This is a genomic window from Streptosporangium sp. NPDC006013, from assembly GCF_040614275.1.
Taxonomy (GTDB): Bacteria; Actinomycetota; Actinomycetes; order Streptosporangiales; family Streptosporangiaceae; genus Streptosporangium.
Genome location: NZ_JBEXUE010000023.1, coordinates 1 through 43,074, shown reverse-complemented (window position 1 = coordinate 43,074; position 43,074 = coordinate 1). Strand labels below are relative to the sequence as shown.

Here is a 43,074-nt window from a genome sequence, read left to right as displayed (position 1 = left end):
CTGGTAGTACTTGTTGCGGCCGCCCTTGCGGCCGGTGACGCCGGCGATGGGTTCGATGAACTTGACGTCGATCTGGACGCGGTGGCCGGGCAGCTTGTGGGGTGCGAAAACCCGGATACGGCCTCTGAACTGCGGTTATTCACTCCGTCTATGCGGCCCGCCGGTACTGGTTGATCAGGCCGTCGAGTATCTGTCGGCGTTGCAGGCGGACCTGATCGAGATCGCTTGGTGGAGCCGAGGCAGGTGGTGGTTGAGGCGGCCGACGGTCTCGTGCGCGATGGGGACGGTGCCGGTTGTAATGCCGTTGGTATGCCTTCAGGATTCGGCAAAGATGGCCTTCACCGTAGATCAGCAGCCGATCGGTGCATTCCCTTCGAACGGTACCGACCCAGCGCTCGGCCACCGCGTTCGCCTGCGGCGCGCGAACCGGTGTTTTCACGACGCGGGCGCCCAGTGAGATGAACACCTCGTCGAAGACCGCAGTGAACTTCGCGTCGCGGTCGCGAATGAGGAATCTGATCCCCTCGGCCTGCTCCCCCAGGTCCATGACCAGATTGCGGGCCTGTTGAACGACCCAGGTTCCGGTCGGGTGCGCCGTGACGCCCGCGATGTGAACCATGCGGGTGGCGTGCTCGATGAAGAACAGCACGTAGAGCCGCTTCAAGTACACCGTGTCGACGTGAAACAGATCGCACGCCCAGATGCCCTCGGCCTGCGCTTTGAGGAACTGACTCCAACTCGGGCCGGCGCGACGTGGAGCCGGACCAAGCCTGGCTCTTTTGAGGATGTCGCGAACGGTGCTGGGCGGTACCCGAAGACCGATACCGGCCAGTTCGCCGCTGATCCGCTGATAGCCCCATGAGGGATTCTCCCGGGCCAGGCGCAACACCGCCTCCCGGATCTCCGTGCGGGTAGAGGGACGACCTGGGCGTTTGGACGGGTAGGTCCACCTGCGCGTTACCAGGGCACGGTGCCAGCGCAGCAATGTCGCGGGGGTGACGAAGAAGACCTCCCACGATGAGCGGGAAAGCAGCCGCGACAGGGCCGCGAGCACGACCCGATCCACCGGCTGGAGATCGGGCCGCTTCACCTGACGGCGTAGCACGGCGACCTGATGACGAAGCACCACGATCTCGGCCGCCTTGGCCCGATCACCGCGACCGAGCAGGACCAGAAGCTGAAAGACACGCCCGAGAATGAGGTAGAGGGAGGACCACGACACCGTCAGCAGGATGCCCGAGACCTCATCATGCTCGAGCCACAACCCCCCAGGTCAACCTCACCGGCTGAGTTTCCGCACCCCACAGGCTTGGACATGACGTGGTGGACCAGCGATGGAGAGCTATTCGCGCACGCCCGGGATGCTGGGCGCAGCGCGGTGACGGGGAGTACCGGCTGCAGGAGGACAGTCGCTCAGGCTGTCTGCCGGGCGACCATCGGGGTCCGCGCCGACCGCCCGTTCGAGGAGCTCGTGGAGCACTGCACGGTCCTGCGTGCTCAGGGCCCGGAAGATTTGGTCTTCGACTGCGGCGAGCCGTTCCTGAGCCGCTTCGAGCTCGGTTTCGCCCGCCCGGGACAGCTCGACGATGTGGCGGCGGCGGTCACTGGGGTCGCGCCGGCGGCTGATCAGGCTGCGGTCCTCCAGTTCGTTGAGAAGCCCGACGACGTTGCTCGGGTCGAGACTGAGCGCATCCCCGAAAGCCTGCTGGCTCATCGCTCCGCGCTGGCTGAGCAGGGTGAGGGCAATGACCTGCCGGTGCCGCAGGTCGTCCGCGCCGGTTGATGCGTCAACGAGCTTCTTTCCGGTGCGCGCCAGATGGGCGATCAGCGCCATGTCGAACGCCGGCCTCATACCTTCCATACCTTGATGATAGCCACAAACATGATGATTTGTGTCCACCAACGATTGGTTCTATGCTAGCTATCTGGGTACTCGTAAAGGGGGAAAATGGACATGTCTGCGCTGCAGATCATCTTGGGCACCACCCGGCCGACCCGACAGGCGGACCGCGTCGCTGGGTGGGTGGCGTCAGCGGCGGGCTCTCACGAGAGCTTCGACGTGGAGGTGGTGGACCTGCGGGACTGGGCACTGCCGTTCTTCTCGGAGCATTTCGGCACCATCGGCGACATCGCTGACCCCACGTACTCGGACCCCCTGGTCAGGGCATGGAACCGCAAGATCGGCGAGGCGGACGCCTATCTCGTCGTGACCGGCGAGTACAACCACAGCATTCCGGCCGTTCTGAAGAACGCCATCGACTCGGTCTGGGTCTCCCATGCTTTCCGCAACAAGCCGGTCGCCGCAGTCGGATACAGCGCAGGCATCGGAGGCGGCATACGCGCCATTGAGCACCTCGCGCAGATCATGATCGAGGCGGAGGCGGCGCCCTTGCGCAGCGCTGTCGTGATGCCGTTCGTCAACGACGCCTTCGGCGAGGACGGGCTTCCCAAGGACCCCGCAACGCGCGCCGGCCTCGACGTGACGCTCGATGACCTGGCCTGGTGGTCTGCCGCACTCACGCAGGCTCGTGCTGACGGCGAGCTGCCCCCGGGGCGCGGCCGCATGCGCGAGGCGATGCTGCGCGCTCGGGCCGCCGAATCTGCGATCTGACGCCGTCGCCATGCGGAGCGGACAGTGCCTGGCCGCCCGTGTGTGCCGGCACCGACAAGAAACGGAACAACAAGGAGAAGCGCATGTCTGACACCCCGATGCCAGCCGCCGGTCAGCGAGACCCGGTGCTGCCGCAGGACTACTCGGGCCCGGTGGTCGCCGTCATCCGGCTGAGGGCCCGGCCAGGGCAGGCGGAGACTGCTGAGCGAGCCCTGCTCAAGATCGTCGATCCGATCCGGGCCAACCTCGACTGTGTGGAGTTCCGCATCCTGCGCGACCGCCATGACGCGCACGTGTTCACTCTGCTGGAGCACTGGGTCAGCCTTGAAGCCACCGTCGCCCACGGCAAGCGTGACTATATGGCCGAGTACACGGCAGCGAAGAACGACATTTTCGAGGACGTCACTCCCTCGCTGGTCGAGGAAATCCATCCGGCGGCCGCCGCCGTGCAACAGCAGGCCCGCTGAACAACCTCCGATGCACGCGCCCGCTCCACGGTGCGGGCGCGTGCCACGGCGGATCCCAACGATTCAACGCCAACGGGAGCCCGCCCGCGTGCGCTGAGGTCACACCACCAGACCCGCCGGAAGCCGCGGTGTGCCCTGCGGCCGCACCGGCGCAAGCCGGTACTGCATGCCGCCATCGACGGCCCGGAGCAGCTCCCCGGCAACGGCGCCCTCGTCTTCGCTGACCGGCGAGACCAGCGGAGCCGGCACATCTATCAGTTTCTGAAAGGAATCACCGTCATGCATGACGTCATCATCGCGGGCGCAGGTCCGGTCGGCCTGTTCCTGGCAGGCGAGTTGGCCCTGTCCGGCTGCTCGGTCCTGGTCCTTGAGCGGGAGAAGGACCTCTGCCCACCGCTGAAGGCGCTCCCGCTCGGACTGCGCGGGCTGAATGCCGGATCTGTGGAGACGTTTTACCGGCGCGGGCTGCTGGAGGCGATGGCGAAGGCGTCCGGAGTCCCGGTGGAAAGGATCGGCGCGAGCTCCGACGCAGTCGACGCTCCTGATCCTCGCGAGTTGAGCCACTTCGCCGGTATGACCCTCAACGCGGCCGATATCGACACCACCGCGCTTTCCTACCGTCTGCCCAGTCCGGCCATGGAAGGCTTCATGACCAGCCTGGAAGCGGTCATCGAGGTGCTGGCCGAGCATGCTTGTGGGCTCGGCGTGGAGATCGTCCGGGGCGCCCCGGTCACCGCGGTGCGCCAGGATGACGACGGGGTGGCCGTGACGGCGGGCGAACAGCACTACCGCTCGGGCTGGCTGGTGGGATGCGACGGCGGCCGCAGCGCCGTGCGACGTCTCGCCGACTTCGAGTTCATTGGCACTGAGCCGCTGTTCACCGGATACGTCGCACAGGTGACCTTCGCCGACCCCGACCAGCTGCCGCTCGGGTTCAACCTGACCGATACCGGCATGTACCTGCGCACGCCCCTCGAAGGGCACCTGGGCATGATGGATTTCGACGGCGGAACCTTTGACCGCTCCGAGCCGCTGACCCGCGAGCACCTGCAGACCGTGCTGCGCCGCATCACCGGCACCGGCGTGACCCTGGACGAGGTGCATCTCGCCTCCAGCTTCACTGACCGCGCCATGCAGACCACCACCTACCGCCAGGGCCGCGTCCTGGTCGCCGGCGACGCCGCGCACATCCACTCGCCGCTGGGCGGCCAGGGACTGAACCTGGGCATCGGCGACGCGATGAACCTCGGCTGGAAGCTCGCCGCCACCGTCCACGGCACCGCGCCAGAGGGCCTGCTCGACTCCTACACGAGCGAGCGCCACCCCATTGGCGCCGCCATCCTTGACTGGTCCCGCGCCCAGGTGGCGACCATGAAGCCGGGCCCCAACGCCCCCGCCCTGCGCACCCTGGTACAGGAGCTGATGCGCACCACGGACGGGACGACCCAGGTCTACCGCCGCACCTCGGGCCTGCTCCACCATTACGACCTGGGCAGCAGGCACCCACTCGTCGGCCGCAGCGCCCCGGACTTCCGTTTCAAGGACGGCACCCGCCTCGGCGACCTGCTGCACCAGGGCCAGGGCGTCCTGCTCGACTTCACCGCCGACCAGGGGCTCAAGGATGCGGCCCAGGCATGGCACGGCCGCATCCAATACGCAGCCGGTCCGGTGCAAAGCCGACTCGGGCTGTCGGCCGTGCTCGTACGGCCGGACGGGGTCGTTGCCTGGACTGGGGACGATCGCGACACCTTCGAGCAGGCCGCGGCCCAGTGGTTTGCCGCACCGGTGAACTAGCGCCGCTTGTCTCGACAGAGGGCGGCACCCACCGCACAGCCCGTCGAGACGTTGCGCCAACCGGCCCTTCTCGGCCTCGCCGTAAGGCGCCCAGCCCCGGTCGAGAGACGGAAGGCGTAACACGCCTGCTGAGCCCTCACTACTGCTGGGCTCGCTGACCGCCACTCCTCCGCCGCTACCACCACAACAACCACGAGGAAAGGGGTTTAGACATGGCTGTACCGAACAAACGGCGTACTGAGCGTGCGTCCGCCCGAGCGAAGACGGTCGGTGCGCTCCTGATCGCGGGCGGGGGCGTCTTCTTCGCCGCGGAGTTCATCTCCGCATCAGCGTGGACCGATCCGCCCTACAGCTACACGTATCACTACGTCAGCAATCTGGGAGTCCGCGGCCCCGTCGAGACACTGCACCAGGTCATGAACTCGCCGCTCTCCTGGGTGATGAACACCGGCTTCTTCCTGTTCGGGATTCTCCTGGCCCTCGGCGTCCTCGCGCTGCGCGGGCTGCGCGGCTGGCGAAGAGGAGCCTCGGTGATCCTGGGACTGCTCATGGCGATCGGCGGCGTGCTGCTCGCCCTGAACCCAGGCGACGGCCAGGAAGCCGCCAACCAGATCGACTACCACTCGATCGGCGCCCTTGCGTCGATCGTCAGCGGCAACGTGCTGATCATGCTGATGGGCCGCCAACACGCAAACATCGGTGTCTCCCGCAGCGTCGGCAGGAGCATGGTGGCGCTGGGCGTGATCGGACTCCTCGGCCTCCCGCTCTACCTCAGCGTGGCCGGCTCGGAATTCGGGCTCATCGGCCTGTTCGAACGGGTCGCGATCTACCCCCTGTTCATCGGCCAGATCCTCGCGGGCGTATCCATCTGGAAGGGGCGGGCAGCCGCCCAGGCGCGCCACGCCACGCTGCCGCGCAGCCCCGAGATGCCTGCGGGCACGTGAGGGCCCACGGCAGTCGCAGGCTCGGCGGCGACACTTCCGGGAGACCCGGTGACCTCGCCGCCGAACCTGCCGCGCAGTCCGGCAAGCCAGCGGCGTACCGAGACGTGGCGGCCGAGGGGCACCTCACCACGCCGTCGGAGCAGGTCAGCCCCAACCAGTGGCCAGACACCACCTCAATGCGGACGCCGCGATCGCCCGCGGGGAACTGAGAAGCGCTGCCGATGCCCCCGCTTCCCTGAACGAAAACTCAGCGCCACATCCGAGCGCCCTACTGCCCTTCGCAGCGGAACTTGAACACGCCCCTCGGGCAACAGAAGCTATTCGATAGGACGCACATGAACATTTCGAAATGGGTCGGGGCAGCAGCCGTCTGCGCACTGGTGGCATGGGGCTTGGCAATGAACCCCCTGGCGGCCGCAACCGCGATTGCCGCCGTGAGCCTCCTGGCGTTCCTCTACCTGTATTTCATCAAGTTCGCACGCCCCAGCGAAGTGGCTGGCCTGCATGAGGCCACTGACAACGAGTGGCACACCGTCAAACTGGGCAGCTCAACAAAAAGCAGCGATAGATCAGACTACGCCGTCTACGTCAGACGCGGAGCATCCGAAAACCTCGTCATCCACTTCTCCGGGGGCGGTGCATGCTGGGACGGCATCACGGCCAGCCGCCCGATCACCCTGGCGGGCGCACTGCGCGGCTACACGCGAGAACTGAAGATGTTCTACTTCAAATCGCTGACCAAGCTGTTTCCCGCCGCCCTCGGCGGGATAGCCGACCAGCGCGACACCCAGAATGCATTCCGCGACTGGAACTTCGTCTTCATCCCCTACAGCACAGGGGACTTGCACGTGGGCGACGTCACCAACACATACACCCACAATGGTAAAAATATCGTGGTCCACCACAACGGTCGCCAGAATTCCAAGGCGGCGCTCGACTGGGTGTACAAGAATTTTCCGGCCGCTGGAAAGGTAATGGTATCCGGCGAAAGCTCCGGGGCCTGGGCATCCGCCTTCTATGCACCACAGGTCGCCGACCACTATGCAGAATCGAAAGTCTACTGCCTCTCGGACGGTGTGGGAATCGTGTCTGCCCGATGGCGTGAACTCCTCGACGACATCTGGAAATCCGACAGCGCCAACACTCTGGGATTCGAGATCCGCACGGATGTTTTCGAGGACTCTCTCATCCGGCGCACGGACTCTGTGACGCGTGACATCAAGTATCTGCACAGCAACACGCTCTACGACGACACTCTCACCCGCTTCGACGCCGCACTGAACCAAAAATCAACAGAGACAGACGATTTCATCGATGACTGGGCGGCCAATACGAAAGCTTCGGTCAAGCGGATCCGCGATGCCGACATCCGCTACGACTACTTCCTCACCACCTGGGGCCACAACCCGAAGAGACACACCACCGAACACACCCTGACCACCAACGAGTTCTACAACAAGTGCACAGCCGACGGAGTTTCCTTCTCTGAATGGGTCAAGCGGAACGTCATCGACGACGAAGACGTCTCGCTCGGACGGAGTCTGCTCCAGTGAGCAGTCCCATAAAGGGCTCGACTCCTACATCATTTCCTGGTTCGGATTGATGCGGCTGGGCTCGACGCCAGAGCTACTGAGGCGTCCCCCTACTGACAGAGCTTGATCAGATCCTCGCGGTACGCCATTGCCATGAGGTAGGCGCAGGGCGGCGGGCTGACGGACGAACGGCGGGAGTTCCGCGAGGGCTTGCGGCTTGCGGCAGCCGAGGGGCTCGTCCAGGGCGACGCGAGCCCGGCGTGGCAAGTATGCCTTGAAAGGGACATACGTCTCGATGGGCCTCATGTGGCGCAGGTCGGCTACCTTCTGTAGGCAATCCTTGATTCTCAGAAACTCTCATTTATGAGAAGTCGCACAGATCGCGGTCAGGGCCAGGACGTGCAGGCTGTGACGGTGGTGTTTGCCGGAGTAGTTGGGACGGCTGGCTTTGCCGGTGCGTCTCTGGGTGGACGCAATTGAGCGCTGCGGGAACAGACGACCACGGGTTCAGAAGCTCGTTTCCGCGTGGAATCAAGGGATTCGCGGTGATACCGACGTCGTGGACGAGATGGATGACGCTCTGATCGGGGCGGCGGCGGAACCAAAGAAACGACCTCGAACACGACTCACGGGCAAGGAAGTGGACGCTATGCGAACAGCCCGCGAGCACGGCATCAGCGTGAACGCTCTCGCGAAGCAGTTCGGCGTTCACCGGGGCACGGTGTGGGCCAAGACTCGGTAACGGCGCGGGAGTTGAACTCTTACCCCCGCCCGAACAAGCACCCACGCCAAGGCGGAGAAAACCCCATGAAATCAATGGTTTCCCTGGTGGCGACAGCATGCGCCTACCTCTCGATAACGCAAAACGTACTCGGTGCCCCATCGCTTGCTCCATGAGCGGTGCCTTCGAGCAGCAACCCCCGGAGCGGGAGCGCATCTGATCGCGGCGCGTCCGATTCGAGATCATGCGCCAGGTATCGGCCGCGGGGCGGCGGAACGCTGTATCAGGTGAAGGCCCGGCGCGGCACGATCGCCCCGAGTCACTGACGGCGGGATCACCCGAAGGCCAGTGCCAGCGCCAGTGATCCTGAACGAAGCGTTCATCGCCACGCGCCCCGAGTTGCGTCACGTGCGCGCCCGTCTCCGCACGCCCGGACAGAGCGGATCACGCGAGCGCGGTTTCGGGACGATGAAGTGGCCAGGTCAGAGCCAGTCGTGTTCGCGGGCGTAGCGGGCGGCGTCGTGGCGGGTCGCGGTTTGGGTTTTCTGCATAGCGTTGGAGAGGTAGTTGCGGACGGTGCCGTGCGCGAGGTGTAGTCGGCGTGCGATGTCGGTGACGGCGTAGCCTTCGCTTGTTTCACGGAGCACATCGAGTTCGCGTTCGGTGAGTGGGCAGTCGTCGGTCATGGCGAGGGCGGCGATACCGGGGTCGATCCATCGTTGTCGTCTGGCGACGGTGTGGATGATCTCGGCGATGAACTCGGGGTCGGCTGCTTTGCTGAGGAAGCCGAGGACTCCGGCCTTCAGCGCTCTTCGTAGGACGCCGGGCCGGGCATGACGGGTGAGGAGGACGATGATCTGGTCCGGGTCGTTGTCGCGGATCTCTGCGACGGCATGGAGCCCGTCCATGGTGGGCATGTCGAGGTCCATGACGACGACGTCGGGCCGGTGCTCCCGTGTCAGTCTGACCGCTTCGGCGCCGTCGGCGGCTTCCGCGATGACCGCGATGTTTCCGTTGAGCGGCAGAAGAGCGGCGAGGGCAGACCGGATGAGCTGTTCGTCGTCGGCGAGGAGGACGGTCACGGGCTGGGGGCTCATCGGTCGTGCTCGCTCGTGGATGCGACCGGCGCCGGTGCGGGGACCATTGCCGTGGTGCGGAAGCTTCCGGATTCGCGGGCGAGGTCGAGCGTTCCCCCGCTCTCCTCCAGCCGACGGCGAAGGGTGCCCAGGCCGCCCAGCGGGGGCAGCGGGCCTGTACCGGCGCCGTCGTTGACGATCTCGATGCGGTGGGTGTCGATCGTGATCGTCGTGCGCGTGCTGTTCGAGTGGCGCAGGATGTTCGTCGTGGTCTCGCGCAGCGCCTGCGCGAGCAGGGCACTCACGGAACCTCCCACCGGGTTGATCGTGGCGATCGTCACGGCGATTCCGGCGGCCTCGAGGAGGTTCTTGGCGTTCTCCGCCTCCGAGGCGACGTTGAGGCGGCGCTGCGCGTGGACGAGGTCCTGTGTGCGGGCGATGGTGTCGGCGATGAGACGCTGCACCTCGTCGAGTTCACGCTTCGCTGCGACCGGGTCGGAGTCGGTGATCTGCTTGGCCAGGGCGGTCTTGAGTTTGATCACGTGGAGTGTGTGCCCTTGGATGTCGTGCAGGTCGCTCGCGAAGCGGATGCGCTCCCGCGCGACGGCGAGCTCGGCCTCGGTCTGTTTCGCGCGTTCCAGGGCGAGGAGGATGTCGGAGTAGCGTTCGACCAGGGCCATGACGATGCAGATGAACAGCGTCGTGCCGGCCGGTATGAGGAGGTAGTTCGCCGCGGTGAGAAGAGTGAACGGCCGCGTGATGAAGACCATGGCGCCGAGCGCCGCCGAGGCCGCGCAGAAGCCGAGTATGGCGATGAAGCGATGACGAGGCAACCGGGTCAGGATCATCGCGCCGGCCAGGGAGAGCGCGAACACGCCCAGCGGGCTGCCGCCGAGCGCCGCGCTGAACGCCCAGCTCGCGGCGGAGAGAACCACGACCAGGATGCTGCCGTTCGGGAAACCGTCGGGAGCCCACTGCCGGAGCAGAAGCAGCGGCACGAGAAGACCTATGGCGACGAGGATTCCGTCCCACCACGAGGTGGAGGTCACGGCCACGGCCAGCATCCCGATGGGGACGACCGCGACCGTGATCGTGAGAATCGTCGCGTGCCGGATCCGCTGACGGGTACCGGAACCCGTCAGCGGACGGCCCGCCTTCGCGAATGGTTCGATCCCCCCCATTTTAGGCGGCGTTCTCGCGCTTCTTGATGAGCGATCCGAGCCCGGTGGCGCCGAGCGCAGCCAGCACCTCGATGCCGAGGACGAGGAACCCGATCCAGTCGTTCTGGATGATGAACGACTCCCAGTCGTCCGGCAGGAACCCGATGATGTCGGGGTTGCTCCGGCTGAGGAGCAGAATGAACGCACTGGGGATGCCGACGACGACGATCGCGATGAGAATACCTCTGAGCAGTTTCATGCCTCGAGCCTCTCCGGTGTTCGACACCGCCGACAGTGACACTGTGTCACCTGTTCCGATGACATGACGGCAGTACCGTCCGACTGCACGCCCGTATGGGATGGATGGCATGACACATAGCCAATCCAGTGCACCGCCCTCCACGGACTTTCCGGCGAGGACGTCCCCGTTCGCGCCTCGTCCGATTCCGCCCGGAGTGGAGTATCAGCGCGTCCTCGCGGGCGACAGACGTCGCATCGGCCGGGGCGTCCTGGCGATCATCCTGCTCGTCGGCGGAATGTTCGGTCTCACGTTCGGAGCGGTCCAGGTCGCGTTCCGTATCGACGCCGCGCTGGGGCTGAGCGGGTATACCGCGAGCATCCATGTCGCAGCGATGCTCCCTATCGCCCTCCTGATTCCGTGGAGCATGCTGATCCAAAGATGGTTGTACGGAGTCCGGGCCGCCTCGTTGACCTCGGTACGGAGTGTCTTCCGCACCGCTGTCTTCGGTAAGGCGATGCTGGTCGTCCTCCCGCTGTGGGCGATCAACCTGGTCGTCTCCAACTTGGTGATGGGCAACACGACGACCACCTGGTCGGCTGTCGGACTGGCCTCCGTCTTCCTCGTCACCCTCCTCTTGACGCCTCTGCAGGCTGCCGGAGAGGAGTACGGATTCCGCGGCCTCGTGTTCCGGGTCGCCGCGAGCTGGGCCAAGAGCCCGCGCGTAGCGCTGCTGCTCGGCGTCGCCGTATCCAGCGTCCTCTTTGCCGTGGTGCACTTCTCGACCGACCCCTGGGTGAACCTCTACTACCTCGTCTTCGCATCCACTCTCGCGATCATCACCTGGAGAAGCGGTGGACTCGAGATCGGCATCGTCATCCACGCGGTGAACAACACGATCGGCTTCCTCGTCCTGCTCGTCCTGCACGCGGACTTCACCGCGGCGAACGACCGGTCCGATGGCGTCGGATCAGCCATCATGCTCCTTCCCTGTGCATTGCACATCGCAATCACCGCATCGGTCTGGTGGCAGACCCGGAACTCCGGGCCCGCCCTCACCCCAGGTGAAGGACAGATCGTCGAGGCGGCGCGGGTCGTGTCGCGGAAACGTGCGGGAGACACCCGCGTGGAATAGAGACCGACTGCTGCAGGTTACAGGGTGGCGACGACGGCCGGGGTGAGGAAGGTTCGGGATTGCTGGCATGGACGACGACTCCGGGCACACCCAGCGGGGTGACCCTGAGAGGGGCCCTCGCCCCGATGTGTGGACACCTTGAGTGCCGGATGATGGAAATCCGGAGGCAAGGAGTTCCACGTGGCGATGAAGTCGTATCCGCCGGAGTTCAAGGCGGACGCCGTCGCGTTGTATCTGTCTGACCCGGCGCGGACGTACGCGTCGGTGGCGCGGGACCTGGGCATCAACCGCGAGACCCTGCGTCTGTGGGTGAAAGAGGCCCGCGCGGACGGCACCGCTGGGGCGAAGAAGGCGGGCCCGGCCAAGAAGCCGGCGAGCGGTCCGCTATCGTCCGACGACGTGCTGGAAGAGGAGAACAAGCAGCTCAAGGCCCGGGTCCGGGAGCTGGAGCTGGAGCTGGAGCGCGACATTCTGCGCCGGGCGGCCAAATATTTCGCGGGAGAGACGAACTGGTGAGCCGCTTCGAGTTCGTTGCCGACCATCGGGGCGCCTTCGGCGTGAAGCGGCTGTGCCGGGTGTTGAGGGTCTCCCGCTCCGGCTTCTACCGGTGGATCAAGGCGGCGCCCGCCCGGGCGGCCCGCGCCGCGGCCGATGCCGCGCTCGCGCAGGAGATCAAGCAGATCCACGAGGAGTTCGACGGCACCTATGGCAGCCCACGCGTCACCGCCGAACTGCGTGAGAAGGGCCACCAGGTCAACCACAAGCGCATCGCGCGGGTCATGCGCCGCTTCGGCATCGTCGGGCTGCACCTGCGCAAGAAGGTCCGCACCACCATGCCGGAGCCGTCGCATCAGAAGGTGCCCGACCTGATCAAGCGGGACTTCACCGCTGCCGCCCCCAACCAGCGCTACGTGGGCGACATCACCTACCTGCCCATCGGCGATGGCCAGTTCCTCTACTTGGCGACCGTGCTTGACCTGCACTCACGCCGGCTGGCGGGCTGGTCGATCGCCGATCACATGCGCACCGAACTGGTGATCGACGCGTTGCGGGCCGCCGCGGCGACGCGGGGCAGCCTGGACGGGGCGATCTTCCATTCTGATCATGGAGCGCAATACACCTCCGCCGACTTCGCCAAGGTCTGCGCCGAACTCGGCGTGCGCCGGTCGATGGGCGCCGTCGGCACCAGCGCCGACAACAGCGCCGCGGAGGCGTTCAACGCCAGCCTCAAACGCGAGACGCTGCAGCACGCCAAACGCTGGCCCTCAGCCCGGCAGGCCCGCCTGGCCGTCTTCAAGTGGATCACCCGCTACAACACCCGAAGGAGGCATTCCACCCTCGATTACCGCAGCCCGATCGACTACGAGCAGCAGACCATCGATAGAGTGCTGCTCGCCGCATAACAGCCGGTGTCCACATGTCGGGGCGAGCCCCCCCCGCGACGGCATACGCGCGGCCTCATCGACCGGCTCGTCACCTAGCTGGAGCGAGCCGCTGAGGGCAGCCTGGACCCCGAGGGACAGCCGTTGCACCCTCCGGTGACCTATTACATGCCCGACGAGATCATCTACTGCTGACCTGCGGGAACGGGGCAACAACCCCGGATGACGCCGGTGTCGTCCGCGCGCGGGTGGACGACGCCCGGACAGCTCGGCCGCAGCGGTGGTGAAGCCGGGCCGGTCATCTCCGGCCGGTCTCCTTGACGGACTTGAGTACGGCGTCGGCGATCGAACGTGGGTCGACGCCGAAGTGCTCGCGTACGGACTCCCGGGTGCCAGAGAGGCCGAACCCGTCGGTGCCGAGGGAGGTCCACGGCCGGTCGATCCACGGGCTGATCTGATCCGGCACGGCGCGCATCCAGTCGCTGACCGCGATCACCGGGCCCTCGGTCCCGGCCAGGGCCTGCCGGAGGTAGGGCACTCCGGTGGAGGTCATCGCGTCGCGGCGCAGTTCGCTCCACGAGGTGACCGACCAGACGTCGACTCCCACGCCGTGCTCCTCCTGGAGCAGCCGCTGCGCGGCCAGTGCCCAGTGGATCGCGGTGCCACTGGCGAGCAGATGGGCCTGGCCGCCGCCGGAGGAGTAGCGGTAGATGCCCTTGAGGATGCCCTCGCGCACGCCCTCGGGCATCGCGGGCTGGGGAAGCGCCTCGTTGTAGAGGGTGAGGTAGTAGAAGACGTCCTCGCCGTCAGGCCCGTACATGCGCTGGAGCCCTTCGCGCACGATCTCCGCGACCTCGTAGCCGAAGGCGGGGTCGTAGGCCAGACACGCGGGGTTGGCGGAGGCGAGCAGCTGGGAGTGCCCGTCGGCATGCTGCAGCCCTTCGCCGGTCATCGTGGTCCGTCCTGCGGTGGCGCCGATCAGGAATCCGCGGCCGAGCTGGTCGGCCAGCGCCCACATCTGGTCGCCGGTCCGCTGCCAGCCGAACATCGAGTAGAAGATGTAGAACGGGATCATGGCCTCGCCGTGGGTGGCGTAGCTGGAGGCGGCGGCCGTGAACGACGCCATCGATCCCGCCTCGGTGATGCCCTCGATCAGGAGCTGGCCGTCGACCGCCTCCTGGTAGGACAGCAGCAGATCCCGGTCGACCGACTCGTAACGCTGGCCCAGCGGAGAGTAGATCTTGGCGGTGGGGAACAGCGACTCCATGCCGAAGGTCCTGGCCTCGTCGGGCACGATGGGCACCCAGCGGCGCCCGGTCTCCGGCTCCTTCATGAGGTCCTTGACCAAGCGGACGAAAGCCATCGTGGTGGCCACCGGCTGCTTGGACCCCTTCTCCAGGGACTGGAACGGCCGCTCGGCCGGCGCCGGCAGCGGCTGGTGGGAGACGGTTCGGCTGGGGATGGGCCCGCCCAGGGCACGGCGGCGCTCGGCCACGTAGCGAACCTCGGGCGAGTCGGGCCCGGGGTGCAGGTACGGCGGCAGGTCCGCGTCGAGTGCCTCGTCCGGCACCGGCAGCCCGAGCCGGTCGCGCAGCGCCCGGAACTCGTCCTGGGTGAGTTTCTTCATCTGGTGGTTGGCGTTGCGCGCCTCCACGCCGGCCCCGAGCGTCCACCCCTTGACGGTCTGCACGAGGATCACCGTCGGCGCGCCGTGGTGGTCGAGGGCCCGGCGGTAGGCGGCGTGCACCTTGCGCGGCTCGTGGCCGGCCCGCGAGCCGCCGACGATGTGCCGCAGGTCCTCATCGGAGTACGGCACGTCCAGTCCGTGGAACAGATGTTGCCTGATGTAGGCCCCGGTCGAGGTGGCGAAGGTCTGGAACTGCCCGTCCGGCATCTCGCCCAGCCGGGACACCAGCTCGTCCGAACCGAGCAGCCCGTCCCATTCGACGCCCCATAGCGCCTTGACGACGTGCCAGCCCGCGCCTCTGAAGACGCCTTCGAGCTCCTGCACGATGCGGGTGTTGCCGCGTACCGGCCCGTCGAGTCGCTGCAGGTTGCAGTTGATCACGAAGGTCAGGTTGTCCAGCCCTTCTCGGGCGGCCAGGGTGATGGCCGCCGTGGACTCCGGCTCGTCCATCTCGCCGTCGCCGAGGAAGGCCCATACGTGGCTGAGCGAGGTGTCCTTGATGCCGCGGTTGTGCAGGTAGCGGTTGAACCTGGCCTGGTAGATCGCGTTGAGCGGCCCGAGGCCCATGGACACCGTGGGGAACTGCCAGAACCCGCGCATGCTCCGCGGGTGCGGGTACGACGGCAGCCCGCCTTCGGGCTCGCGCCGGAACAGGTCGAGCTGGCCCTCGGTCAGCCGTCCCTCCAGGAACGCGCGGGCGTAGATGCCAGGGGACGCGTGGCCCTGGAAGTAGACCTGGTCATGACCGCCGTGGAAGAAATGGTTGAACCCGACCTCGTACAGCCAGGCGGCCGAGGCATAGGTGGCCAGATGGCCGCCGAGCCCGAGCCGGCTACCCCTGGTGATCATCGCCGCCGCGTTCCACCGGTCGTAGGCCGCGATCCGCTCCTCCAGTTCGAGGTCACCGGGGTAGCCGGGCTCCTCCGACGTCGGCACGGTGTTGATGTACCGGCTGCTCGTGGCCAGCCGCTTCAGCAGGTATTCGGCCCGTTCAGGGCCTGCCGCCCGGCGGACCGCCTCCAGCGATTCCAGCCATTCCGCGGTCTCCTGCGGGTCAATGTCCTTCTCCATATAACCATTAAACACCCTATGATCGATCATCGGGTGTTTCCATCTGCCATCATGGGACCCGTGAAACCTGTCATGCGACTCCCGCTTCGTGATCAGATCCGGCAGGCCGTGCTCGACGGCCTGATCAGCGGCCGGTGGGGGCCCGGTGACCGCGTGGTGGAACGGCGCATAGCGGCGGAGCTGGGCGTCAGCCAGGCTCCGGTGCGCGAGGCGCTGCGCGAGCTGGAAGCGCTCCGGCTCGTCGAGTCGTCGCCGCACAAGGGCGCGCGGATCCGCCGGCTCACCGCGGCCGACCTGCGCGAGATCTACGAGGTGCGGGCGGGCCTGGAGGAGACGGCCGTGCGGCTGCGTCACCCGCCCGTCGAGGCGCTGCGGGTCCATCTCGCCGGCCTGCAGCAGGCCGCGGCCGCCGCCTCCGTGGCCGACCAGGTACGCCACGGCGTCGCGTTCCACCGCGAGATCGTCGAAGCCTCGGGCAACGACGTGCTCCTGGCGGTGTGGGAGTCACTCGGCATCGAGGTGTGGACGCACCTGTCGATACGGCTGTTCCGGATGCGGCCTTGCGAGAACGCCGCCGACCACGAGCCGCTCGTGGCGGCGTTCGAACGCGGGGACCCCGACGTGGGGGCCCTACTTCGCGACCACATCCTCGGCTACGCCCCGCTTGACTGATCACATCCGGTCTCTGCTCCTCGATCTCGACGACGTCGTCCAGTGCACGTATCGACGGCACGCTTGACCGGGCACCACGGTTGACGCGGCGGCGTGACAAGCAGCTGGAAACGGAGGACGGCAGCTCAAGCGGGGCCTATTCCGCCATAGAGTCCTGTCCGACGAGAGTGATCCGCGGCATGTCGTAGAAAATCCCTCCTGGCCCCGGGGCCGCGCCCGGCGGAGGCGTTGCGGTGCGCGCCGGTCGGGGCGGCGACCGGCGCCTGGGCCAGGGTCCGACGCCTTTCCGCGCAATTCTTCGGTGACACCGAGGGCGCTTCGTATCCGTATTTGTGATCTAGCCGCTCGTCGACCACCGGCGCGGCGGCAGCGGCCGGCTTGCTTGCCTTACGTGCCTGAACGACCTTCAAGCAGCTGACCAGCCAGTTCGCTTGACAACCCCAGATAACGATCGCCGCCAGGTAGCGGGGTGAGAGATCACGATTGCGGTTCGTGATCGTTTCGGAGGGTGAATGCGGCTGGTTGGGTGTGGTTTCTGCTTGATCGTGTTCGTGTTGGAGACGGTCGGGTGGAGGGCGGGTGAGCGGTATAGGCTGCCGGGCTGTGAGCGGATCGATGGTGTTTGTGAAGGATGTCGAGGTCGCGGCCAACCTGAACTGACGCACCGCAGGCACGAAGCAGGCCCCCACACCGGTCGGTGCGGGGGCCTGGCCTACTGCGATGCTTCAGACGCGTAGGAAGGGCAGCGCGGACACGTCCACTCCGTACGCGACAGCCACCACGATCACCACCGTGATGACGATCGTTCGCACATGCCGCCCCCACTCACCGGGGATCCGCACGGACAGTGTGAAGTTACTCGCGGGCGCCTCCAAGGCACATCGACGGAACTACAGCCGCCGGACCCGTCTCTCAGAAATGAGAGTGTGCTTCGCTACCCTGAGTCTGCGAACAATCGGGTGCTCCGCGCGGGTCCAACGACTTGGCTGGACATCTGGTCTGACCAGGCACCAAACGCCCGGCCTCTTTGCCGAGGGGCCGGGCATTTCGTTCCCGGCAAAACTGTATCCACCCGCAGTGACAGAAAGCCGTCACTGCGCACCCCCGGTCAAGCCCCGCTCTCCCGCCGTACCCGCTCGTATGGACACGCATGCAGCCCTAATCGGCGCATTCATCCGCCGCTCCCACTCGGCACCCTCGCCTACAAACGAGGCCACCTCAGCGCTGTCAAGAAACACCATCACCCCGGCGATGCCGGTGCGGCCGACCGCGACACCGACCTCGCCGGGGACTGTAAGGGGTCAGCCCACATAAGCCCAAAACCCACATTGGGATGATCTTGAGGCGAGCGGCTCGCTCGTCAGAGGAGACGGCACTGGCGTGGCAAGGGGTTGACGTCAGACCAAGTAAGCCTGAAGGGGCAGTGCCGCCATTTAGGAAAAGAGCTGGTCAGTGGGTACGGCGACGGGGCGCCAGGACCTCGGTGACCTTGGCGATGGCCTCGGCACCGGGTTTGACGTAGCGCATGGCGGTGCGGGGGTTCTTGTGCCGGGTCTTGCCCATGATGAGCTGCAGCGGCACTTCGGCCTCGCCGAGGTGGGTGGCGGCGCTGTGACGCAGCTGGTGCAGATCGAGCCCGGCGTAGGTGTCCAGCAGGACGCGGGCGCGGTCGTAGCCCAAGCGGGCGCAGCCGGTGTGCGGGCAGATGTCGGCGGCGGTCGGCCGCCGGGCCGGGACCGGGCGGCGTTCGGATAGGAACAGCGGCCCGTGGGTGCGTGAGGTGCCGTCGGGGAGGCGGATCAGGCGGGGCAGGAGGTGAGCGGTGCCGCTGTCCCAGTACACCCACTCGGTGGCGCCACCCTTGGAGCGGACGGGGGCGCGGCGGTGCTCCAGGTCGAGGTCCTCGACGTTCAGTGCCAGGATCTCAGCCGCTCTGGCCGCCGTTTCGTAAAGCATCCGCCACAGCGCTCGCTCACGCAGCGGGATGTCGCGGCGCGACAGCAGCCGGTGGATCGTGGTCTTGGCGACCGCGCGGGTCTCGTCGGCGATCTCCTTGCGGCGTTCGGCATCGGCCGGGATCGACGGGGCGGCCCAGTGTTTCTTGGTCTGGCACCAGGTGAGCCAGGAGGTGATGGCGGCGCGGTTGCGGTTCCAGGTCGCCGGCGCGCATCGGCCCCACAGCTCGGTGAGCGCGGTGCCGATCTCGGCGTTGGTGACGTCGGCGAGCGGACGGTCGCGGCCGAGCAGCACGGTGACGCGGTCGATGGCTGAGGCGTAGGCGCGGTGGGTGTTGGGGTTAGCCGTGCGCGGGGTGGCCAGGAAGGCATCGGCGGCCGCGGCGAGCGTGACGTGCCCGCTGCGCAGAGCGGAGACCTTCGGCGCGGCGCTCATGCCGCCCGCCGCGCGACGCCTGCGGCGATGTACCGGATAACATGCCGGAGTCGCGCACCACCCCGGCGAGGGCTTCTCCTGATCGCCGCGCTGCCGTGATCGGTCATGTACGTGATAATAAGCCCTTATCCGGTACATCAACCCGTGTCCGCCGCGCGCCGCCCATCAGGCTCCTCGCCAGTGGCAACACCTGGTGAATGTGGGTTTCGGGCTTATATGGGCCGGACCTCGTCCTGCTTTGCAACGGCTGGCCGCCGCGCAGGACGAACCCGATGACCTCGCCGCTGTGGGGCATCCGTACCGTCAGCGTGCCGGTGGGGTGGAGTCCGAGAGTCAGCCGGTCTGATCACCGGATCGGACCAATCGGCGTTCCCAGGCCAGAGCCGCGACCACACCGATGGCATAGGCGACCAGGTCCCATGGGTCGGGGAACGCGCCGACCAGGACACCGCCGATGCCCGGCGGGGTCATGCCGACTATTTGGTAGAACTCGACGGCGGCGGCGATCGCGGCCGTGGCCAGGGAGCGGCGTGCGGCGGTGGTGCGCCACAGCAGCCCCAAGAACGCGTAGACCAGCATGGTGGCGCCGACGTCGCTCACGTAACCGCGGATGAACGGTTGTCCCGGGCCCCGGTAGAAGAGGGCGAACGCGCCGACGGCGAGGGCGACGCCACCCAGAAGGACCATGGCACGGCGCATGAGATTGACATCTTCTCCGAATCTCAACGATCAGGACGAACCTGATCATAGAGCTCGTCCCTTATGGCGGCATGCTGATTGCGGCAGGTCAGCGACCGCGGTGGAGTGCCATGGCGACGGCATGCCAGCACGCTGGAACGTAGTGACGATCCAGCCGGAATGAGGCCCGACCAGATGAAACAGTGCCCCGCGTGGTGCGAGGAAGAGCACTCCAACACCCGTTCATGATCCACCGAATGTGGGTTTTGACCTTATGTGGGCTGAACCCCAGCCAGGTGGCCGAGCGGCTCATCACTGCCTGGCAGACCATCCGCGCCCAGACCCGGACCCAAGACGCCGAGCAGGCGCGTGACGTCATCGCCTCCACCCTGCGCCTGCACCGGGTGCTGCCGGGCCAGTGGCTGGAACAACTGCTGACCAGACGCATCAGGCATGCCAGTAGGAGTGGAACGGCGAACCGGGTTTACTGTCACATCCGTTGACACCGTAGGTGTGACCAGGCCAGCCTTACCCGATGGTGGATTCTGAGGGTGTGGCGTTCCTGCGTGCCGATGTTGATCGCTTTTGCCTGGAGATCGTTGATCTCGCGCCCGCGCTGCGGCTGCGGCGGCTGGCGGAGCTGCGTGCGATGCTGGAGGAGGTGACCGGGGCGGCGTTGATCGAGGCGATGGCGGACGCGCGGGGTGAGGGGTGGGGGTTGCGCAAGATCGGCACGAGCGCCGGGATGTCGCATGAGCAGGTCCGCCGGATGCTCGCTGAAGGCCGTCCGGCCCGGGAGCATCCGGCGCGCTGAACGAGGCGAGGGTTACTCGGCGGGCGGGGGCGTGCGCAACGGCCTCAGCTGTCCGTCGCGGACCAGTTCGGGCAGGGAGAAACTGTAGCGGCCAAGCATGTTGAAATGCTCGAAGCCCAGGGGTGAGAGCCGGGCGATGTCAGCGGCGGAGATCTTCTTACCCTCGGCTCGCATTTCTTCCAGGGCGCGGGCCGTATAGACCGTGGTCCACAGAATGCAGACGTTGGTCATAAAGCCTAGCGCGCCGAGTTGATCTTCCTGGCCTTCTTTGTACTTCTGCCGGAGTTCGCCTTTCTGTCCGTGGAAGATTTTGCGGGCCAGGGTGTGGCGGGATTCTTGCCGGTTGAGCTGGGTGTTGACGCGGCGGCGCAGCAGTTCGTCGTCGTAGTAGCTGGCCAGGTAGGTGGAGCGGTCGAGTTTGCCCAGCTCCATCAGGGCGCGCCCGATGGGGGTGGGGGTGCCGCCGCCGGCGAAGTAGCGGAACAGCTCGCTGGCCTTGACCGCGCCGGTGAGCAGCGATCCGGCGACCCGCAGCAGGTCATCCCAGGAGTCGTTGATCAGCTTGATGTTGACCCGGCTGCGGACCAGGGCGTCGATGGATCCGTAGTGGGCGGCCGGGTCGGCGCGGAACAGGGTGGCGCTGCCGACGTCGGCCAGGCGCGGGGAGAATTGCCAGCCCATCAGCCGGAAGATGCCGAAGGCGATTTCGGAGGCGCCCGCGGTGTCGGAGGTGATCTCGGTGGGCTTCAGTGACGTTTCCTGTTCCAGGAGCCCTTCCAGGATGTAGTACCAGTCTTTGGGGGTGCCGGGGATGACGATGCCGTGAAAGCCGGTGAATTGGTCGGAGGTGAAATTGTAGTAGGTGACGCCCTTGGCGCCTTTTCCTTTTCCGAAGTATTTGGTGTTGGGTCCGGCGTTGATGGTTTTGACCGGGACCACGAATCGCAGCCCGTCGGCGGAGGCGAGTTCGCCGCCGCCCCAGGCTTGGGCCAGGTCCAGGCCGGAGTGGTGGTCGACCAGGGCGGCGTTGGCGGCCGTCAGGGTGGCGGCGCGCAGGTAGTTCTACTCGACCCAATACAGCCGGTCCAGGGCGAGGGCGGGTTCGCCTTCGGCGGCCATCGGCCGCATGCCGACGTTCATCGCCTGGCTGACCAGGACGGCGGCGACCGAGGTGGTCATGTCCTGTTTGCGGGAGGGCGCATCCCCGGACACGTGGGTGAAGTGGTCCAGGCAGCCGGTCCAGGAGTGCACCTCCAGCAGGGCTTCGGGCAGGTCCACGATGGGCATACGGTCGTCGATGTCGGCGCGCAGCGCGGTCAGCGAGGCGGGCTCGTCCAGGCGGTCCAGGCCGGTGAGCACCAGGTGGTCCTTGCCGCCGTCGTCCTTGGCCAGGCGGACCCAGTCGTTGCGCCCGTCGTCGTCGCCGGACAGGCCGGTGGCCAGTTGGCGGTAGGCGAAGTCGAGGGTGGCGGCCCAGCGCTCCACGTCGGTGCCGGGCTGCGGGGACAGGTTCAGCTCATCGCAGATGCGGGGCCGGGCCCGCTCCCAGTCGGCGCCCTTCAGCAGTCCGGCTGTGGGGTCGCCCACTTGCGCAGGCCCGGCACGAACACCTCGTGGCGGCGCAGCGATTCGCGTAGCCGCTCGACGGCCGCCACGGTGTACGCGCTCTTGTTGAAGGTGCCCGCGTGCTCGCCGCGCTTGGGGAAGACGCGCCGGTGCCACGCCGAGGTGAGCAGGTCCGCGGGAACCTCGCGGGGGTCGATGTCGGTGCGTCGGCGCTCGATCGCTTTGAGGAAGTCCAGCGCCTGCAGGACCTCATGGCCGCGCCGTACTCCCTGACCGGCGACCTCGGCAGCGCCGGCGTCGAAGTCGAGGTGCTTGAGCAGCTTGGGCAGGAACCGTCGGACGGTGGCGTAGCGATCCAGTAGTTCTTTTTGGAAGTCCTCATCCGGTTCGCGGGCGATGTCGCCGATGACGTCGGCGGCGGCGTGGATGGCGGGCAGGTCCATCTCATCGAGGGCGGCGCGGATGTCGCCGTCGGGGATTTCGGCGACGGAGCGGATCTTCAGCCACACCTCGCGCAGCACGATCGCCGCGGTGTCGAGGTCTTTGAGGGTGCGCATCCGCTCCTTGCCGGCTCGATGCGCCGAGGTGCGCAGCAGGTCGCCGACCGCCAGGTCGAACACCTCGATCGCGTCGTCGGCCGACTGGGGGGCCATGGTCGCGGCGAAGGCGACCAGGGTGGCGAGTTTGCGGCTCCCGGCCAGTTCGGCGACGGCCTGGGCGCGGGCGGCGTGGGCGAAGCGGGCCAGTGCGGCGATCTTGCCGGGCGGCACCGCGCTCAGGTCCCAGCCGGCCGCGCCCAGGTCGCGCAGTTCCACATGCCGATCCAAGGCTTTGACCAGGCCGGTGCCGCTGACGTCGGTGGGGCTTTTGCGCAGCCGGTCCAGCCGGGACACGCGCCGGCCCGCCTCGACCTTGACCAGCTTCTCCAGCACGACGGCCTGGTTGGGGCTGGGGGCGGCGGCCAGCAGCGCGTACTGGCGGGCGGCGACGCGCTCGCGCAGCGCGGCGATCAGCCGCTCCAGGGTGGTGACACCGGGCAGCAGGATCTTGGCCTCCACCAGGCGGTGGGTGGCCAGGTCGAACAGCACGATCGGGCGCTCACCTGTGGTCCAGGCCCGTTTGTAGAGCCAGCAGGCCAGCGCGAACCACTGCTCGCCTTCGAAAGCGGTGTAGCCGTAGCCGGTGCGGATCTGCTCCTGATGATCCCAGCGGGCCTCCTTGCTGCCGTACCCCTTCAGGTCGGCGGCCTGCAGGCCGAGCTGCTCGGCGACGTAGTCGACCACCGCGGCGGGAACGTCTTCGGGGTCGTCGAGGAAGCAGTTCAAGAACCGTGCGGTGCCCAGTTGCACCGACCAGCCGAGCTGGTTGCGCGCGCCGTTGGCGGCCATCGCCCGGCGCCGGTCGTCGGCATCGAGGTGGAAGAAGGCGCCCAGCTGGGCGATGTCGGGGACAGCGTTGAAGACGCCGTATCGGCTGCGTTGCTCGGGTGTGAGGAAACTGACCGGCATGGGGCCTCCAGGCATGCCAGGGCGCCCCTGCCGCGCACGGCGCGGAAGGGGCGCCCTCGGATATCAGCAGCGGCCAGTCAGATCAACATGACCGATTACGTGGTGCATTGTGTCAGTCTCACGGCAGTCATGATCACGTCGTCCAGCACATCAGGAGTTCGCCTGCCGAAGGATGGAACGACCCGGGTGACCGGATGTGCGAGATCACCGCCGTTGGCGGGCGAGGGACTGGAGATCGCGGGCGGGCGGGGTGTCGTATCGCGGTCTGCGCCGATCGTCTCGTTGGTGACGGGCCGGGGCGGACGCGCGGCGCGCCCTCCGGACAGGCCGAGAAGATGGAGTAGGTCAGGTCATGAATCCGACGCTCAACACGATCGACGTCGTGGTGTCCGACATGGACGCGACGATCGCCTTCTACGCCCACCTCGGGCTGGAGTTCAAGCTCGACCCGAACACGCCCGAGCATGCCGGCTGCGACCTGCCCGGCGGGCTGCACATCATGCTGGACACCGAGGCGTTCCGCACCCCGTTCCTGCCCGGCTGGAGCGCGCCGACCGGCGGGCCGCGCACGCTGCTGTGCTTCGAGTTCGACGGCCCGGCCGGGGTGGACGCCAAGTACACCGAGCTCATCGAGGCAGGCTACCGAGGGATCGCCGAGCCGTTCGACGCGTTCTGGGGTATGCGTTACGCCACGGTGGCCGACCCGGACGGCAACGGCGTGGATCTGTACGCGACGCTCCCGGCACACTGACCATAGAGAGGAGGCCAGAAGGTGAAGTACGTGCTGCTGTTCGTCGAGACCGAGCAATTCGCCAAGCAACTGGAGGCGATGGGCGAGCTGGAGCAGCAGGCCGCCTACGAGGCGGTGGGCCGCTGGTTCGCTGAGAACGCCGACAAGATCACCCACCACACGCATCTGGCGCCGGTGCACACCGCGACCACGGTACGCCTGGATCAGGGCGAGCCCGTCGTCACCGACGGGCCGTTCGTGGAGGGCAAGGAGGTGGTCAGCGGGTTCGCCGAGGTCGAGGTGGCCGACCTGGACGAGGCGCTGAAGATTGCTCGCTCCTGGCTGGCTTGCCCGATCGTGGAGATTCGCCCCGCCTCATGAGCGAACCGGTGCACGGGCAGGTGAGCCAGGAGGTGCTGGCCCGCGTGGTGCGCGAGCACGCGGGCCAGCTGGCGGCGTCCTTGGTGTCGCTGCTGGGCGACTTCTCCGCCGCGGAGGACCTGGTGCAGGACGCGGTGGAGACCGCGCTGCGGCGCTGGCCGGCCGAAGGGATCCCCGAGCGGCCGGATGCCTGGCTGTTCACCGTGGCGCGGCGGCGCGGGTTGGACGTGCTGCGCCGGGAGTCGACCTACCGGGCCAAGCTCGTCCAGCTCACCTGGCCCGCGCCCGTCGTACCTGATGACCGGCTGCGGCTGGTCTTCACCTGCTGTCACCCGGCGCTGTCGCGCGCGGTGCAGATCGCCTTGACGCTGCGGGTGGTGTGCGGGCTGAGCACGGCCCAGATCGCCGCCGCGTTCCTGGTGCCGGAGACGACGGTGGCGCAGCGGATCACGCGCGCGAAGCGCAAGATCGGCGAGGCCGCGATCCCCTACCGGGTCCCCGCCGATCAGGATCTCCCAGAGCGGCTGGGTGAGGTGCTGGCGGTCATCTACCTGCTGTTCAACGAGGGCTACCTGTCCAGTACAGCCGAGCGGGCGCAGGCCCGCGACCTGGTTGAGGACGCCGAGTGGCTGGCCGCGCTGCTGGCGAACCTGATGCCGAAGGAGCCGGAGGCGGCCGGTCTGCTGGCGTTGATCCGGCTGCATCGGGCGCGCGGCGCGGCCCGCTTCGATCGTGAGGGCCGCCTGGTGCTGCTGGCCGATCAGGATCGGTCTCGGTGGGATCGGGAAGCCATCGAGGAGGCGACCGCGCTGCTGATGCGGACCGCGCGCACCTACCACCGGCCGGGGCCGTACCAGGTGGCACTCCGCCACCTCCTCCGCCCGCCGGATCACCACCTCTTGCTGTTCGCCGCGGACACCACCGACTCCGCCACCCTGACCGCCTGGCAGACCTCCGCACGCGAGGCGATGACCGGGCACGGCGAGGTCCACGTCGTCACCCGCGGCCACCTGCCGCACGACCCCGCGGACGGCATCTTCGCCGACCTGCGCAGCGAGGCGCACAACCGCTACGGCGTGCGCCGCCCCAGCCTGTATCTGATCCGCCCGGACAAATACGTCGGCTTCTGCGGCGACAGCGTCGACCTCGAACCAGTGAACGACTACTTCCGCGCCTGGGCACCCGCCCCTCGGAAAAGGAGCTGACCAACCCGTGACACCGGAACCGCCCGTCCCCGAAAGCCTGACCGGAATCGGCGCCACGGCCCTGGGCGTGGCTCTCCTGCGCGCCCAGGAGAGCGGCCGCCCGGACCGGCTGTTCGACGACCCCTACGCGCGGCACTTCCTCCAGGCCGTCGACCCGGCGTCCACTCCATGGGCCGCCGCCGGTCCTTCTCCGGCGACCGCGCGTCTCCTGCGAGTGATGGCCGAGCAAGTCGCCGTACGCACCCGGTTCTTCGACCGCGCGCTACTGGCCGCGGCCGCGCGAGAATGCGATCAGGTGGTCCTCCTGGCGTCCGGCATGGACGCCCGCGCGTACCGGCTCACCTGGCCACCCGGCACCACGGTCTTCGAGCTGGACTTCGCCGACGTACTCGCCTTCAAGGCGGCCGTGCTCGACGGCCGCGGCGCGACCCCCGCGTGCCATCGCGTCGAGGTCGCCACCGACCTGCGCCAGGACTGGCCGCGCGCGCTGACGGAGTCAGGCTTCAGCCCGCGGCGGCCGGCTGCGAGCGCGGCGATGTCCGCGCGGAGCACTCGATCGCCTTTGACTCGCGGTCGAGCCGTTCACTGTCGCCTTTGAGATGACGGCCGCGTACGCCACCCAGCCCGGTAGGCAGACGCTGGACCACGGCTGGGCATCAAGGTCGCCCGGATGCAACGCCTCGTATGCGTTCCGGCTCAGCCCATCACCGTGCCCGTGTTCGCGGTGTTTCGGTTGCGCTTACGAGAGAACGCACCCAGGTCGATTTCCAGGCCGGTGCGCGGGGCCCGGAACCGGACGGGCGACGCGTCATGGTCGACTCCGTTCTCCACCTGGTTGATCAGTTCCGTCATCAGCTGACCCACGACTGGCGCGTTCTTGAATTGGTTACCGCTCGTTCCGATCGCGAGGTAGAAGCCCTCGAGTTCGGTGCGGTCGTAGATCGGAGTCCAATCGTCGGCGACATCGTAAACGCCCACCACGCCGCGGGCCCGGTTGGGCACCTCCAGGTCGGGCAACCGCCGCGCGGCCCGCGTCACCTGAGCCTCGAAGACCGCGGCCGTCGGGTGGATGTCGACGGCGTCCGGGTCGTCGGTCCACTGCATCGGATCGCACTCCGGTTCCGTTCCGCCGACGAGCAGGTCCCCTCCTCCTTCACCGCGGAAATAGGTGCCCAGATCCATGTCCGCCACCACGGGCCCGCCGTAGCCCTCCGGGACCGACACGTGCGCTACTTCCTGCCTCATCGGGCGCACACCGACCGTGAAGTCAAAACCCACGCCGGCCAACCGATTCAACGCGCCGGACCACGGACCGGCCGCGTTGACCACGACGGCACAGGGAATCCGGGTGCCGTCCGACAGCCGCACCGCCGTCACGCGCCCGCCGGCCTTCTCCAGCGCTGTCACCGTGCTGCGGAAGCGGAACTCCGCCCCGCACGCCGAGGCCGCGGCGGCGAGGTTTACGGCGGCGAGGCTTGGGTCCGAGACGTAACCGGCATCCGGGGTGTACACGCCACCGAGCGATTGTTTCGCGTCCTCCCAGAATTCCTCGTCGTCGAGCCGCTTCGGCGGCCAATAGCGGCCGACGTCGATACCTGGAACGCGCTCGGCCAAGGTCGCGCTGTCCCATTCCTCGTAGGGAACACCGATCTCATCGAACAACGGAAGCCACGACGTACGCGGAGCCGCCTCGACGTCCAGCATGACCAGCCCACTCTTGCGGAACATCGCGAGGTCGCTGACATCGTGCCCGAGATGGCCGGCCCAGTCGAGCCAGCCGAAATGCGCCTCCCACGCCGTTGCCACCCCGGCGTTGGTGGAGAAGTTGAACCGAACGACCGCACTCGATGCCGAGGTCGACCCCTGTCCAGCCCCTGGGGCCCGATCGAGCGCGATAACCCGGTGCCCCGCCCGTGCAAGCTCAAGGGCGATCGACGAACCGATCACCCTGTGCCGATCACGACCGCATCGGTACTCAGGCGCTTACCGGGCACGGCAGGTCCTGAGGTAGCTGAGGAACGAGGCCTGCAGGCCGGTCACATGCGTTTCGCGCAGGACCGCGCTGGTGACGGCTCCGCCGCGGGCGGTCAGGCGGTGCAGGACGGTGGCCGCGTTCTTCGTGAGGTTCTGGTAAATGGCCAGGTCTCCGAGAAGCTCTCGGTCGTTGACGGTCAGGTGAAGCTTGGCGGCAGGCAGGCTGTCGCCAAGCTCTTCGAGCCGTGCGAAGACCTGACTGTCTTCACTGGCAACGCCGGGACTGCCCGCTCCGATGGTCTCGAAGAGCGTGCAGTCGGTGAGCCAGGTGTAGAGACTGAAAAGTCCGCCGTAGGAGTAGCCGAAAAGGCCGTGACCGCTCGTGGCTGTGCCGTAGTCGCGTTCGATTCGCGGGTGCAGTTCCGAGGTAAGGAAGCTCAGGAAGGCATCGGCGTGGGTGTCGCGTAGTTCGGCGAGGTACGCGTCGGCTTCTTCGTGTGTCCTCGCGCCCGCTTGAACTCCCATCTCCACGGCATCGATGAGCTCCTTGGCGATGGGCTCGCCAGGTGGCACGAGGTCTCTGTTGCGCAGCCGATCCCAGTGCTGCGCTTCCTCGCCTGCGTAGCCGACGCTGACTTGGATGTATGGCTGGATCTTTTGCATGGGGTCCATCTGGGTGACGATGAGCGGAGCCGTCATGCCCACGGCCCAGTTGCCGTCGAGCACGTAGACGACAGGCGCTTGCGTCCCGGCGGGATCGTAGCCCGGTGGCGTGGTGACCCAGACGCCGTAGTCATGCCCGCCGCCGGAACGCATTTCGAAGTAGTCGGTGTCGGCGAGGCAGCCCTGCCACATGGTGCTCATCGGAGGTCCTTCACAACTCGGCCGGCCTGGAGAACGAGGACGGCGTTGGCGGGGTCAGCGAACAGTTCGGGGTCTTCGAGCGGGTTGCCGTTCCAGAGCACGAGGTCTGCCTGCATGCCGGGAGCGATGACCCCCACCTCGTCGGACAGGCCAAGGATCTCAGCGTTGGTCTTGGTGGCTGCCACGAGAGCCTCCATCGGCGTCTCGAGCGCTGCACGCAACCTGAGCTCCTCGCCTCGACGGTCCTGAGCCGGACCGATGAGATCGGAACCCAGCCCGATCCGTACTCCGGCCTCCTTGGCGACAGCGAGCGCCTCCGCCATCCGCTCACGGACACCGATCACACGATCGCGGGTCGACTCGCCGAGGCCGGCTCCAGCGCTGTCATGCAGCAGTTGCTCGACGACAGCGAACGTAGGCACAAGGGCAACCCCGCGAGTGGCCATCAGGGTGGCCGTGGACTCGTCGAGGTCGGTGCCATGCTCGACACAGCGCACCCCGGCCTCGACGGCGTTCCGAATGCCGTCGTCGTTGTGGGCGTGAACCGTCACATAGGTGCCCCGTGCCGCGGCTTCCTGGACAGCGACGGCGATCTCCTCGACGGTGAACTGGGTGTCGGTCAGCCGGTCGTGCGCCCCAACCACCCCGCCGGTCACACAGAGCTTCAGGAAGGAGGCTCCGCGACGGAAGGCCTCGCGCACGTTGCTCCGGAGCTCGTCTGCGTTGCCCGACATCATGGACAGAGCGCACAGACCCGGAATGTGATGGCTGCTCCACAGCTCGGTGGGTTCCCAGTCGGCTCCGTAGTAGCCGTGCCCACCGATCTGGCACTGAACCGGTCCGCACGACAGGACACGCGGCCCCCTGACCTTGCCCTTCGCGATCGTGGTGACGAGGCCGCCGTCGACCCCGCCGGTGTCCCGAACGGTCGTGAAGCCGGCATCGAGCGTCGCGCCGGCCGTGGCGAAGATGTCCGCCGCGAGCTCAGCGGCACTGATCTGAAACGAGAACTGCGGCTGGATCAGGCTCGACAAACCCAGGTGAACGTGAGCGTCGATCAAGCCGGGCGTCATCGTCAGCCCCTCGGCATCGAGGCGCTCGCCGTGTGCGGCCGCGGCACCAAGCTCGGTGATACGCCCGTCTTCGATGGTGACGTTGACGTCGCTGGGGTCGCGACCCGATCCGTCGACGACCGCCGCGCCGACTACCTGAACACGTCCCAAGAGTCGTTCCCTCCGCCGTTGCGAGCAGGCTGCGACCATGTGTGACGTAACCCGGCACTGGCAGCGCTTCTTTTCCAATGGATAAACTGTGGGAGTGATCCTGTCAAGCACAGAACGCAAGAGCGACGCACGGGAGCGTCTCCTCGCTCGGCTTCTCGACGCCTTCGGCGAGGGCCTGCCCGCACCGGAAGTGTCGCTCCGTGAGATCGCCGCCAGGACCGAGACCAGCCACGCCCTCTTGCGATACCACTTCGGGTCACTCCCGGGTGTCTTGGCGGCCATGCTCAAGGCACAGCGATCCCGTGACAACGAGGCACTGCTCGAGGTCGCCCAGCAGGGCACCTTCGACGACCTCGTCATGGCGATCTGGCGGGCCTACACCCGCCCGGAGCAGCTGTCGCGTGTCCGCGGCTTCTTTCACGTCGTAGGACTGGCCGCGTACAGCCCAGAGGACTTTCGTGAGTTCATCGACTCGCTCGACGACCTGACCAAGGTGCTGGCCTCGCTCGCGGAACGTGGAGGGGTCGACACCGAGGAGGCGCTGACTTTGGCCACCGTCACCATTGCCGCGATCCGTGGCCTGCTCTTACAGGAGGTTCTGACTCCAACAGCTCACTCGGAGGACGCGGTCGTCCTGATCCTGCGCATGAGCAAGGCCCAATCCGTTCCACGGACACGCCCGGGGCATTGAACAGGGCGTCAGGTTCAGCCGCCGTCCAGCCCATCCAGCGGACCGCTTGCCGCGGTTGTTAACGACGCGCGAACGGTGACCCCCTGACGACGGCCGAATAGTGACCCCCTTCAGGCACTCTGGAGGGTGATCAAGGTGGAGGACTGGGCGGAGATCCGCCGGTTGTATCGAGCTGAGACGATGCCGATCAAGGCGATCGCCCGGCATCTAGGCATCTCGAAGAACACCGTCAAACGGGCGCTGGCGGCCGACGCGCCGCCGAAGTACGAGCGGCCGAGCAAGGGATCGATCGTGGACGCGGCCGAGCCGCGGATCCGGGCCCTGCTGGCGGAGTTCCCGACCATGCCCGCGACAGTGATCGCCGAGCGGATCGGCTGGGAGCGCTCGCTCACGGTCCTCAAGGATCGGATCCGTGTTCTGCGGCCGCAGTTCAAGCCCGTCGACCCGGCGTCGCGGACCACCTATCAAGCCGGTGAGCTGGTCCAGTGTGATCTGTGGTTCCCACCGGTGAAGGTGCCCGTGGGGGCCGGGCATCTGGCGAGTCCGCCGGTGCCGGTCATGGTCAGCGGATACTCGCGGTGGATGACGGCCCGGATGCTGCCCTCGCGCACTGCCGGGGACCTGTTCGCCGGGCACTGGTCGCTGCTGTCAAAGCTGGGTGCGGTGCCCAAGACGCCGGTGTGGGACAACGAGTCCGCGATCGGCCAGTGGCGGGGCGGCAAACCGCAACTCACCGCGGACGCCAATGCCTTTCGCGGAGCGCTGGGAGTGCGCATCCCGCAGTGCAAGCCGGGCGACCCCGAGGCCAAGGGCCTGGTCGAGCGGGCCAACGGCTATCTGGAAACCTCCTTTCTGCCCGGCCGTGAGTTTTCCTGCCCGCAGGACTTCAACACCCAGCTGACCGACTGGCTCCCCCTGGCCAACAGCCGTCATCACCGGCGCATCCAGTGCCGGCCGCTGGATCGGCTGCATGCCGATCTGGCGGCGATGGTGGCGTTACCGCCGGTCGCTCCGATCGTCGGCTGGCGCACCTCGACCCGGCTGACACGCGACCACTACGTGCGGATCGCCTCGTGTGATTACTCGGTGCACCCCTCGGTGAACCGCGCCGGGTTTCATGGAGACTCGGCTACTTGGTTTCTGCCGCGATGAGTGCGGCCTGTTGGTGACGGTAGTGGATCGCTTCGTACTCTGCGGGCGGGATGTTGCCGCAGGCGGTGTGCAGGCGGCGGTGATTGAACCAGTCGAGGTATCCCAGCGTCGCCAACTCGACGTCGTCCAGGCCCTTCCAGGGACCGTAGCGGCGGATCAGCTCGGCTTTGAACAGGCCGTTGAAGGATTCGGCCAGCGCGTTGTCGTAGGAATCGCCCCGGCTACCGACTGATGCGACCGCGCCGGTGTCGGCCAGGCGCTCGCTGTAGCGGATCGATAGGTATTGCACCCCGCGGTCGGAGTGATGGACCAGCTCAGACAGATCCGCGGACTGGTCGTGGTTGCGACGCCAGACGGCCATCTCCAGAGCGTCCAGGGCCAGATCGGTGCGCAGATGGGTGGCGATCTGCCATCCCACGACCATCCGGGAGTACACGTCGATGACGAACGCCGCATACACCCAGCCCGGCCAGGTGCGGATATAGGTCAGATCGGCGACCCAGAGCCGGTTCGGCGCCGGCGCGCAGAAGGTGCGGCCGACCAGATCGGCCGGCCGGTCGGCCTGGTCGCCGGCGATGGTGGTTGTCCGGGTCTTCCCGCGGACCAGCCCGACGATGCCCAGCTCGCCCATCAGCCGCTGGATCGTGCACCGGGCGACCACATGACCTTCGCGACGCAACTGCCGATAGATCTTGCGGGCGCCGTAGCAGGAGTAGTTGTCCTGATAGATGCGGGTGATCTCCGCCTTGAGCCGGTCATCGCGCACCGCTCGCGCAGACGGCGACCGGGTGCGGGCTGCGTAGTACGTCGAGGGCGCGGCCTGCAGAACCTGGCAGATCGGCTCGACACCCCACTGGGCGCGGTGAGCATCGATGAAGGCGTTCATCTGGGCGGTCGAGGGTCGAGTTCCCTCGCGAAAAAAGCCGACGCCGCCTTGAGGATCTCGTTGGCGCGGCGCAGCTCACGGACCTCACGCTCCAGCTCGGCGATCCGCTTGGCCTCATCGGTGCTGGTCCCGGGCCGCTGACCGCCGTCGATCTCGGCCTGCCTGACCCAGTTGCGCAGCGATTCCGACCCGATGCCCAACTGCCGGGCAACGCGGGTGATGACACCGAACGACTCCCCGGACTGCTCGGTGGACTCCCGCACCATCCGAACCGCCCGTTCTTTCAACTCCGGCGGATATCGACGCTGGGCGGGGTGCGACGAACCAGATCGACCTGACATGGGCTTCATCCTTTCCAACCGATGAAGCCTCCAGCAATCCCGGCGCGGTTCACTGCTGGCGGTGACCCGGTCGCTGGAGGCCGAGGCGATCAGCCAGGACGTGCTCGCGGGCTTGTCGTTGACCGACCCGGTGGAGCAGCACTTGGACGGCAAGCTGCTGGCGTTGGATTTGGACGCTACGCCATCCCCTCTTCCGCCCCCCGAGCAAGGCCTGCGACAGCTCGGCGACGTCCCCGATCTCCCCTGGTCGTGATCGCGGCGGAACCGCCCGGGACCTTCAGCGGAAGGAGCGGCGGTAGGCGGCCGGGGTGGTGCGCAGGGCGGTGTGGAAGCGGCGGCGGAGATTGACCGCCGAGGAGAGGCCGACGCGGGTGGCGATGGTCTCGACGGGCAGGTCGGTCTCCTCCAGCAGGGCGCGGGTGGCGGCCAGGCGGCGTTCCAGCAGCCAGCGGGCGGGTGGGACGCCGAGCTGGTCGGCGAACTGGCGGGTGAGGGTGCGGGGGGAGACGCCCGAGTAGGCGGCCATGTCCTCGACGGTGATCTGGTCGGGCAGGCGCGAGAGGAGCCATTCGAGCAGGGAGGCCAGGGAGTCTGGCATGGGGCCGGTGGTGGGAAGGGGAGGGTACTGGCGCTGGCAGCCTTCGCGGTGCGGACCGGCGGCGAGCTGGCGGCCGATGCGCATGGCGTGGGCGGCGCCGTACTCCTGGAGGACCTGGTGAAGGCAGAGGTCGAGGGTGGCGGCCGAGGCTCCGGCGGTGGCGACGTCGCCGTGATCGACGTAGATGACGGTGTCGTCGGGGATGACGCGGGGGTGGCGGGCGGCGAGTTCGTCGGAGAGTTCCCAGTGGACGGAGGCGCGGCGGCCGTCCAGGAGGCCCAGGGCGGCGGGGATGAAGATTCCGGCGCAGACGGCGATGATGCGGGCGCCTCGGGCATGGGCTTGGGACACCGCGTGGAGTACGGCGGGCGAGGGGGTGAGGGTCCAGCCCGCGATGACCACGGTGTCGGCGTCGTCGAGGGCTTCGAGGCCGCTGTCCACCTGGATGGGGACGCCGAGGGTGGTGGGGAGGGAGCCGGGGTGTTCGGCGCACAGGCTGAAGCTGTAGTGCTGGGGGATGTCGGGGCCGTGGTAGCCGAAGACGGCTGAGGCGGAGGTGACCGGGTAGAGCTCCTGGTTCGGGGCGACCAAGGCGACCACGCGATGCGGGCTGGGGGGCGTCGGGGGCGTTTCTGGGCAATCCAGGGGCATGGCGCAAATGTACCCAATGATGTCATTTGGGACACCGGTGCTCTGATCTGGAAGAATCCAGAATTGGGGCTCATGTGGACGAGGAGCTTCACCCTCTACTTCGGGGCCCGCACGATCTCGCTGCTCGGTGACGCGATGATGCCCGTCGCCTCGGCGCTGGCAATCGGGAAAGTCTATGGGATCGCGGGCGTCGGCTACGTGCTCGCGCTCTGGACCGCGTCGGCTGTGCTGGTCATGTTGTTCGGCGGGGTTGTCGCCGACCGGATCGGCGCCCGGCGCTTGATGATCGGCGCGGACGTGGTCAGGGTCGTCACCCAGGGGGTCGTGGCTGTCGCCTTCCTGGATGGTGCTCCGCCGTACGCCCTGTTGCTGGTGATGGCGTTCTTGTCGGGCATGGCCGCCGGGGTGTTCGAACCGGGCGTCAACGGCATGGTCCCCCTGGTCGCCAAAGATCCGCAGCGGGCCAACGCGACGCTGAAGATCGCCGAGGCGGTCACCCATCTGGCGGGTCCCGCACTGGCTGGAGTCCTCATGGTCGTCTCCGGGCCGGTCTTCGTCTACACGGTGGACGCCGCGACGTTCCTGGTCAGCGGGGTGTGCCTGCTGCTGGTCCGGGTCACCGTACCCAGGCCGGAGCCCTCCAACGTGCTGAGCGACCTGCGCAGGGGCTGGGAGGAGTTCAAGGCCAGGAGCTGGATGTGGTCGGTCATCCTGGTCTGGGTGTTCTGGGGAGTTCTGGTGGTCGGGCCGTACGTGCCGCTGTCGTCGCAGGTCATCGGGGCCGACTACGGCTGGGTGATGGCGGCGCTCGGCCTTGGCACTGTGCTGGGCGGGCTGGTGGCGATCAGGCTCAGGCCGCGCAGGCCGCTGGCGGCCGGGGCGGTGGCGCTGAGCGGGTACGTGGCGGTGCCGCTGACGGTCGCGCTCGAGCTGCCGCTGCCGCTGCCGCTGCTGATGGCCGGGCATCTGCTCGGGGGGTGCGCGTTGGCGTTCTGGTCGGTGATGTGGTCGACCAGCGTGCAGACGCAGGTCGCGCCGGACGTGGTGAACCGGGTCAACGCCTACCAGGTGGCCGGGTCGGTCGCGGGCATGGCAGTCGGGCAGGCGCTGGCCGGTCCGGTCACCGCGCTGGTCGAACCGCGCGCCTTCATGCTGGGGTCGGCCCTGGTGACGGTCGGCGTGGTGGCGGCGCTGCTGTTGATCAAGCCGGTCAGGCGGCTGGGCTGGGAACCTCAGGAGGCCGGAGGCCAGTCGATCTCGGTCTCGGCCAGCTTGTTGACATAGTTGGCCATCGCCTGCAGCTGGACGTAGGCGGCGAACAACGGCGTGTAATCCTCAGGCCGCTCGCCGTGCCGGCGGTGACGTCGGTGAGGTCGGTGAGGTCGTCGTGACTGCTTGCCCATGGCCGCCCCGTTCCGTGTCCGTGTGAGCCTGTGTCCGGACCTACACCTGGCAACCTCGAAGAGTAGGGGCGAGTGTACGAAACGTGGCGGCGACACTCGGGAAGACGAACGCTGTCGCGGGCCGTCGCGGGCTCGCCGTGCGGCGCACCCCTGCGCGCGCGTAACCCTGTCCGAAAAGTCGGAAAACTCCCCGGCCGCGGGGTGCGTTGCGAGCACTCGTCTCAGGATGGTGCCCTGGGCGGGTTCGGGCCGGTGCTGGGTGGCCACCAGGTCCATGAGCTGGTCGTTGACCTCCCGACGAAGGCTCCCGAATCACCAAGATCTTTCTCAGCGCCAACGGCTGTACCGGTGTTCCTCGACCCTAGTGTCGATGACTTCGGCACGGATCTGATCGAGATCGACTTCACCGCTCTCGCCGAGGCGGCGTAGGCGATGTAGGCGATCAGGACAGGCCGACAGGGAGCGGCCGAGGACACCGGTTCCGCGACCACGGCACAAGCTGGACGCGGCGGCCTACCTCAGGTGCATCGATGGACGGCGCATATCGGGAGCGCTCGGGAGCCCCGCCTCCTCTCCAGCCGAAAATGGCCCCGAAGGCCTGTCTCCCGCGCGGGTGCGCAGTGCGCTGATCCCCCGGCAGGCTATGTAGATGGTGAAGGAGATGGTGGTGACGTACGGGCTGATCGGGATGCTGCTGCCCAGTGCCAGCAGGATGCCGCCCAGCATCGAGGTGAGGGCGAACACGACGCTGAGCAGCGTGACGAGGCCGGGTGAGGCGCTGATCCGCATGGCCGCCGCGGCGGGGGTGACGAGCAGGGCGAGGACCAGTAGCGCGCCCACGACCTGGATGGAGACGGCCACCGACAGGCCGAGAAGGATCATGAAGAGCGAGGACAAGGTCCGGACGGGGACACCCCTGGCCGCGGCGACGTCGGGGTCGAGGCTGGCGAACGTGAGGGGCCGCCAGAGCACGCAAAGACCGATCAGGACCACCAGGCAGGTGCTGATCAACCAGGTCATCTGCACCGTGTCGACCGCGACGATCTGACCGGTCAGCAACCCGAACTTGTTCGCGGCCCGCCCCTTGTACAGGGCCAAAAACAGCACACCCAGGCCGAGACCGAACGGCATCAGCACCCCGATGATCGAGTTGCGGTCCCGGGCGCGCACCCCCAAAGCGCCAATGATCAGCGCCGCGACAATCGAGCCGGCCAGCGACCCCGCGGCGACGTTCACCCCGGCCAGTAGCGCTGCGGAGGCGCCGGCGAAGGAGAGTTCAGCGACCCCGTGTACGGCGAAGGGGAGGTCGCGCATCATGACGAAGGTGCCGATGACGCCGCCGACCAGGCCCAGCATCGCTCCCGCGATGAGCGAGTTGCGGACCAGGAACAACAGCTCGCCGTAGTTGTCGTAGTTGAAGATCTGGTGCCAGATGTCACCGGTCATGCTGCAGGCTCTCCGCCGTGGTCGTGGGAACCGGGGGCGCCGACGACCACGAACCTGCCGTGGACCTGAAGCACCTCCACCGGGCTTTCGTACAGGTCGGACAAGGTCTGCGAGGTCATGACCTCCTCAGGGGTGCCGATCAGAAACCGCCCTCCGGCGAGGTAGAGCACCCGGTCGACCATCTCCAGAACCGGGTTGATCTCGTGCGTGACGAACACCACCGAGGTGGCGCAGGAACGTCGCCGCGCGTTCACGAGGTCGGCTACCACCTGCTGGTGGTGCAGGTCCAGCGACAACAACGGCTCGTCGCAGAGCAAGATGGCCGGATCGGTGGCGAGAGCTTGGGCGACCCGCAGCCGTTGCTGCTCACCACCCGACAACACCGACAGGGGAACGTCGGCGAAGGCCGTGGCGCCCACGGCCTCCAGAAGTTCCCCCACCCGCCGACGGCTGCGTCGACCGCCGACGGAAAAACCCCAGCGGTGCCCGTCCACGCCGAGCCGGACCAGGTCGCGGCCCCGCAGTGGGGTCTGCGCGGCGACAGCCCGCTGCTGCGGAATATAACCGATCAGGTCACTCCCCCGGCGGGCCGGCCGTCCGCCCACCAGCAGCGTGCCCGCCGACAGCGACTGCTGACCGAGAAGAACGCGCAGGAAACTGGTCTTGCCTGATCCGTTCGGTCCCAAAACCGCGACGAACTCACCCCGCCGCAGATCCAGGTCCAGGCCCTGCCACAGGACCCGATCGCCATAGGCGAGCTCCGCGCCGGCGAGGCTGAGCATGACGTCGCCATCGGCCATCGCCTTCTCACCGTGCGAAGCCGTGACCTCAACAGGCTTGGTCATTTGGCCAGAGCGGCCTGGAGCGCGTCGAGGTTGGCGCTCATCCAGCCGATGTAGTCTTTGCCCTCAGGCAGGGTCTCGGTGACCGCCACCACCGGGATGCCGTTATCGTCGGCCGCCTTCTTGAGTTGCTCGGTCTGCGGCCCGCTCGTCTGCTCGTTGTAGACCAGGGCTTTGACCTTCTTGCCGCTGAACAGGGCGAGCGTCTCCCGCAGGGCCTGGGGGGAGACATCGTCGCCTTCCTCGATGGCCTCGCTGAACTCCTCCGGAGTGAGGTTCTTCAACCCCGCGGCCTCCAGGATGTACAGCGGGACGGGCTCGGTGATGGCCACAGCGGCGCCGTCCGCCTCAGTGGCGATCTTCGCCTCGTGTTCGACGAGCGGCTGGAGCTTCTGCTTGAAGGCATCGGCGTTGGCGGTGAAGGTGGCCGCCGAGGCGGGATCGGCCTTGGTCAGAGCCGCGGAGATCTGGTCGGCGATCTTGGCGACCGAAGGGAAGTCGTACCAGATGTGCTCGTTGAGTTCGCCACCGGCGGGTGCGGTCTTGCCGGAGACGGTGACGGCGTTGATGACCTGCGCGGAGGGGTTGCCGCTGGAGGCGAGCATGGTGTCGATGAAGTCGTCATAGCCGCCGCCGTTCTCGACGACCACCTTCGCCTTGGACAGCGCGAGCTGGTTTTGGGTGTTGGCCTCATAGGAGTGCGGATCCTGCGCGGGATCGGAGATGATCGAAGTCACCGCGACCTTGTCGCCTCCCACCTGCTTGACGATGTCGCCGTAGACGTTGGTCGAGGCCACCACGGTGACAGGCGTGGAGGGCGGCGAGGCCCCGGCCGCGGGGGACACCGGCTGCGGCGAGGGGGAGGAGGACGCGCCGCATCCGGCCATCAGCAGCGCCAGGGCACAGAGAGCGGCGGAGCGCATGAGGTGCATGCCGGACCTTCCTAGATCAATAACGGTTTTCATTTCAACCTGGTGCTTTCGTGGACAACCCTGTAGAAAGTGAAAACCATTGTCAAGCTGGAGTGGCGATCGACATGCAACAGGTGCCGTGGTGGCACACCCGACTCAACGAAGCCGGCATCCGGGCAACCAGAAAACGCGTACTGGTAATGGAGGTACTACTCACCGAAGCCCAGCCCATCACCGCCGCGAAGCTGCACGGCGAACTCCTGGGACGAGGCAACACCGTCGGCCTGACAACCGTGTACCGAGCGTTGTCCTCACTCGTGGACGCAGGACTCGCCCACGCCTTCACCCAAACAGGCGAGACCACCTACCGCGTCTGCGGCCCCACCCGGCACCACCACCTGATCTGCCGCACCTGCGGCCTGGTGACAGAAGAGGCGACCAAGAAACGACCAGACGGCTTCCGCGTCGAAGAGGTATACGGCATCTGCGGTGACTGCGCGGTCTTCCTCCGGCCGGCGAACCCGGGTTAAGGGCCCGGCCCCGGGAACTGCCGGCCGTCAACCCGATCCGGCCACCACCTCCGCACCACCCGCCGTAGCGACCCCAAACTGGTCGCGCAGGCCGAGCACATCCTCACCGAGGTACCCGGGGTCGAACGAGTCGGTTCGGTGCGGTTGCGCCGGCTCGGTCGCGTGCTGCGAGCCGAGGCCGACATCGTGGTACGCCACGACCTCTCGCTCTTTCAGTCGCACGCCGTGGCCATGGAGGCCGAACACCGGCTCATCCATGACCTGCCACGGCTACGCGCCACCACCGTGCACGCCGATCCCGACGGCCTGGACGGCACCGACCACCATGCCACCCTCCTCGCCCACCGGTAGCCGGTCAAGTGCCGCCCAGCCGATCACGACCGCCCTGGCCGGGCCGCGCCCAAGATGGGCCGACCAGACTCCGCTGAGCATCACCACGCGACATACGCGGTGATGCGGACCGCACCGAAACAAACCGGTGGTCGGGCTGAGGCCGCCGGCCGAGGTGGCGCAAGCAACAGAGCGGACGTGGACCTCGCCGGTCCGGTTGATCCAGCCCGCGAGCCGGTGGACAACAGGCGAGCCCTCAAGAGTGCAAATATGGTTATCATTTCCACTAGCCTGTATCGAACGCCGGCTCCGCACCCGGTTCGGCCGACGCGTGCGACCACTGCTCTTCCTGCTCGCCGTGGTCAAGGGCAACGGCATGACAGTCCAGCTCAGGGAAGGGAAGGGATCTTGGCAATCGCCCCGGGACCGCTCGAGACCGATTCCGAGTGGTCAGGTATCGAGGTGACCGTAGACGCGGGCGTCTGTGTCGGCGCCGGACAATGCGTGCTCGCCACCCCCGAGGTCTTCGATCAGGGCACCGACGGGCTGGTGGTCCTTCTCGACGAGACTCCGCCCCCTTCGCTACACGCCGCCGTGCGAGAGGCCGCACGTCAGTGCCCGTCCGGTGCCATCACCGTCGGCGACAGCACGGCCCGCTGAGAAGACACGCTCGGCGGTCGCCCACCGAACCACTTTCCGCCCCCGTCCAGAGCCGCTGAGGCGGCACGCGCCTGCCTCATGAGCAGCCTGGCTCCCCGAACGCCCACCACCGCAGTGCCCCCATATCAAGGAGAGCCATGTCCCGCCCATTCGACCGCCGTCGTTTCCTTCGCCAGGGAGCCCTGACCGCCGTGGCTCTGGCCGCCGGGCCTGGTTTGATCACCGCCTGCTCCGCTGATGGCTCCACCGCGTCACCGAAGGCCGCTGCGGCTTCCGGGACACCCCGGGCCGGGGGTACCCTCCGGGCGGCCTTCGTCGGTGGCGGCGCGTCCGAGACCCTCGACTTTTTCAACGGCCCCACCCCGCTGGACCTGGTACGAGCCCGCGCCTGGCACGGCACCCTCGGCAATCTCGACCCCGCCGCCGAGGACGGCGTTCGCTACGGGATTCTCAAGGGCATCGATGTGTCCGAGGACCTGTCCACGTACACCCTGCACCTTCGACCCGATGTCCGTTTCACCGATGGCTCCGCGCTGACCTCGGCCGACGTCCTGCACTCCCTGGCGACCCTTGCGGCGGGCAGCACGCTGCCGGTGTATCGGACGGCCTCGCTCAACTTCGACCTCGCTCGCGCGAAGGCGGACGGCGCCCTCAAGGTGATCTTGCCGACCGCTCGTCCGATCGCCGACGGCCGCCTGATCCTGTGCCAGGGCAATTTCCTCGTCGTCAAGGACGGAACGAAGCAGTTCTCCACCGGCATGCCGAGTTGCGGCCCGTTCACGCTCACCGAGTTCACCGCCGGGCAGGGAGCCGCCTTCACCCGCAACGACGACTACTACGGGGCCGCACTGGGGCAGGGACCCCACCTTGCCGGTCTGGAACTGCGCTCGATCGCCGACTCCGACGCCCGGGCCGGTGCGCTGACGAGCGGCGAGGTCGACTTCGTGCACGACCTCTCCCCTGTCACCGCTCGTACGCTGTCCGCCAACGAGAAGTTCGACCTCGTATCCTCCAGGAGCCCTTACCTGGTCGGCCTGTCCTTCCGGATGAACATGAACGTCAAGCCGTTCGACGACGAGCGGGTGCGCGAGGCGTTCAAACTCGCCGCGGACCGCGAGGCCATGGTGAGGACGGTGTTCTACGGCAACGCCACCGTGGGCAACGACCTGCCCTCAATGGGCTTCCCCGACTACGTGGAGGGGCTCGCGCAGCGGGCGCACGACCCTGACAAGGCCCGCTCCCTGCTCAAGGCCGCCGGCGCCGAGGGGATGGAGATCGTGCTGACCACGGGGCCGGAGACTCCGGGCATGGTCGAGGTGGCGACCCTGTATGTCGAGGACCTGAAGAAGATCGGGGTGAGGGCCTCGCTCAAGGAGCTGCCCGCCGGACAGCTCTTCGCCGACTTCGCCGCCTACACCCGGCTGCCGCTGGCCGCCTCGTACCAGGTGCCGGTCCCGGCTCTGTCGACCTACCAGATCGGCACGGCCGGTGGCGCGCCGTCGGCGTTCGGCTGGAAGCGCCCCGATGTCGACGCGCTCGTCTCCAAGTCCCGCGCGCAGAGCGAGCCCGCGGAGGCGAAGAGGATCGGAACCGAGGCGCAAAAGGAGCAGTGGGAGGACGGGAACACGGTGCTGCCGGTGTTCAAGCCCTACGTCAACGCCCAGGCGAAGGGGGTCACCGGCATCCAGGACGACCTGTTCGAGCAGTTCCCCGGTTTTTCCCGGGCAGCCCTGACGTGAGCTGGGCGGTCTTCGTCGGCCGCCGGGTCGTCGGCGCGGCCGTGCTGCTCGTACTGCTGTCCGGCGCGGTGTTCGCCGCCACGGCCGTGCTGCCGGGAGACGCGGTCAGCGCGGTGGCGGGCACCGATGCCTCCATGGCGGAACGCGTCCGGGTCCGGGCCGCCCTCGGCCTGGACCGGCCGGTGGCCGAACGGTATGCCCAGTGGGCACTCAGCGCGGTCCGCGGCGACCTGGGCACCGGATTCGTCGGGCATCGGCCGGTCGTGGAGGTGCTGGGAGCCCGGCTTCCCAACAGCCTGCTGCTGGCCGGCCTGACCCTCGTCCTCACCGTTCCGCTCGCGGTGCTGCTCGGCCTGTCGGCCGGGCTTCGGGCGGGCGGTACCGCCGACCGTCTGGTCTCCTCCCTCGCCCAGGTCGCGGCGGGGATACCGGAGTTCGTGTCGGCGGCGCTGCTGATCGCCGTGCTGTCGGTGCAATTGGACCTGCTGCCACGGGTATCCCTGGTGCCGTTGGGTGGCACCCCGCTGGAGGCCCCGCAGAGCCTGGTGCTGCCTGTGCTCACCCTCACCGCGGTCGCTCTGGCCACGGCCACCCGGCTGATTCGCGTCTCGGCGGCGGATGTGGCGGCCTCCCCGTACGTGGAGACGGCCCGGCTCAACGGGGTGCGTGGCCTGCGCCTGGCCCTGCGTCATGTGCTGCCCAACGCCGTCGGTCCCGCCGTGCAGGCCCTCACGCTCATCACCGGTGTGCTGGTCGGCGGGGCCGTGGTCGTGGAGAGTGTCTTCGACTATCCCGGTATCGGCCGCGAGCTTCAACGAGCCGTCGCGGCCAGGGATATACCGATGGTGCAGGGCATCGCCACGGCCCTGGCCGCGGTGATGCTGCTGATCCTGCTGCTGGGCGACGTCTGTGGACGGCTGCTCGATCCGGTGGGCGGGGATCGGCGGTGACGGGTGTCCTGATGCAGGAGGGGCGACTGCGGGCGGGTGGACCAGCAGGTACTGGTGATCAAAGTGGGCGTTACCCAGAGGATTCCTGTCAGTGCAGGTCAGAGGCATGATTACGTGTCA

Annotated in this window: 40 protein-coding genes, 2 pseudogenes and 1 other annotated feature; of the genes and pseudogenes, 23 read left to right on the top strand and 19 right to left on the bottom strand. The window is 67.5% G+C overall.

Annotated elements, in window-relative coordinates:
• Positions 1–148: 148 nt before the first annotated feature.
• Together ABZ260_RS06220 and ABZ260_RS06215 are read right to left on the bottom strand one after the other, a co-directional pair.
• Positions 149–1,264, bottom strand: a complete 1,116-nt coding sequence (locus ABZ260_RS06220) for an integrase core domain-containing protein (RefSeq protein WP_355613537.1) — start codon at positions 1,262–1,264, stop codon at positions 149–151.
• Positions 1,265–1,342: 78 nt separating this feature from the next.
• A complete protein-coding gene (locus ABZ260_RS06215) occupies positions 1,343–1,861 on the bottom strand; it encodes a MarR family transcriptional regulator (protein ID WP_355613535.1) in 519 nt (172 codons plus the stop codon).
• Positions 1,862–1,954: 93 nt separating this feature from the next.
• Here ABZ260_RS06215 and ABZ260_RS06210 point away from each other — a divergent pair, with 93 nt between their 5' ends.
• Both ABZ260_RS06210 and ABZ260_RS06205 read left to right on the top strand, forming a co-directional pair.
• Positions 1,955–2,611, top strand: a complete 657-nt coding sequence (locus ABZ260_RS06210) for an NAD(P)H-dependent oxidoreductase (RefSeq protein WP_355613533.1) — start codon at positions 1,955–1,957, stop codon at positions 2,609–2,611.
• 83 nt (positions 2,612–2,694) lie between these two features.
• Positions 2,695–3,078 (top strand): antibiotic biosynthesis monooxygenase, encoded by a 384-nt coding sequence (locus ABZ260_RS06205; protein WP_355613531.1) that lies wholly within the window; start codon positions 2,695–2,697, stop codon positions 3,076–3,078.
• 99 nt (positions 3,079–3,177) lie between these two features.
• Here ABZ260_RS06205 and ABZ260_RS06200 read toward each other — a convergent pair whose 3' ends face one another.
• A complete protein-coding gene (locus tag ABZ260_RS06200) occupies positions 3,178–3,363 on the bottom strand; it encodes a hypothetical protein (RefSeq protein ID WP_355613529.1) in 186 nt (61 codons plus the stop codon).
• Between ABZ260_RS06200 and ABZ260_RS06195 the strand changes: the two genes are divergently transcribed.
• The 3 genes from ABZ260_RS06195 to ABZ260_RS06185 all read left to right on the top strand — a co-directional run bounded on the left by ABZ260_RS06195 (position 3,358) and on the right by ABZ260_RS06185 (position 7,369).
• Positions 3,358–4,872: an FAD-dependent oxidoreductase gene (locus ABZ260_RS06195; protein WP_355613527.1), complete on the top strand. Its 1,515-nt coding sequence runs from the start codon at positions 3,358–3,360 to the stop codon at positions 4,870–4,872. The two genes, ABZ260_RS06200 and ABZ260_RS06195, sit on opposite strands and share 6 nt — an antisense overlap.
• A 212-nt stretch (positions 4,873–5,084) precedes the next feature.
• Positions 5,085–5,816, top strand: coding sequence for a DUF998 domain-containing protein (locus ABZ260_RS06190; protein WP_355613525.1), 732 nt, complete (start codon positions 5,085–5,087; stop codon positions 5,814–5,816).
• A gap of 335 nt (positions 5,817–6,151) precedes the next feature.
• The gene (locus ABZ260_RS06185; protein WP_355613523.1) at positions 6,152–7,369 is read left to right on the top strand and encodes a pectin acetylesterase-family hydrolase; all 1,218 of its coding nucleotides are present in this window, start codon (positions 6,152–6,154) and stop codon (positions 7,367–7,369) included.
• A gap of 1,182 nt (positions 7,370–8,551) precedes the next feature.
• On the opposite strand, the gene ABZ260_RS06180 is transcribed toward ABZ260_RS06185, so the two are convergent.
• From ABZ260_RS06180 to ABZ260_RS06170, 3 genes are read right to left on the bottom strand one after another with little or no spacing between them, the layout of a single operon-like run.
• Positions 8,552–9,166 (bottom strand): response regulator transcription factor, encoded by a 615-nt coding sequence (locus ABZ260_RS06180; protein WP_355613521.1) that lies wholly within the window; start codon positions 9,164–9,166, stop codon positions 8,552–8,554.
• Positions 9,163–10,326 (bottom strand): histidine kinase, encoded by a 1,164-nt coding sequence (locus tag ABZ260_RS06175; protein WP_355613519.1) that lies wholly within the window; start codon positions 10,324–10,326, stop codon positions 9,163–9,165. Before ABZ260_RS06175 ends, ABZ260_RS06180 begins: the two co-directional genes overlap by 4 nt.
• 1 nt (position 10,327) lies before the next feature.
• Positions 10,328–10,564, bottom strand: a complete 237-nt coding sequence (locus ABZ260_RS06170) for a hypothetical protein (protein ID WP_355613517.1) — start codon at positions 10,562–10,564, stop codon at positions 10,328–10,330.
• A gap of 196 nt (positions 10,565–10,760) precedes the next feature.
• On the opposite strand from ABZ260_RS06170, the gene ABZ260_RS06165 reads away from it, so the two are divergent.
• Complete coding sequence (locus tag ABZ260_RS06165; protein WP_355613515.1) at positions 10,761–11,678, top strand: type II CAAX endopeptidase family protein; 918 nt, start codon at positions 10,761–10,763, stop codon at positions 11,676–11,678.
• A 180-nt stretch (positions 11,679–11,858) separates the two neighbouring features.
• Positions 11,859–13,081 (top strand): IS3 family transposase gene (locus ABZ260_RS06160; protein WP_355613513.1). Its coding sequence is split into 2 segments (ribosomal slippage): positions 11,859–12,174 and positions 12,174–13,081, totalling 1,224 coding nucleotides; the frame shifts between segments, so codons are not numbered across the junction.
• A 277-nt stretch (positions 13,082–13,358) separates the two neighbouring features.
• Here the strand turns inward: ABZ260_RS06160 and aceE are convergent.
• Positions 13,359–15,818 carry a pyruvate dehydrogenase (acetyl-transferring), homodimeric type gene (gene aceE, locus ABZ260_RS06155; RefSeq protein ID WP_355613511.1) on the bottom strand — a complete coding sequence of 820 codons (2,460 nt, stop codon included), beginning with the start codon at positions 15,816–15,818 and terminating at the stop codon, positions 13,359–13,361.
• Positions 15,819–15,890: 72 nt separating this feature from the next.
• On the opposite strand from aceE, the gene ABZ260_RS06150 reads away from it, so the two are divergent.
• Positions 15,891–16,490 (top strand): GntR family transcriptional regulator, encoded by a 600-nt coding sequence (locus tag ABZ260_RS06150; protein ID WP_355613543.1) that lies wholly within the window; start codon positions 15,891–15,893, stop codon positions 16,488–16,490.
• Positions 16,491–17,939: 1,449 nt separating this feature from the next.
• Here the strand turns inward: ABZ260_RS06150 and ABZ260_RS06145 are convergent.
• The gene (locus ABZ260_RS06145; protein WP_355613509.1) at positions 17,940–18,881 is read right to left on the bottom strand and encodes a site-specific integrase; all 942 of its coding nucleotides are present in this window, start codon (positions 18,879–18,881) and stop codon (positions 17,940–17,942) included.
• Between the two features lie 333 nt (positions 18,882–19,214).
• Positions 19,215–19,568, bottom strand: a complete 354-nt coding sequence (locus tag ABZ260_RS06140) for a DUF2809 domain-containing protein (RefSeq protein ID WP_355613507.1) — start codon at positions 19,566–19,568, stop codon at positions 19,215–19,217.
• Between the two features lie 248 nt (positions 19,569–19,816).
• Between ABZ260_RS06140 and ABZ260_RS06135 the strand changes: the two genes are divergently transcribed.
• A complete protein-coding gene (locus tag ABZ260_RS06135; RefSeq protein ID WP_355613505.1) occupies positions 19,817–20,062 on the top strand; it encodes a hypothetical protein in 246 nt (81 codons plus the stop codon).
• A 50-nt stretch (positions 20,063–20,112) separates the two neighbouring features.
• A complete protein-coding gene (locus tag ABZ260_RS06130) occupies positions 20,113–20,373 on the top strand; it encodes a hypothetical protein (RefSeq protein WP_355613503.1) in 261 nt (86 codons plus the stop codon).
• A 12-nt stretch (positions 20,374–20,385) separates the two neighbouring features.
• On the opposite strand, the pseudogene ABZ260_RS06125 reads toward ABZ260_RS06130, so the two are convergent.
• Positions 20,386–21,660: pseudogene (locus ABZ260_RS06125) on the bottom strand (transposase).
• 272 nt (positions 21,661–21,932) lie between these two features.
• Positions 21,933–23,447, bottom strand: a complete 1,515-nt coding sequence (locus tag ABZ260_RS06120) for a DUF4158 domain-containing protein (RefSeq protein WP_355613500.1) — start codon at positions 23,445–23,447, stop codon at positions 21,933–21,935.
• A gap of 352 nt (positions 23,448–23,799) precedes the next feature.
• On the opposite strand from ABZ260_RS06120, the gene ABZ260_RS06115 reads away from it, so the two are divergent.
• From ABZ260_RS06115 to ABZ260_RS06100, 4 genes are read left to right on the top strand one after another with little or no spacing between them, the layout of a single operon-like run.
• Entirely contained in the window at positions 23,800–24,198 is a 399-nt protein-coding gene (locus ABZ260_RS06115) for a VOC family protein (RefSeq protein ID WP_355613498.1), read from the top strand.
• 21 nt (positions 24,199–24,219) lie between these two features.
• The gene (locus ABZ260_RS06110; protein WP_355613496.1) at positions 24,220–24,558 is read left to right on the top strand and encodes a YciI family protein; all 339 of its coding nucleotides are present in this window, start codon (positions 24,220–24,222) and stop codon (positions 24,556–24,558) included.
• Complete coding sequence (locus ABZ260_RS06105) at positions 24,555–25,763, top strand: DUF6596 domain-containing protein (RefSeq protein WP_355613494.1); 1,209 nt, start codon at positions 24,555–24,557, stop codon at positions 25,761–25,763. Before ABZ260_RS06110 ends, ABZ260_RS06105 begins: the two co-directional genes overlap by 4 nt.
• A gap of 7 nt (positions 25,764–25,770) precedes the next feature.
• Positions 25,771–26,361: an SAM-dependent methyltransferase gene (locus ABZ260_RS06100; RefSeq protein ID WP_355613492.1), complete on the top strand. Its 591-nt coding sequence runs from the start codon at positions 25,771–25,773 to the stop codon at positions 26,359–26,361.
• A gap of 98 nt (positions 26,362–26,459) precedes the next feature.
• Here ABZ260_RS06100 and ABZ260_RS06095 read toward each other — a convergent pair whose 3' ends face one another.
• Genes ABZ260_RS06095 through ABZ260_RS06085 form a run of 3 tightly spaced genes read right to left on the bottom strand, consistent with a single transcriptional unit; the run spans position 26,460 to position 29,824 of the window.
• A complete protein-coding gene (locus ABZ260_RS06095; protein ID WP_355613490.1) occupies positions 26,460–27,710 on the bottom strand; it encodes an FAD-dependent oxidoreductase in 1,251 nt (416 codons plus the stop codon).
• Between the two features lie 36 nt (positions 27,711–27,746).
• Entirely contained in the window at positions 27,747–28,601 is an 855-nt protein-coding gene (locus tag ABZ260_RS06090) for an alpha/beta hydrolase-fold protein (RefSeq protein ID WP_355613488.1), read from the bottom strand.
• Positions 28,598–29,824 (bottom strand): amidohydrolase family protein, encoded by a 1,227-nt coding sequence (locus ABZ260_RS06085; RefSeq protein WP_352037870.1) that lies wholly within the window; start codon positions 29,822–29,824, stop codon positions 28,598–28,600. Before ABZ260_RS06085 ends, ABZ260_RS06090 begins: the two co-directional genes overlap by 4 nt.
• Before the next feature lie 94 nt (positions 29,825–29,918).
• Between ABZ260_RS06085 and ABZ260_RS06080 the strand changes: the two genes are divergently transcribed.
• On the top strand, positions 29,919–30,515 hold the full coding sequence (locus ABZ260_RS06080) for a TetR/AcrR family transcriptional regulator (RefSeq protein WP_352037871.1): 597 nt from the start codon (positions 29,919–29,921) through the stop codon (positions 30,513–30,515).
• A gap of 126 nt (positions 30,516–30,641) precedes the next feature.
• Positions 30,642–31,616, top strand: a pseudogene (istA, locus tag ABZ260_RS06075) (IS21 family transposase); the annotation flags it as partial.
• Between the two features lie 28 nt (positions 31,617–31,644).
• On the opposite strand, the gene ABZ260_RS06070 reads toward istA, so the two are convergent.
• A protein-coding gene (locus tag ABZ260_RS06070; RefSeq protein WP_355613485.1) for an IS3 family transposase occupies positions 31,645–32,894 on the bottom strand; the annotation gives its coding sequence in 2 pieces (ribosomal slippage) (positions 31,645–32,585 and positions 32,585–32,894; 1,251 coding nt in all).
• Positions 32,479–32,592, bottom strand: a sequence feature (AL1L pseudoknot). (Overlaps the previous gene by 114 nt.)
• Before the next feature lie 61 nt (positions 32,895–32,955).
• Between ABZ260_RS06070 and ABZ260_RS06065 the strand changes: the two genes are divergently transcribed.
• Positions 32,956–33,147 (top strand): hypothetical protein, encoded by a 192-nt coding sequence (locus ABZ260_RS06065; protein ID WP_355613483.1) that lies wholly within the window; start codon positions 32,956–32,958, stop codon positions 33,145–33,147.
• Between the two features lie 24 nt (positions 33,148–33,171).
• Here the strand turns inward: ABZ260_RS06065 and ABZ260_RS06060 are convergent, their stop codons facing one another.
• Entirely contained in the window at positions 33,172–34,092 is a 921-nt protein-coding gene (locus ABZ260_RS06060; protein WP_355613481.1) for a helix-turn-helix domain-containing protein, read from the bottom strand.
• Positions 34,093–34,215: 123 nt separating this feature from the next.
• On the opposite strand from ABZ260_RS06060, the gene ABZ260_RS06055 reads away from it, so the two are divergent.
• Positions 34,216–35,427 (top strand): MFS transporter, encoded by a 1,212-nt coding sequence (locus ABZ260_RS06055; protein WP_355613479.1) that lies wholly within the window; start codon positions 34,216–34,218, stop codon positions 35,425–35,427.
• A gap of 632 nt (positions 35,428–36,059) precedes the next feature.
• Here the strand turns inward: ABZ260_RS06055 and ABZ260_RS06050 are convergent.
• The 3 genes from ABZ260_RS06050 to ABZ260_RS06040 are packed head-to-tail and all read right to left on the bottom strand — an operon-like array spanning position 36,060 to position 38,766.
• Positions 36,060–36,992, bottom strand: a complete 933-nt coding sequence (locus ABZ260_RS06050) for a metal ABC transporter permease (protein WP_355613477.1) — start codon at positions 36,990–36,992, stop codon at positions 36,060–36,062.
• Positions 36,989–37,837 (bottom strand): metal ABC transporter ATP-binding protein, encoded by an 849-nt coding sequence (locus tag ABZ260_RS06045; RefSeq protein WP_355613475.1) that lies wholly within the window; start codon positions 37,835–37,837, stop codon positions 36,989–36,991. Before ABZ260_RS06045 ends, ABZ260_RS06050 begins: the two co-directional genes overlap by 4 nt.
• Positions 37,834–38,766, bottom strand: coding sequence for a zinc ABC transporter substrate-binding protein (locus ABZ260_RS06040; protein ID WP_355613473.1), 933 nt, complete (start codon positions 38,764–38,766; stop codon positions 37,834–37,836). The genes ABZ260_RS06045 and ABZ260_RS06040 overlap by 4 nt, the downstream gene beginning before the upstream one ends.
• Before the next feature lie 50 nt (positions 38,767–38,816).
• On the opposite strand from ABZ260_RS06040, the gene ABZ260_RS06035 reads away from it, so the two are divergent.
• The 5 genes from ABZ260_RS06035 (at position 38,817) to ABZ260_RS06015 (ending at position 42,954) form a co-directional block, all read left to right on the top strand.
• Positions 38,817–39,275 (top strand): Fur family transcriptional regulator, encoded by a 459-nt coding sequence (locus ABZ260_RS06035; protein WP_355613471.1) that lies wholly within the window; start codon positions 38,817–38,819, stop codon positions 39,273–39,275.
• A gap of 78 nt (positions 39,276–39,353) precedes the next feature.
• Positions 39,354–39,626, top strand: coding sequence for a cation transporter dimerization domain-containing protein (locus ABZ260_RS06030; RefSeq protein ID WP_355613541.1), 273 nt, complete (start codon positions 39,354–39,356; stop codon positions 39,624–39,626).
• Positions 39,627–40,061: 435 nt separating this feature from the next.
• A complete protein-coding gene (locus ABZ260_RS06025; protein WP_355613539.1) occupies positions 40,062–40,265 on the top strand; it encodes a ferredoxin in 204 nt (67 codons plus the stop codon).
• Between the two features lie 137 nt (positions 40,266–40,402).
• Positions 40,403–42,004 carry an ABC transporter substrate-binding protein gene (locus ABZ260_RS06020; protein WP_355613469.1) on the top strand — a complete coding sequence of 534 codons (1,602 nt, stop codon included), beginning with the start codon at positions 40,403–40,405 and terminating at the stop codon, positions 42,002–42,004.
• Positions 42,001–42,954, top strand: coding sequence for an ABC transporter permease (locus tag ABZ260_RS06015; RefSeq protein ID WP_355613467.1), 954 nt, complete (start codon positions 42,001–42,003; stop codon positions 42,952–42,954). Before ABZ260_RS06020 ends, ABZ260_RS06015 begins: the two co-directional genes overlap by 4 nt.
• Positions 42,955–43,074 lie beyond the last annotated feature (120 nt).

Bases quoted from the DNA above. Each gene is read 5' to 3' on its own strand.
- ABZ260_RS06215 (WP_355613535.1), bottom strand. From the start codon at position 1,861: ATGGAAGGTATGAGGCCGGCGTTCGACATGGCGCTGATCGCCCATCTG.
- ABZ260_RS06210 (WP_355613533.1), top strand. From the start codon at position 1,955: ATGTCTGCGCTGCAGATCATCTTGGGCACCACCCGGCCGACCCGACAG.
- ABZ260_RS06205 (WP_355613531.1), top strand. From the start codon at position 2,695: ATGTCTGACACCCCGATGCCAGCCGCCGGTCAGCGAGACCCGGTGCTG.
- ABZ260_RS06195 (WP_355613527.1), top strand. From the start codon at position 3,358: ATGCATGACGTCATCATCGCGGGCGCAGGTCCGGTCGGCCTGTTCCTG.
- ABZ260_RS06200 (WP_355613529.1), bottom strand. From the start codon at position 3,363: ATGCATGACGGTGATTCCTTTCAGAAACTGATAGATGTGCCGGCTCCG.
- ABZ260_RS06190 (WP_355613525.1), top strand. From the start codon at position 5,085: ATGGCTGTACCGAACAAACGGCGTACTGAGCGTGCGTCCGCCCGAGCG.
- ABZ260_RS06185 (WP_355613523.1), top strand. From the start codon at position 6,152: ATGAACATTTCGAAATGGGTCGGGGCAGCAGCCGTCTGCGCACTGGTG.
- ABZ260_RS06180 (WP_355613521.1), bottom strand. From the start codon at position 9,166: ATGAGCCCCCAGCCCGTGACCGTCCTCCTCGCCGACGACGAACAGCTC.
- ABZ260_RS06175 (WP_355613519.1), bottom strand. From the start codon at position 10,326: ATGGGGGGGATCGAACCATTCGCGAAGGCGGGCCGTCCGCTGACGGGT.
- ABZ260_RS06170 (WP_355613517.1), bottom strand. From the start codon at position 10,564: ATGAAACTGCTCAGAGGTATTCTCATCGCGATCGTCGTCGTCGGCATC.
- aceE (WP_355613511.1), bottom strand. From the start codon at position 15,818: ATGGAGAAGGACATTGACCCGCAGGAGACCGCGGAATGGCTGGAATCG.
- ABZ260_RS06150 (WP_355613543.1), top strand. From the start codon at position 15,891: ATGCGACTCCCGCTTCGTGATCAGATCCGGCAGGCCGTGCTCGACGGC.
- ABZ260_RS06145 (WP_355613509.1), bottom strand. From the start codon at position 18,881: ATGAGCGCCGCGCCGAAGGTCTCCGCTCTGCGCAGCGGGCACGTCACG.
- ABZ260_RS06140 (WP_355613507.1), bottom strand. From the start codon at position 19,568: ATGGTCCTTCTGGGTGGCGTCGCCCTCGCCGTCGGCGCGTTCGCCCTC.
- ABZ260_RS06135 (WP_355613505.1), top strand. From the start codon at position 19,817: ATGTGGGTTTTGACCTTATGTGGGCTGAACCCCAGCCAGGTGGCCGAG.
- ABZ260_RS06120 (WP_355613500.1), bottom strand. From the start codon at position 23,447: ATGCCGGTCAGTTTCCTCACACCCGAGCAACGCAGCCGATACGGCGTC.
- ABZ260_RS06115 (WP_355613498.1), top strand. From the start codon at position 23,800: ATGAATCCGACGCTCAACACGATCGACGTCGTGGTGTCCGACATGGAC.
- ABZ260_RS06105 (WP_355613494.1), top strand. From the start codon at position 24,555: ATGAGCGAACCGGTGCACGGGCAGGTGAGCCAGGAGGTGCTGGCCCGC.
- ABZ260_RS06090 (WP_355613488.1), bottom strand. From the start codon at position 28,601: ATGAGCACCATGTGGCAGGGCTGCCTCGCCGACACCGACTACTTCGAA.
- ABZ260_RS06055 (WP_355613479.1), top strand. From the start codon at position 34,216: ATGTGGACGAGGAGCTTCACCCTCTACTTCGGGGCCCGCACGATCTCG.
- ABZ260_RS06050 (WP_355613477.1), bottom strand. From the start codon at position 36,992: ATGACCGGTGACATCTGGCACCAGATCTTCAACTACGACAACTACGGC.
- ABZ260_RS06045 (WP_355613475.1), bottom strand. From the start codon at position 37,837: ATGACCAAGCCTGTTGAGGTCACGGCTTCGCACGGTGAGAAGGCGATG.
- ABZ260_RS06040 (WP_355613473.1), bottom strand. From the start codon at position 38,766: ATGCACCTCATGCGCTCCGCCGCTCTCTGTGCCCTGGCGCTGCTGATG.
- ABZ260_RS06020 (WP_355613469.1), top strand. From the start codon at position 40,403: ATGTCCCGCCCATTCGACCGCCGTCGTTTCCTTCGCCAGGGAGCCCTG.